This is a genomic window from Metallosphaera javensis (ex Hofmann et al. 2022) (assembly GCF_022064045.1).
GTDB classification, from domain to species: domain Archaea; phylum Thermoproteota; class Thermoprotei_A; order Sulfolobales; family Sulfolobaceae; genus Metallosphaera; species Metallosphaera javensis.
Genome location: NZ_JAKNCW010000011.1, coordinates 1 through 55,702, shown reverse-complemented (window position 1 = coordinate 55,702; position 55,702 = coordinate 1). Strand labels below are relative to the sequence as shown.

Here is a 55,702-nt window from a genome sequence, read left to right as displayed (position 1 = left end):
GGCCGGTTTCCAGGTAACGAAGAAGAGCGGAGACATACTCCTCCCTTGAGACTCCCGTGAATTGTTCCCTGTACCAGAAGTTCCAGTCCATCATGGCCTTGATGATTGAATCCCTGTTCATGGTAGGAGATTCGATGGAAGGTTAAAAATGATTCTTGGGAAGAATCAAAAACAGGTAAATTTGATTCTTGGGAAGAATCAAAAATCGAGACAGCGCCTCCAGACCGGATCCGTGGGTTAAGATCCCAAAGGCTCCAGATCACTTGAAGCCACCCCTCTTGAGATATACGTGGGCCCTCCTGGGAAGCCGGCAGATGACCAGTTCCTCTGCTCTAAAAAGTCCGGTGGGAGACATTGCCCGGAAATGAAGGTTAGACACTGAGAAAGGGAGTTCCTATGTACACGTGGTAGGGTCACAGGATAAGACGGGACAGTGATCCTGATTTTTTCTTGTTGTGAATTTCTCTTGCGTCCATCATTTAATGAACTCAGCACTCTAGCCAGCTTCGATAAATCCAGAAGAGATAAACAGGACATCACATTCAACCGGAGCCGAGGAGGACGAACCGTACAACCTAACCTTAAAGGCCCAGCACCTAACCGGCTGAACCAGCATGAAGCAGACCAATCCCCTAAAATGGTATTACGCCGTTCTCAGGATACAGAGTTCCTCGAGGCAACATCCCGGGCCCCTGATGGAACACTGGAAGGGTTATGTTAAACCAAGTGCCGTTATAGAACTGGACCTCCCCCAGATTCAGGGGAGTGGAGTTCTCCACGAGATATACTCCGTCGTACCCGGCCATGATGGGGCCTCCATGTATGAAGGTAACGTTCCCTATCCTAACCTGGGAAAATGGAGAGTAGTAAACCAGGTACACGCTGGAATTAACCACGTAAAATCCCTGCGGTGAATGGAAGGTGGGAGAGGGAGCCTGGGTGGAATTGCGAGATGGGGCACTAGTTACTGTGAAACGGGTGAAGAGATGGGTTTCCTCAATTACCCCTAGGGAAACGGCTACAACTAGGAATACAACCAGCAAAATGAGAAGTTTCACATAGCATAGTTTACGACTAATATTATAACCTTTTTCGTAAGAGTAAGTTCAACGTACTTCAGGTATCACCTCATTATCAGTCTCTGTAAATGTGAACCCAGCCTGTCGTCGTAAAGGTTATAGAATAACGTCCACTTCAGGTCCTCCTCGTTGTAGGTTCCGCTCAGATATAGTTCAATTCCCTCTACAATTTCCCTGTGGAACTCCTCGTGAAGGTTTACCTCGTCAGTCTCAACATCATTCTTCACCAGGTTGTAAATGTATTCCACCCTCACCTTCTGCTCGCCTGGGGACACCCTATACCTGAGGAGGGAACATATGTTGGCAAAGGCTATGGTGATTGTTATGTTTATCTTCTCCCCTTCAATTTCCTTGGAGATCAGGATCTCATCTATCAGTGTCCTAGGGTATATTGTGACCTTGACCGGGTCCTCAATCATTTCGCTGCTTTGTGGGGGCAGCGGTTAATAAGTGCTGCATTGTGTACTTAAGTCAGGAGCGAGTTAAGGAAGACCCCTGTTTCCCTATCCTCCGGGAAGATGTAAACACCTTTGATTCCTCTGGTCAACATGATGTAGTACCTGTTCTTCAGGAGTTCCAATGCCCTTTTTGGATCCCTTGAGGCTAGCCGCTTGAGTGAGTGTCTTCCTCCCACGTCATCCGTGATTGGACCAGGATCTATGCTCCATCCACCCCTCCATACTAGGTCCCTCCCCCACACGACTCCCACATAGCTCGCCTCGAATCCTTGAGCCCCATACACAGAGGCACATCTGGAGAGGTCACTTCTTCGGGTCCAGTATAGGGGATAGTCCTTCTTGGGATCCATAAGCCAAGTTATCCTATCCCTACCCACCACGTTTCTCAGGTCCACGTTCCTGTAGAGAGAGAAACCCGATTGAAGCGGGAAGCCTATTCTCACGTTCTTTAGAGAGTCAGGATTCTTCTGGTCTCCCTCAGACTCCGTAAAGGCACATACCAGCGCTCTGTCCTCCCTGTTGTTTAGTTCCCTCAACATGTCCGTTATGGAATTGAATACCCTGATCTCAATCCCCAGATTTCTGGCCATTTCAGGTTTACCCCACAGGAGTTCCCTTACCCAGAAAAGGTACTCCTTGGACTGCCTGAAAAGACTGGATAATGACATTTCCGTGAAGGCTGAGGAACTCGCGTAACGCCTGAACATATCTCTGGTGCCAACCTCCTCCCCAATCAGGATCTGGTTGTCATCGTAGAAGAAAACCCTCACCTTTCCCCTGGTCATAGACGTCTTTATCACGTCCTCCGTCATTCTCTGCGCCTCGTCAAAAATAACAAGGTCGAGCTCCTCATTGAACCTTGGCTGTCCCACCCCATCCTTATACCCTGTGGAGTAAAACCTGACGGCGCCGCTAACAGGTCCCAGTACCATCCGCAGGGTATTGAGTAAACGATTATTCTTGTAGGCTAGGACAGTCCTCTTCCCCCTTCTCAGACCCTCGATCAGGAGGGTAATGGCCACAAGCGTCTTACCTGATCCGCTCTCTCCCCTCACCAGATAAGTTCTGTCCCTGTTGTTATCCAGATCTTCCATAACCTGATGAACCAGCAAAGCCTGCTCCTCCGTGAGTCCGTACCCCCTAGATAGGAGAGCCCTTGAGGCGTTCTGCAGGATACTGCTGCCCTGGCTCTCCAGAAGGCTAACAAGGGCGTCGGTGATGTGAAACTTCCCCCTGAGAACTCTATCGAGCGCCTCTTGATTGACGGGGCCCAGAGAGTTCACAGCATCCCTTAACTCCCTAGGTTCTGTGATTACATCACACTCTAACTCCACGTCCCTGACGTTATACATGACAACCGTTCCCTCAAATCTGACGTTGGAGGAGTGGAAATAATTTAATTTATTCACATAATTTTCAACTTGATAGCACGGGTTAAGATGTATCCCACCGTCAGCCTTTACTAGGTAATCGTTAAGGACCCTGACGTTTTTCCACCCCTTCATTTCCACTACTAGGCCTCTTTGATCGTCCACAAAAACGAAATCCGCCCTCTCGCCACCCAGGATAGGCATTTCCACTATGACCGGAGTCTTGATCCCGCTGTTTCTGAGGAACTCCAGGCTGCTTCTCCAAGCGTTTACCTGCTCCAGCCCCGGCCTCTCCGTGAATGTGGACAGGTACGCGTTCTCCAACATGTCTACCGTGATACTGTCGGGCCTTTCAACGAGGGGAAGAGTCATCAACCTAACTAAAACTTCAAGTTGTTAAAAGGGTTCCCGGTTAGTGTCGATTTCGGGGTATATTGTATACTCTCTGTGATAGATGTTATGTCCGAAGTAACGGAGGTTTTGACTTGGAGGCTTCATTGACGGAATCTATTTTGCAAGTGAGACTAGTAATGAACCCTTTATCGTGAAAACCGGATCCCCAACAATGTCCCTGGCACCCTCCATCAAGTAGATATGTGTAGGCACATACCTTGTCCTCAGCGTGGTTCTATCCTCGAGCACGTACTCTGTGAAGGGCTCCTGAACAACTTTGACCATTCCCAGTATATCTAGCTGACTTGATGGCTTCTGCTCCTCTGTGTACCTTCTCTCACCCTGATTCCTGAAACCCACATTGATGTTGAAACGAACCAAAATCCTGTCCTCTAGCTCTTTGCCCTGGTCCTCCCTTTCATAGATGTTGGTCACAACGGCATAAACCACTAACTTTCCTTTGATTCCCTTATCCTGCAGATCGATATCATATATATTAGGTTCCAGCTTTTTAATTTCGTAGTCAAATTCTCTCTTAATATTTATCAAAAAGATACACCTCGTCTATCTGTTAAGTTGTTTGGGTAGTGAAATTTCAGACGATAACTGGCTCTTGCTGGTGTCACCTTCGGCAGAGAAATATTCGTTGCTCTGGGATAGAAGGGATTCGGGTTTGAGTCGTGTAACTGGCGTCTTGTTGGTTATGATGTTACCATGAACTATCACCTGAAGTTCAGAGATGTCTACGTTGTTCTCAAGGAGTGCTCCGAGTAATCTAATGTAAGTCACCCTTTTAGATTTAGCAAGGTAAAGCAGACTCCTCTCTACACCCACAATGTCGAAAAGAGCCTCTAGGAATTTTCTTCTGCTCTCCCTAGATATAGTTTCAACCTTACCATGGGTCCAGTTGTATATGGATTTCCTGCTTATTCCGCTCCTCTCCTCAAGTTCCTTGGCTGACGTCTCGTTCTCTATATATCCCAGGATGTTAACAATATCCGCCTCGCTGATTACACCGGAGAACAGATTGAGGTAAATGTTTCTCCTCGGGTCATATGACATGTGTAATAGATTACACATGACACTTATATGGTTTTCCGTTAGTGACGTTAAAAGATACGGGTGGGTAATATGTTACTCATGTAATAATAACTAAAATATATTTTCTCTAGTTTCATATTAACTCTTGGAAACTAGGCCTGGTATCTGAAGGCATTAAATAATCGCTTCTCCACTGCCCACTGAGGAGGTGTATCGGGATTTTGGAGATCCATATTTATTACGTTGTTTCAATCGAGGAAGGCTGAATAACTATACATATTCACTCAAAATCTATCCAGTAGCTTTTGATTAATTTCTATACACTGATTCTGGATAAAATTTGGGCATATCGAATAAAAATGGAACAAGAGACTAATCTCATTCATTCAGGCTCACCTTTTCTCACTCAGCTTTGGTTCATTTCCTTCTTAACACCAGCACCACCACCGCAAGCACTCCGGCCGCGGGAAACAAGTACACGACGTAGCCGTAACCCACGTTCACGGACATGCCATACGTGGAGGGGACCCCCAGGGAGTCCCTGACCACAAGGGTGAGGTTATACTCTCCAGGCGAGAGGGTAAGGTTAAGTTCACTCCCGTTACCCGCATCCCTTCCATTCAGCAACCAGGTGTATGAGTATGGAGGAGTCCCTCCAATCACATGGGATGAGGCAACCAGTGCCCCGCCCAGGAACAGGGATGTCTGCTGTAGCGTGAAGTTAACCTGAGGTCTCGGATGAACCACAAGAGTCACGCTCCTGCTCAGGGTGAACCCCGCTCCGTCCCTCAGGTTAACGGTTACAGTGTAGTTTCCCGGGGGATCGTTGAAGAGTATCCCGGGAGAGGAGGAGCCTGTGGACCATTCTAGCTGGTAGGGTGGAGTTCCCCCGGAATACCTGGCCTGTAGGGAAATGGGAACGCCCTGATCCGTGATCGTGGAATTGTAAACCAGGGTCAGGGACGGGTCCGGGTTCACCTGGAACGTCACATTTCTGGTTACTGAGACCCCAAGGGAGTCCACCACTGTGACTCTGAGGGTGTAGTTCCCGGGCGGAGGGGAAAGGGGTATGGAGAGACTACCGTTCACAAGGCTGGTAAAGGTTTGACCCATCACGCTGTACACCACTCTGTAGGGTGGGGTTCCTCCCGACACGGTCACGTTCACCGGATTAACCTGCCCGGCATCCAGGACAGGTAAGGAGGAGAGGTTCACCTGGGGGTCCGGGTTCACGGTCACGGTCAGGTACCTAGTTACGGTGTAGTTCAGGCTGTCCCTCAGGATCACCGTGATCAGGTAAATTCCAGGCCTGGTGAAGGTTACGTGATTTCCCACAGGTGTTCCGTTGAGGTATACCACAACGTGGTAGGGTGGAGTTCCCCCTGACGCCGAGTAGGTGATGTTGCCTCCCTGGCCAACATCCAAGATCGTGGGGAAGGATAACGTAAGGCTGGGATCCGGGTTCACCTTCACCATCACCCTGTTTGAGGAGGATGACACTCCCAGCGAATCGGTCACAGTTGCGAAGATCACGTAGGTTCCAGGTTGCAGGGTCAGGGTTACCGCGTTCCCGCTAACCTGGTGGGGTGTTCCGTTCACGTAGAGGGTTACGGTGTAGGGTGGAGTTCCCCCCGAGTATTGAAGGTTAACCGTCAGGGGTTGACCGTAATCCAAGAGGGTGGGGGCATTTATGGTCACCACGGGTCCGCTTCCCACCGAGAACTGGGTTGATCCTGTTACGGACTGACCCAGCCCATCCACGACCACCACGCTGAGGTTGTATGGCCCTGCGCTCAGAACTCCCAGATCCAGCTGGATGGATAGGCTTGAGGTACCGCTCACCTCCTTCACCAGGACGTGATCCAGGTAGAACCTGTAGATGTAAGGTCCCACTCCGTTCAGCACCTGGACGCTCACGTTCACAAGTACTGGGGAACCCTCCTCTGCCCTCACCACATGGAAGGAGAAGTGGCCCGCGAGGCCCTGAACCGGGTAGAGCGGTTCGAAGAAATTCTCCTGTCCCACCGTGACCACGGGCTCCCCATTCACGAGGGAGGTCTTCAGGTTGTCCGCAGCCTCTGCAGTGTCAGCTCCGTACCCGTAAAGTTCCCTGGGGGTGACTGGGGATCCGTTCACAAGGTAGGACATGGAGAGACTTGCGTTCATGGAGTTGAAGTAGGTTATCTCCCCGCCTCCTCCTCCCCCGAACACGAGCTCGGCGTCATATCTACTTCCGCTCCCGGTGGTGTTAAATCCATCCACGAGGAGGTAGGCGCTCCTCACTCCACTCTGATGAATGGTGACGTTATCGTACCAGTTCATGGTTCCGTTATAGAACCCGAACATGACCAGGACCCCCTGGGACACGGGATTCACCTTCACGTAAAGCTCCCCTGAGAAAGGTATGGTATAGCTGAAGTTGGAGGTTCCATAGGCGTAATAATACTCTGTGTAATATCCCCTGCCAAAGGAGTAAACGTGCCCCTGTCCAGACACCGTAGAGTTGGAGAGGACTGACGGGTAGCTGGTGAGGTTCCATACGTTATCCACGAGAAGTACCGTGTGGTTGTTTGTAAGGAAGATGGGAACGTTCTGGAGCCAGTACTGGTAACTTCCCCTCAAGGTGTTGACCTGAAGCACTAGGTTGAACTGAAGGGAGGCTGAGTAGGGAGATATTCCCTGGGGAGGAGTGGCGTTGTAGGCTGAGATTGAGTATATGGTGAACTTACCAATGGCCTCGTTGAACTTCACCACGTAGCCCCTCAACCCGGTTGAGGTATTATCAACGCCGTAGTCAGCTATCCCAATGGGTGCCGGTGGGGAGGAATGAACGGTGAAGGGGACAAGGGGGATCCCTCTGTAGGTGAGGAAAATGTTGTCAATTAGGGAGTTGTTGTTCTCCACCACCACGTAATACTGACCTCCCTGAAGTGGGCCCACGTTGAAGGATATATTCACCCCATATGCCGAGAAGATGGACGCGGAGGAGCCCGTGGATGAATACTCCTGATACTCGGTGGAATTCAGGACAAGGAGGGTGACGGGATTGGAGGAGGTGAGTTGTCCCGTCATGTTCTGTCCAGAGTAAATGGTGCACGAGAAGGTCTGGTAGTATCCTGGAAGAAGGTAAAAGGAGGAGGAGGGATCACCGTGAAGGTGACGGGGCACCTGAACCGGAAGGGCGGAATGGACGTGAACCTGGGGATAGAGGGTGACAAGGGAGAGAAGGACAAGGGTAAGCATCACATAACGCATGGGAATTTTGATCTCCGGACTGCTTTAAACTTGTTCCAAATTCCCCGTGATCCAGACACATGGATAGGTGATTAATTTTGTTTTTGGATTCTTACCTGAACAAGCTCCCTGCCAGGACTGGGATAAACGCGCATGAATATTGACTCATATCAAGATTTTCACACGTGATGACATCATATGGTTCAACAGGGCTCGGGTGGCGGGAAAACCTTAACACTTACCGCAAATTGCCTGCCCGTTCTTGAACTGGTGAGCTCACTTCACCACCAGAACCGGCTTCTTGGTCCTCTCCGCAACTGAGGAACTCACACTTCCCAGAAAAACCTTCTTCAGTCCCCTGTGACCCCTGGTTCCAAGAACTATGAGATCCGCGTCCTCCTCCTCTGCGAACTTGGAGATAACCTGATCGGGAGGACCTCTCGCCACCTTAAACTCCACCTCAATCCCGTGCTCACGTGAGATCCTCCTTACCTCCTCAGTGTGGGACATGACCCTCTCCTTGATCTTAACGTGATCCTCCCTGTAATATCCCTCCAGCACAAAGTGATCTGAGTCTATTGCCTCCACAGCTATCACCTTGGCTGAATGAAGCTTGGCCAGCTGAATGGCGTGAATCAATGCCCTCCTGGCGTGCTCCGATCCATCATATCCCACTAATAGTTTTCTGTACAAGTGAGGCCACTGCTATATCTTACTAATGGAACAATTTAAACTTTTCTATTAGTTTCATTTATTGCGAGTCTTGATTAACTTAAAAATGATCAAATTATGAGGGGAGAAGACTGGGGTAGAATGAAAACTATCAAGTTAAGGCATAACAGCGATCAAGTATCAAGGAGGTAAATTAAAAGAGTAACCAGTTCACTGGGGGAAGGTGATCCTTGCCCCTAACTCTCATGTACGCAAGGGAGAGAGGACGTGCCCTCGTTTGAGGGGAAGGGGTACCGAAGCTTCAACCCCTGCACTTTCTCACGATCCGTGAAAAATTGATGGTCTCCCTACGGTCATATACAGGAGTGCGTTAGTGTCACAACGGGCCCCTACGTCAAGAGTGGGATCCCTCCCTGAACGCCCTCCTCATTATCTTCCCTGAGCCTGTCTTTGGAATCTCATTCACTATCCTGATCTCTCTGGGTACCTTATAGGGGGCCAGCCTGGTCCTGCAGAACTCCTTCAACTCGTCAAGGTTCAGGGTCGCCCCTTTTCTGGGCTTGACGAAGGCTACCACTTTCTCCCCTCGGTACTCATCGGGTAAACCCACAACAACCGCCTCATCAACCCCAGGATGAAGGTGCAGAACCTCCTCGACCTCCCTTGGCATCACCTTGAAACCGGAGGTCACTATCACGTCCTTCTTCCTGTCTATAACGTAAACCCATCCATCCCTTATCTCCCCAACATCTCCTGTGGGAAGCCAGCCGTCCCTGAACTCCTCCTGTTTCCAGTATCCCCTCACGACCTGAGGTCCCCTCACCAGAAGCTCACCGTCCTCCAGCCTGATCTCCGTGTTGTAAACGGGTACGCCTGAGCTCACCACCCCCATTTCGTTTACGGGCAGGTTACCCTCGTAGGGATAGGGCCAAAGCGTTGCAGGTGAAGTTGTCTCGGTGAGCCCCCAGGCCATGTAAATCCAGGACCCGGTCACCTTCCTCCATTCCTCCTCTAAGGCTCTGGGCATGGGCATCCCTCCCGAGGACCACAGTCTCATGGAAGAGAGGTCCTCTCCCGAATAGGAGTTCAGCATGGCCCTGTATGCCGTGGCCACGCTCATGGTAACAGTTGTCCTCTCCCTCTCCACTGTCTGAAGGGCTCTCCTGGGATCGAACCTGTACGACGTATGTATTTCAGCCCCCGCCATGATGGGTGTGGTCACATGAAAGACCTGTCCAGTTACATGAAAGAAGGGAGCGATCCCGAGTACCCTGTCCCCGGAGGTGAACCTGAACCAGGTTGTGTAAATGAGGGAGGAGGCAAAGAGGTTACGGTGGGTTATGGGCACCCCCTTGGGTTTACCAGTTGTGCCGGATGTGTACATGAGAACGGCAACGTCATCTGGGGACACCAAGACCTTGTCAGCCCTACCCCCCATGACCAGCTCCTCCTCACAATAGGGAACATCCCATCCCTCCACCTCATGGAAGGTATGGGGATTTGTCCTTACCACTGGAACCTTGGTTGTGATGTGGGATTCGCAGGAAGCGATCATGAGCCTTGCACCGGAGTCCTGAACCAGGTAGGCAAGTTCGCTCTCCGTGTAACCTGGATTCACCGGCAGGACCACTCCACCCCTTCTCCACACCGCGTATTCAGCTATCAGGAACTGCGGAATATTCTGAGTGGAGAGAATAACGACGTCCCCCTTGCCTACCCCCAGGTCTGCCAGTAGGGAGGATGTTCCCTCAACTAGCTCCCTTAGTCTGGGGTAAGAGATGCTGGTACCGAAATAGGTAACTGAGAGGTCACCAGTAGACCTCTCAAGGATTTCGGGTTGGGTGAGAGGGCTAAATAACTCCCTAAGTGAAGGCCCTGCAATCATTATGGAGAGTGAACACGCCGGCTTAAAAGTCCTGCTAGGTTTCGGTGGATGCCTAACGCCTCTGCCCCTATCATCGAATTTTCTCCAGGATAAAGCAATCCTCCGGGGGGAGATCACGGGAGTCCGGTTCAACTAGTCTAGGATTAAAATAGGGTTTAACAATAGTTTAAGTTCTTTTCCGTGAACTGAAATATATGAACAGGAAATATCTATTTCAAGGAAACGTAATTAGCCTGATAGCTTCACTCGTAATTCTCTACGGACTGGCCCTACTTGAGATTCACGGCATCTCGTATGCGCTCTCTGAACCCTTTCTCGTCATAATGACAGGGGTGTGGATAATGGCCATACCATCTTACATGAGCTACAGAATGAGTAAACTGGAGAAACCGTGGATCATGGACTATATGGCCGTTAGCGCAATAGTGATAACATTCGTGGGACTGGTTCTGGCATTTGAACATCTATTTCTGGGAGTGGAGATAATCCTGGCAGGTTACACCCTGGAGCCAATTGCAGGGATATCCATTTATCTTACTGCGAATAAAATATCGAGACTTTATTCATCGCTCTTCTTCTGGGGTGCTGTGATCTTCACAGCCGGTCTTCCACTTTTCCTCTTTAACGCGGGCATGGTGTCCATAGTAGGGGACATGATCAAGATGGCGGGTATTGTCATGTTGCTGGCCAAGTCCGGGGTAAGTAGCGGAATAGGATGAAAGAAGGTTCTAGGGAGAGTAACGTGGTACGCTGAAATTAAACGCGTTATCCTCATGCCTCCCATGTCCTCTTTACCTTGATCACAGTTGAGCTACCTCACAATTGTTTGAAAAGGTAAAACTCTTGACCTGGAGTACCGTGGGTAAAACCCTTGAATTCACGGTATGATCTACATCTGCCTGGAGAATTCTATTACCTTTCATGTATCAATCCCGTGAGAGGTGCAGTAATCCAGGGAATCTCCAGGAAATGTTTAGAGCGAGGATTCCTAATTATCCCTTCCTGGAGTAAAGGCTTTGACGTGTCCACGTGTTGGTACATTATACTATACCAAGTCCATGTAGAGTTGGTATAGTATGGTAGACCATTTTACTGAGACCTCCACAGACACCCCGTGAACGTTGAGGATGAAGCAGATTCTTGTGGATCAGCGGGAGATGGACCTTAATGAGACCACGTTGGAGGTATGGGCAAACCAAATTAGTGAGGCACATATGCTCTTTTCCCCGTCCAGATACGGTCAGAAACTGAGGCAGTGGCTTACCTGTGAGCCACCCCGCTCCGAAGGGCGAGACTTTCCGAATCTTTGTGACAACAAGGTTTACGTGGTCGATCCAAGCTTGAGAACGACTTTTAACCTGACTTTTACGACGAACTGAACTCAAGGCTCATCCAGGTTACGCGCGCCGACGACTCCATCAAGGAGAGAGAAACAAGGGGTTAAATCATGGCTACGAATTGACTAGGGCGAGAGAATTGTTGTTAGCCGGGATTAGAGGGAGGTTAGAAGGATGGACAACAGATAGATAGGGATTTCCGCCATACGAGTTTTTATTGGAAGAGTTCAGAACTTCGTGAAACAATGAACCGTGAGGACAGATTGGGGAGACGAACCCCGAGGTTCAATAGCGACGACTGAGGGGTACAAAGGTGGAGAGGATGATCTCCCCTCTCGAGATCAACCAAGATTACAGGAGCGAACAGCCCCACACTTAAAAAGATTTCTCTTCATAAAAAAAAGATTACACCTTTGTCCCTTCCAGCTCTCCCGAAACCTCGTCCACGCTCACTCCCTTGCCTGTCTCATATCCCTTCACAAACCAGAGAACAGCAGCCACCGTACCCACTGCCCATACCAGACCGTTAAACAGGGTGTACTGGAAGATGCTGAAGTTGCTGGTCAGGTAGATGGTGGGAATGTACGCTCCAATTGATATGAACCTTGCTATTGCCGTCAGGGTACCCCTCCTGAGCGTGGGCCATATTTCGCTCTTCAACGCGTCCTCCGTGAGGTAGGAGATCCCCACGAATATGTTCAGCAACACCAGAAGGGAGTAAAACAGGGAGAGGTTGACGCTCCACGCGGGAATGGTACCCATGATGAGGAAAGTGAACCCTGTGGCGCCGACAAAGGAAATTAGAAGCAGGAGTTTCCTGCTCAGCGAGTCCGCGAAAGCTCCGATCACGAATCCCACAGCCATTTCAGCCAGGTTTGTGACCAGTATTATGAGGGCAGTCTGACTGGGAAAGTAATATGGGCCTAGTACATAAGTCATCAGCCCATAGCCTATGGTGTTCGCAGCCGCCACCACTATGGCCACGAAAAGCTTAAACCAAGTGGGCAACTTCTTTACCTTGATCTTGGGTCTCAGCTCCTCCTGGGAAATTATTTTCACATCTCCGAAGTACTTCTTCATCTCCTTTTCAGCGTCCTCCAGTCTGCCCTGCTTCTCCAGCCACCTTATGGACTCGGGTATTTTCAGCCTCGCGTAGATCAGGACCATGAGCACAATGAGGACCGTGACGCCTATCATGAGTCTCTGGAAGAACACGGTCTGATTCTGAACCAGGTAACCCACCAGGCCCAGGACGAAACCTCCCACATTGATGAAGTTTAGCTCAAGGAAGAAGGCCTTACTCCTGTGCTTCCTGGGCATTATCTCGTGAGTTGCAATCATTATTGTGTTCATTTCTCCCCCGGCGGCGAAGAGCATGAGCGCCAGGAATAGGAGGATAAGGTAGTAGGTTCCGCTGAAAACCAGGCCAACCGCACCCACACCGTAAAGCGTCATGGTGATGTAGAACATGGTTTTCCTTCCCAGCTTGTCAGAGAGGGGTCCGGTCACTATTATCCCTATTATGAGCCAGAGGGGAGCCCACGCCAGGAGTGTACTGGTGAGGAACTTGGGAACGGAGACCCAGCCGGTTGCAATGGAGGCCATGCCAAAAATGTAGGCCTCAAGGAAAAATCCCGCCGAGAAGGCTATGAACGCGAAGGTATGCACCCTGGACCAAGAGAACTTGTCCAGGTTCTTACTGAAGGGATTTGGATCCATCAAGGTATATGAATTGAGTAGATTTTAAAGGTTAACCGTGTGACTGTCTAAAAAGTTTAGATGATATCGTATTACCATTAAAATGTTACTAGGAATCTGGGTGAGCTTGGTCATCCTCCCTCCCTGATGAGCCTGTAGAGCATCTGAACCCTCCTTGCTGGATGAGGGTGAGTGGACAGGATGTCCGTGAAAACGCTGACCTTCCTGTTCAGCCACTCCCTCACCACGAAGAGGGGCTCCTGTTGCTCAACCCTGACCGGGGCTGCCGTTACAATGATCCCTGTGAATGGATCCAGTCTGATCTTTTGCATGTAAAGCTCTATCTTTGCCAGGGCAGTGGCCAGGGCACCTGACCCCTCTCCCAGCACCTGGTAGGAGTTGTAATCTGCATATGACTCTCTCAACCTGTTGAACCAGAGGACGAAAATCTGAAGCGTGAGAGTGGCCACCAGGAGGATGAAACCCAGGGCTAAGGCGAGGAGGGCGAAAAGGAACTCAAACTCGTCCCCGGCGAAGAGAATCGCCAGAAAGCCCACATTCATGAGGAGAGTGCTGACGTAACCAAGGGCGGTGGGAATGAGTCCAAGGGTCATTCCGATCTCCACGTCCCTATGCCTGAGGTGACCTATCTCGTGAGCTATCACCGCTCTCAGTTCGTTCATATCCAGTATTTGAAGAAGGGGAAGGGTAATACCGACCCTCCTTCCTGAAACGCTATTGCCGTAGGCGAAGGCGTTGGGATAGGGAGCATCAACCAGGAAAACCCTAGGCGGAGAAACCCTTGACGCCAATGCAATCTCTCGAACCATCTGTACTATCCACCCGTACTCGGGATCGTTGATGAAGACTTCAATCCCTCCTCTCCCCACAAGGTACGGTGAGATGAGCCATTGAAAGAGCCAGAAAACGAAGAGGAGTGGGAAAATCAGCAGAAGAGGTATCCTGAGGGCCGACGAGATTACCAGAAGAATCAGTCCCTCTGAGAGCACTGTGAGGATCAGGGCCACTGTCATGCTGACGAGGAGCCTTTCCCTAACGTTCATGGTTCTAGATTGGGTGATGGAGTTAAAAGTTTAGGAGAGCGAGGAGTGCAGGAGGGCGTGGACGTTTTATCCTCCAAAAACAGTGCTGAGCAACCCGCTCAGGATCGCCAGCAGTCCCAGGGTGAACACCAGGATAAGGACCTTCCCGGATCTGGCAAACTTGAGCAGAGCATCTATTAGCACCAGACTTATGCCTGTGGCCACTATCATAGATACAGCCAGTCCTGTTACATTTATGAGATGAACGGCCTGAACTACCTCAGCTTTACTGAAAAGTACCGTGACACCTATTGCCCCTAGGGCTGCAGGTATCAGGGAGATGAAGGAGAGCCTGAAGGCCTCCTCAGGTTTCACGCCCAGCAATATCATGGCCGATGTGGTCATTCCCGATCTGCTGACCCCAGGGAGCGCCGCCAGACCCTGGGCGAGGCCTATGATCACCATGTCTCTCCATCCGAGCTCCTCCAGTCCTCTCCTGGGAACGTATCTCCTTCTGGTCAAGTATATTACCACCCCGTCCAGGATGAGGATTATTCCCAGAATGGTCATGGGTATTCCCACCACCGCTGACGTAACCAGGTCTATCACAAAGAGGTAAAGGGGAACTCCCACCATACCCGTAATCACAGTTATGATGATCACGAACTTCAATAACTTGAGATCCAGAGCGGTACCCCTGCCCACCATTGCCTTGAATAGTCGAACTATCTCCCTCCTGAAGTAGATGACTGCAGCGAAGATGGTCCCTATCTCCATGAAGAGTCCGAATGAATAGGCCAGAGAGAAGGGCAAACCGAGGAGGAAGGTTGACGCTATCAACACCTGTGTCTTACTGCTGATGGGTAGCCACTCGCTTATCCCTTGAACCAGTCCAAGAACTATTCCCACAAGTATGTAGTTCATGTTAGAGCTAGATGGGTTTGGGAAATTAGGATTTACACATATAGAAAAAGTGTGGAATATAGGTCTAATTAGATCTATGTAGTCTACAGTTTCTATATAGGTCTCATTTTCTCCTCTCCAGATAGAGGCCTATACCTATTATTACCAGAAGCACCGGGATCATGAGGAGGAGAGAAGGAAATCCCTGACTTGAGTTTTGGCCTGAAGCTGTACTTCCCTGAACCACGTTTCCCTGCGTGAAGTACTCTGGGAGGGAGTAGTTGCCCATACTCATGACGTGATACAGCTGGTTGTACTCTGTGTAGTTGTTGTTTATGGTGGCAACGTATCCGTAATGTATGGGATACTGCAATGGTACGGGATAGGTCCAGTTCTCGGGAGTCAGGACCAGAGGAGCCCTTGGAGAGGTGAAGTTGAGTCCATACAGGATGGCATTGGGGCCGAACTCCTTCACTATGGGGTTAAGGTAGGGGAGGTGCCAGTTGTAATCGATGAAGGCGAGGATGGAGTAACCTGAGGCAGTGTAATTATCCACGAATCCTTCCTTGGCGTAGGGAGATATCATGAGCAGTGGAATCCTCTGTCCCAGGGTGAAGTAACCCGGTAACAACTTGGAAAGGGTGGGAGCGTTCGCCAGTCCGAACCCATACACTATGGGTGGTGGGACAGGGTCGTAGTATCCGCCTCCTTCGTCGAAGGTGATGAAGATCACCGTGGAGTTCCACTCAGGACTTGTCATTACTGCATTTATCACGTTATCAAGGGCTATCATGGCAAGCGTAGTGTTGAAGGGAGGATGCATATCGTAACCCGGCACATGATCGTCGTAACCCATGGGACCCGTGAACATCACGTAGGAGACGGAGGGTAGGGTTCCGTTCTTTGCCTGAGCTAGGAAGTCAGTTAGATCGTGATAGTGTGAATTCCACTGGTTTGCTCCCTTCAGCAGGCTCACGGGGAGAGGTGCGGTGTTGTTGTAACCCAGGTAGAGGTCTGGAGACAACAGCTGGAAATCCCTTGAGTAGCCGTACTCGTACCAGCCCCAGCTAATGTTGTTTTCCGTGAGCTGATACAGTATTGAGTCGTTGAGGGGTATCAATCCGAACTGCGGTGCGTCGCTCTCCACCTGGGTTGGGAAGCCAGTGATGTACGCAATCCTGTTTGGAACAGTCACGGATAGGGTGGGGGAGAAGTAATTGTCAAACAAAACGTATTCCTCTGCGTAATCCCACAGGAGAGGGACCTGTTCATACGAGATGTAGGCGAGGGATTGGGGACCTGAACCGTTCACGAAACCGTTCATCTTACCCCAGTTCCAGTCCTCGTGGTAGTTGGAGTATCCCTCAACAGGATCCTTCAGGACTGTGGAGTTGGCGTAGTAGGGATGAAGGTAATCCTTCCCCGACGGAACTGATATCCACGTCACGTTCCCGTGGCTCTGCATGAGTAGGGTAAGAAGAGAGAGGTTGTAGATGTAGTTCACCGGTCTCATCAACGACATGGTTATGTTGTTCTCTATCACTGGGTAACCAAAGGGATACGTACCGAATATGCTGTCAAAGGCATGGTTTTCCAGCTCTATGAAGATGACGTGCTTTATTGGGGTGGCAGTGGAGGAGGCCTCGCCCGCATGGGCTGTGGGTAAAAAGGAGGCCACGAACAGGATTACCAAAACTGTGGAAATCAATTTCCAGGTGTTCATATCAAAAGGGTTTCTATCCTGAAAATAACCATTACTTACATAAAAATAGTAAAATATATAGTGATTGTAGAGCTATATAGGTTCATGGCTCTCTCACGAATTCTGGTCTTCCCTTTCCCTGCACGGCCCTCACCCTGTCCCCTATCTTCACCTTATCCCTGACGTTGGCGTAGAGTCTGAACCCCTCATCCATCTCCACTATTGCGTAAATTCCGCCCTGGAATTCTGTATACGAGAAAATTCTTCCATTCCCTGAGCTCGTCCTCCTCTCCAGCCTGTTGCCGTGACATCTGGGGCATCTGTCCCTTGGGTAGAAGAAATTGTGCCCGCACTCCTCGCAGTGGAGGTACTCTATTCTACCTTCATTGAAGGTCATTTCACTCACCCAGTACCAGTGTGGTGGAGTGGGCCCTGTTCCATCCACCGATCCCGTTAAGGAGAACGGTGTCCACACCCTTCACCTGCCTCGGGCCTCCCATTCCGTTTAACTGGATTAGCCCCTCCTCCAGGATAACCCCACCGCTCATATACGCTGGTTGACCCACGTTAAGTGAACCACCTCCAGTGTTTATGGGGATCTCCCCCTTGTAGGTGAAGTCCACCTCCTGGGCAAACTTACCTCCCTTCCCCTTCTCTGCGAGCCCTATGTCCTCTATCTGCAGGAGGACAGTGATGGTGAAGGAGTCGTAGAGCTGGAAGCAATCCACCTTCTCCAGTAAACTCCTCGCACCCCTGGCGCTTTCAACTGCGGGCGTTGAGACTATGTCCGGTAACTCGGGTGGCATCTCAGGCCAGTGTGCCTCGCCAAAGTACTTTATGGAGAGTGGCCTCATGTTGGACTTACCTCCGCTCTTCCCCACAACGAAAACGTGAAAGCCATCAACTGGGTACACAATCTCCAGAAGTCTAAGGGGAGTGCTTATCATCCTGGAGGAGAGCACGTCCTCCACCTTGAGTGGATCCCTGTACATGGCCCTGGGGTTACCCTGAGCGTTGAACCTCTGCTTCACTGCAATGCTGGCCCTCTGCTCGTCGGTGGTGCCGAAGAGGTGGGAATGTCTGGTTGCCACGAGGGCGTAGTCCGTTACAGGGTTCATGTCGTCGTAGACCCTGAAGACCTCATCAAAGGGGGTCAGCCTGATACCTGAGAATGCCCTATCCACGGAATCTGCGGTGACCCTCTTCTCCCTCACCGGGGAAGCCTTTCCCCCAACCAGGAGGATGACGTTATCGGCATCTCCACTTGCCACCGCCTTCTCCGCCCTGTACAGCATGGCCAGAGCGGAAGCCCCTCCAAAATCCACGTAATCCAGAAACCTAGGCCTTATTCCAAGATACTGGGCAAGCTGACTTGTGTAGAAATGGAGGGCCACGTTTCCGTCGAAGGTACCAGGGAGGAAGGTCGCAATTATACCATCAATCTTATCCCTGGTGAGCTGGGCCATCTCCAGGGCCTGATCCACGGCGGAAGACATCAACTGAAAGGTGGTGCCTGGGTAGGTTTTCTGAACAACGCTACCGAAACCCAGTATCATGATACCACCTAGAAGGTTAGACCCCCGGTCACACCTATTACCTCTCCTGTGATGTATGACGCCTCATCTGATGCCAGGAAGGCCACCAGGTTAGCCACATCCACGGGATCACCTATTCTCCTTATGGCCAGCCTCTCCATGAACTTCTCCCTGATCTTGTCAGGCACACTCCTGGTCATGGGAGTGTCTATGAAACCGGGGGCTATGGCGTTCACAGTGATGTTGTATCTCCCCAGCTCCTTGGCCAGGGTCTTGGTGAATCCTATGAGGCCGGCCTTTGCTGACGCGTAGTTGGCCTGCCCCACGTTACCTGTCCAGCTAAGGGAGGACATGTTAACTATTCGCCCGTGCTGTTTTGATATCATGGATTCCACAACCTGTTTGGTCATGTTGAAAGCACCGTAGAGGTGAACCCTGATCACCAGGTCCCAGTCCTCCCTTGACATCTTCACGAAGAGCGAGTCCCTGATTATCCCGGCGTTGTTAACCAGGACATCCACGTGGTCGGTGCGGAAGTGGGAGAGCGAAGCCTCCACGAACTGGGCACAGGAGTCCCAACTGGTGACGTCCAGGGGAAGACCTACAACTGGAAGGCCTAGCTTCTTCAGGTTCTCTGCACTCTCCTCGTAGTTCTTGAGATCGCCTATGGCAACGTTGAATCCCCTCTCCGCCAGTTTCTGGGATATGGCGTAGCCTATGCCACTTGCGCCCCCGGTCACCAGGGCTAAACTGTTAACGTGTTGAACCCCCATAGCATAGACCGGGAAGAGTGGGTAAAAAGCGTTATTAGGGTCTCAATCACACGCGATTTCTACAGCCAGTTGGTCTCATCATGTTTTATTGAAGGTTTCCCTAAGCACTTGTGGAGGATAAGGAGGCACGCAATCTAATCAAGGAGTTAGATTGACGCGTGCGTCAAAATGTCGAGAGGAACTTCCCCCAAGTCCTCTTTTCATGATAATTTACTCGAGATGTGAAAGGGGTGTCGCCAACATCCCTTACACTATAATGATGGAACAGTCAGCGAGTTAGAGTAAGATAGTGGCACAGGTTGGCGACATTGTAAAAATAGACCTTAATCACAACAGGCCCTTCAAACCGGATCACTTCCCTGGGTAACCCTAAAACACAAAGCAACTATCCCTGTAATTTGAGGGGGATTTATATGTTATAATCAAATGTAATCCAATGCAACTGACTATCAAGGAACTGGGACCCATAAGGAACTCAGATCTGAAGCTAGGAGATCTCTCCGTGATATTTGGAAGGTCAAATACGGGAAAATCGTACATTCTCAAGGCTCTATACTCGTGGCTGTGCTTCCTTGACGAGGCAAACTCCTTCGAACTGGCTACGCTAATGACAGGTGACCTTGAAATCCCATCCCTTGTTGAAGGGGGTCAATTCTCGCGCCCCATAGATTTTAGGCGCGGAGTGGAGATGTTATTGGAGAGGTACTCCAGGCGCTTCACGTCATTGAACCATACCAAGCTAACTATTGAGGGGAAGGATGTGAATGGTCTCCTTGATTTAATCGAGAGACAAAGCGAAATGCTGAGACTGGAAAAGCGAATTTACCCTTCGTATGGTCCCATATGCCCGGGAGCCAGTTACACGATTGAGATCGGGTTCGTCAACGGTAGTATTGACGTCTCAGTGACCAAATCTGGTACGGTAATGGACAGTGAGTTTTGCATGAGTGCCCTAGCAAATAAGATCAGGGCAAGCATAATCTCCTATTTACGTTCAGTTGTGATCCCACGAATGATGAAGCCGATAGGGGATAGCGTGAAAGTTCCTTCGGTAAGGCTTCTCAATCACGGTAGATTCCTGGCACTCTTTCATAAGGTGAGCCTTATCGATCCGTACTTCAGGAGTGCCTTCTACTGGATTGAAAGGGGTAAGGAGATGATCAGAAATGGAGCTGATGACGAGGAGGTAAGGAAAGTGTTTAACCTGAACATGAAGCTAGAGAGTGGTGAGCTACTCCTTGATGGCCTTACGGTTACCCTCTCCTCCTCCAGCCTCCTTGAGATGGCGGCTCTGAGGCTGAGCCTTTCAGATGGTAGAGGTGGACTTGTGTTGATAGAGGAGCCAGAGATCCAGCTAGACGTGATGTCTCAGGTTAAGATGGCTCTCATCCTCTACTCTCTAGCTAGAAAATTCAGGATAGTTATTACCACTCATAGCGAAATTATTATTCTAACCCTCGCTATGCTGAGCTACTACCTTCCGTGCCTGGGAGATGAAGCTCTCACGGAATTTAAGAATGTATTTGGTAATACCGTAGAGTTCGTTAAACCTGTTAACGTCTCTTTCTATCACGTCATGGAGGGAACCTTAATGGAGCGCTCTGCTGGGGATATTCTCAATAACACCGAGATATTCTCTGAGGTGAACAAGAAGCTACTGGACCTCGGTTTAAACCTGTACGAGAAGTGGGAGGCTAGATGCCAACAGAGATCATGATAAGGGAAGGAGATTGCAGTATACGTTTAGATTGTTCCGTTTTTCTCTCCTTTGAAAACGATAGCGTTATCAGGGCACCTATTCCACATCCTGAGGGAATTTGCGTTAGACAGAATGAAATAGTATACATCGAATTGAAGGCAATGGGAAATCTAAAGGGTCAAGCCATGGATAGCATCGTTAAAAAGATAGGAAACCTTTTCATACATAAATCCCAAAGGAATTTGGATATATTAGACGAGAAATACAGGAAAGTGGGCGATTTCATTGCCGAGTTGATAACACAGCGTGATTTCAGAATAGGAGTTTACATAGTAATCCCATCTCAGACGAGAGCCCTACTCTTTAGGGAAAAAGACCAGATCAGAAAAATGAAGAGTTTAGCTAAGGGGAAAATCGACCTCTTATGCATTCTAGTTTGTGGGACTACAGTGACAGGAGGAAATGAACATGGAAAGGAAGACTGTTACACGCCCTGACACAGTCTCATCACTCCCTTGGTCTTTGGATCAATTTTCAGTATTCTCCTTACGTCATCCCTGTTCCTCGGGAAAATTCCCTTAGATATGAGGTAATAATATGCCAATCCCGCATTGGCTATCCCCTCAGTGCACTGCTCTATAAACCTCTCCCTAGCCTTTTCCCTTATTCTGTCTAAGGATATCTTCACGCTTAAGTTCTTTAGAACGAAGTCTCCATTGAAATAAACATTGGCGTAAAAGGGTTCCTCCTTGACCAGCTCCACGAACTCATCTGTGGTGAGTACGTGAAGGTCTACTCCCTTCACAGGAACCAAGAAAGTGGATATGGCCTCCTCCGCCTCAGCGTAAGTGTCGGCTACCACAATAACATCCATGTCTCTCTCTAGCGTTCCGAAGAATCCCAGAAGTCTAATCACGAGAGAATTTCTTCAGCAAAGCAATTAAATGAAGCGGTACTGGCGATCACGTGAGCTAATAGCGCGAAGCTGGGCTGAGTATTTTCTATCTCCCATACCCTGCCCGTGATCCCAGAAACTTCTTTTAGTTCATGCATGAAAGAAGACACATGAGGCATTTCATCATAGATTGCGACACGGCTGAGGATGATATCTTCAGCTTTTTCCTCCTCCTTCACAGGGGAGCTCAAGTTCACGGAATAACAGTTGTGGAGGGAAATGTTTCCTTCCAGGTTGAAGTTAGGAACGCTCTATGGGCGTCTGAATTCGCAAGGAGATACTTCCACGTGAATGTCCCCGTGTATCCAGGGATGGAGAGACCTCTTGTGAAGAGTTTCAGAACTGTGGAGAACGTCCACGGGACCGGGGGAATAGGTGATTCAGCACTGGAGGCATCTAGCGCTCCAGAGAAGAAACATGCGGTTGACTTCATCCTCGAGATGGCTGATAGATACCCGGGGGAGCTGGAGTTTCTCGCAATATCTCCTCTCACCAACCTGGCCATGGCATACTTGAAGGACAGAACCCTCCCTGAGAAGTTGAAGAAGGTGTGGGTGATGGGAGGAACCATAAACGGTCACGGCAACATAACCCCCGCCGCAGAATACAACATCTGGGTGGATCCTGACGCTGCGAAGCTCGTGTTCAATGCGGGATTTGATCTAACCATGGTTTCCTGGGACCTGATAACGCAGTACACGGTTAACGAGGAGTGGGAGGAGATTAAGAGAATGAACACGGAAATGAGTCAGCTGTACGTGAGGTTCTACACGCATTACAGAAACTTTGCCATGACGAGGCAGAGGATGAAGGGGAATCCCCATCCCGACCTGATCACCACGGCGGTGGCCCTTGACCCTGGGGTTGCGACCCACGTGGAGAGGCAGTTCGTGGACGTGGAGAATTGCGATTGCCTCACCAGGGGAGCAACAGTGATAGACTACCTGGGAGTACTGGGTAAGGAACCCAATGTGAACGTGGTTTACCAGCTAGACAGATCCAAGTTCATGAACATGCTCTTCCAACTGCTGAAAGGTAATTAACCGGGTTGCGTGACCTTCCCAGCCTTTTCCTCTCTCACTATCTCACAGGACAGGATTGACTTGCTGTGTCTGCTCACGTGATCTATGGCCTCGTTTATTATTCTCCTCACGGCCTCACCATTGAGGGAGTAGACCGAGTATTTCCCCCTCTTCTCCACGTTCACCACCCCACAGTTCCTGAGGCAGGACAGGTGGTGGGATATCAATGACTGGGATTTCCCCAGGGCAGAGGATATCTCCTGAACTGTGGCCTCATGATCCCTCAGGTACAGGGCAATCTCCAGTCTCGTCCCGTCAGATAGCGCTGAGAAGAAGGACTCCAGCTCAAGTATCAGCGGTCTGTTATCCATGAATTAGTATCTCTTTTTACGCTTAAAAACATACCCTTTACCTACAGGTCTTGCATCCATTGTAAGTTGAACTTTACCTCAACCTTGGACAATTCTATCAAGTATTAATTAAGTAAAAACTCTCATTAATTACAGAAGGAATAAATTTTTAGATGTAGACTCTATCTAAAAAAATGTCGAGAATATTGTAAAATGTATAACGAAGTTCCGCTAAATAACTTGAGTGATCTTACTCATTTGTTGCTAACGAGCCAGGTTGAACAAACTGGTATATTGCCACGATGATATATACCTCATATTGACCATTTCCGTAAAGAGGGTACATTGAAATGCACACTGGTTGAAAGTATTGCGTCCTAACCTGCGGTAGTGGTACGCCTAGATTAATTCCATTTGCGGTTATTTGAGAAGTAAATGGAGCCATCACAATATAGCCCTGTGATTGTAACCCTTCGATAAACATGTTGGCTATCACCGATTGATACGCCCTATGAGTCAATGCTAGAGGGAATGAGTTCCCCACTATCCTAATGAGCTGGTTTGCCAGAGCCGGGTTTGAGGAGAATTGGTTAGCTAGCTGGAGTTCGGTACTATTTATGAGACTTAATGTTTATGTATTGATCAATTGGATATCCCGCTATCACGGTCATAGCTCCCATTGCCTTTCCAATGTCTCCCATACTTGTGGTATACCCCAAGAATTGCCCCGAGGTTTGGTGGATATCCCAAAAAGGCCTGTCGTTGCCCATAGATCGTAACAGCGTCATATGCCACTACATAGATTGGGATTGTGTAGTTTGGATTGCCAAATATATCAGTACAGCAGTGTTGTCTTTTCGGGATCAATCTCGCCATGCCAGAGAATTTTAATACAAGAAGTTAGAAAGTTATTCAATGATTAATGAGATTGGAGAAACCACTGAAATCTTTTTCGGATTGTTATATGGAACTCTTGCTGTGGAATTACTGTTCGCATATGTACTACCTAAGGTTAGGAAAGGAGGCAAAACTGGGAGGAGGGAACGTAAATCCAGAGAATTTAAATCCTTTGTAACCCTAATACTTTCTCTATATGCAATTTTCTTTATGGATACCTTCTTCATGTATTTTTCCTATTACTCTGGATTTGGCGAACTACCATTTCCCCTGACATACTTAGGGGTGGTGTTGACATTAGGGGGTATAGGGTTTAGGCTGTGGGCAATTTTGACTATGGGAAAATTCTTTTCTCCAGTTGTGACCGTGCTGGAGGATCACAGGGTGGTGGATTCAGGTCCATATGTACATGTAAGGCATCCAGCTTACAGTGGATCCATAATAATGCTGATCGGAATAGCAACTACCTCAAGATCGATCTTCTCATTGGTTCTTTCACTTATTGTATCTCTTCTTGTTTATAATCACAGGGCGAAGTTGGAGGAAAGACTCTTGGTTCAGGAGTTGGGAGATGAGTATATCTCATACATGCATCGCGTTACCAAAAGGTTCTTTCCAAGAATAATATAGGGATAGATAACCCTTCACCATTAATCTACTCTATGTCGCTTGTTCCCAAACAGTTAAGGTCCGAGAACACAACACTATTAGATCACTTGAAGCAAAAACTCAATTAAACTCTTGAGTTTAAATTAATAACTTAGATTTCTACTTAATACATTTATGAGAAAAAATTTAATCTCCGTCTCCACTTCCACTTATGGTTCAGGACAGGAGAATACCACCATTCGTGCTGGATAATCCCATAAGGAGGGCCTTCTCTCCTCCCACCAGAATCGTAAGCAGGTTCAGGGATTCGGTGAAACCCGGGATGGTGGTCCTTGATGTGGGCTCTGGGCCAGGGTTCTTCCTCCCTCTCCTGTCCAGACTTGTGGGTGAGAAGGGTAAGGTCTGGGCAGTTGATCCTGACCCTAGAGCAATTGAAAAAGTGAAGAGGAAGGGGCTTAGCAACGTTGAGGCCAGAGTGGGATCTGCCAGTTCCCTTTCCTTTCTGGAGGACGGGAGTGTGGACTTCGTGTTTTCAAACCTGGTCATATGCTGCCTTGTGGATCATAAGGGAGCAATCTCAGAAATGAGAAGGGTCATGAAGCCAGGTGCCAGGGCCTACGTGAGTTCCAGGAAGGGAAGAGGGAGGGATCCAAGGGCCGTCACGGAGGAAGAATGGAGGGAGATCCTCTCCACATTCAAGGTGATAGAGAGCGGTTCATCTTTCATGGAATGGTGGGCCCTGGTGGAAAAATGAGATGGGTTCATGGAGGGGCAAAGTGGGAGAAGTGCGGTCCGTGTTACGCGGATTTCCTTCGCGGTGTTCAGCACCAGAACTCCCTGAATTGCTGGAAGGTGGGGATCCCAATCTCTTCCCTTAAGGTGGACCTGAAGGAGGTGCTGATCATTCTGAACGAGCTGGGAGTTCCCTGGAAGTACTCCCACTTCGGGCTTCCCCTGAGGCTCGCCAGCAGGGGGATCATAATCCTTTACTTCTCCTCTAGGCGGGAAATGGAGTCGGTGTTGAGGGAACTCTCCCCCCTTGTTGGGAGGCCCTCTATCCTGGAGAGAAAGTTCTTCGATGCCTTCGTTAACGTGGATTGGATCCAGGGGATGAACTACAGGAGGGGTTGTCCCCAGTATGACAGGTTCGGGGACTGGAGGAGATGGCCCAACTCAACTGGTTAGCATGGGAGATTCCCTTATCCTAGTTGCGAGTATTACCACGCAAATCACAGAGGCCATGGAAATGAGGAACGAGTACTGGAAGGCCTGGATCGAGGGAATGAAGGTGAAGAGAGGAATGCTACCAAGGAAACCGGAGAACAGGGGAAACTTATACGTGTCCTGAAGCGATCCGCTTATGATGGGTCCCAACGTGTTTCCCATCAATCTCATGGAGGTGTTTGTGCCCGTGATCGAGGACATCTTCTCCCTTGAGGATGATGCCAGAAGGAGGGTGATCCTGGTGACGTTCATCCCAGAAATGAAGAATAGCACCAGGACCAGAACACCCATGAGTTCCGGTACGCCCACCTTACCCACAACCCATGCAAGTAAGCCCAGAGCTCCGGTTGAGGCCACGGATGAGGATAGGATTACCCTCTTGTAACCTATCCTGTTCACGAGGCTCCCAAAGAGCGGTCCGCCAATCAGGAGGATAAGGGATATGGGAGCCATTGTCTCTCCAGTCTGAAGAATATTGTAACCATAACCCACAGGCCTGGGTAGCTCGAAAATGAACACGAGGGATTGAAATGTCAGAAAAAGCCCGAATCCCGTTATGAACGAGGAAAGAAGGGGAACTGCAATGTTGGGATTCTTGAGATCTTCAGGGTTGATGAGTGGGTTGCTGACCCTCCTCTCGCGGAGACCAAAGTACACCAGGATAAATCCACCGAGAGCTAGGAGGGAGAGGAACCCGGGAGAGGTCCAGCCCCAGCTGGGGGCCTCTGTGAACCCAACCCCTATCAAGAGAAACCCTAGGGAGAGCAGACCAACTCCCACAAGATCAATCCTCTCCCCCGTTCTGACGGTGGAGCTGGGAAGAAGGAGGTAAACCAGTATCACGCTCGCGATGAGGAATGGAATGGAAGTTATATACGCGAATTGCCATGAGTAATACTCAGATATGAAGCTACCTATGGGTAGAGCTACTGCTGCCCCAACCGCGAACGTGGACGCTATTACTCCCTGAGCTACAGGCAGTTCCTTATTGCTCAGTCTCTCCCTAAGAAGGGTATACGCCAGGGGATTTATGCTCAGCCCTATCCCCTGTACCGACCTTGATGCTATGAGTATTGCGAAATTAGGTGAGAGTGAGGTTAGGGCTACCGAGATCACGTAGATTGAAAGAATGGACATTAGTACCCTCTTCCTTCCCCAGGAGTCAGCCAGCCTGCCTATGAAGGGGGCGAGTCCCATTCCAGCCAGAGTCTCCGAGGAGAGTATCCAGGAGCCCTCCGAAGAAGTGACATTGAACTGGGTCTCTATCTTGGGCAATGAGGGCAGGACCACCATCTCCACGTACATGGTCATTATTGAGATGAAGGCGAGAATGGGCACATACTTCCAGAACTCGCTCCTCATAGTAGATATATCGATAACAGGATTAATTTGCTTTGCTAGGGTGAGTGCGACGAAGATGACACAGAATAACGCAGGAAACCTTTTATGCATGGGTACCCATGTTTCACGGGTACCCATGAAATTTATCTTCGGCAAACCCACGGACGATCCCTTTGACAGGGAAAACGAGGTTTCCAGCTTGATGGAGATGATCAGGAGGAGGCAACCAACTGCGGTGGTGGGAGTGAGGAGAATCGGGAAAACCTCCGTCATCCTGCGCAGTCTCAAGGAGATTGACATCCCCAAGGTTTACATTTCCCTAGAGGATTTTGTGGAGGGGAAAAGTTTCGATCTGGCTTCCTTTCTCTCCTTTTACTCTTCAGCAATACTCACCGAGCTGGTGAAAAGCCTTGATCCATCGGTGAAACTGCCCGAGATAATGAAGGTGAAGGGAAGACAACTCATTGAGAGATTGAGGGAGATCCTTGGTTATGTTAAGATAAGGTTCAATTTTCCCCCGTCTGAGATTGAGGTCTTCCTGGACGAGAAAAGGGGAAGAAGAGAGTCACTGCCGGCGATCCTGGACCTCCCTCAGGTGCTGGGGGAGAGATTTGGAATGAACTTCGTGGTGTTCCTTGATGAATTCCAGTTCTTGAGGCTGGCATCCCAGAACTATCCCGGGATATTTCATTTGATGAGAAGCAAGTGGCAGTTCCACAATAGAGTGACATATGTGGTCTCGGGTTCCTCCGTGGGTATACTGGAGAGGATCTTCGGCAGTAGAGAGGAACCCTTCTACCAGTTCTTCTACCCTCTCTACATAAGGCCCTTCACAAGAGAAATCTCAGTTAGGTTTCTGGAACAGGGCTATCAGGAGGAGGGGAAGGACTTCGAGGAGAGCGCCCTGAGCTTTGCCGTGGATCAACTGGACGGAATTCCAGCCTGGTTGAACTACTTTGGGCTGAAAACCCTGTCCTGCGGGAAAGTGGACTTTGAGTGCGCCAGGAGCAAGCTAGGGGAGATGGTGGAGGATCCATTGATAAGGAACATTGTGGCCGAGGAGTACGCGAAGCTGGGGAGGAACGCGAGGAAAATTCTGAGATTCCTGGCTGAGAGGGGTGGAAGGTCAACATTGAGGGGGATTGAACTCAACAGATCCGGGGTGAATGAGGGTATCAAGAGCCTCCTGGGTGAGGGTTACGTGAGGAGGGAGGAGAGAGGGATTTACCAGGTGGTTGACCCCATAATTGCGAAAATCCTTCCCAAGCTGACTCTCACGTAATTTCCACGAGTCTCTTTCGTTTCTGAAATACACCTCGCCCTCTCCTCGTCAACCACGTGTAATTCTACTGGGGAATCGAGGGGAAGAGAGTCTGTCAACGGGGTTTAGTAATATCCCCTTCCTCAACTTGATTTCCTTATCGCTGAGAGGTCTCGGAGAGATCACGAGAATATCTATGTCACTGAGGACCGTAATCCTGTCCTCCGTCGCTCACCCAAACATGTACCTTCATCCGGGATCTAGCTCCCTTACAGCGCTTACACGGCCTTGGTGTACTCCCTACATGGAGAGATGCCTGAATTTATCCCTTACTCAGCTCGACATTTCTGGAAATCTCCTCCAGTTCATGATTTCCTCCATTGATCTCAAAATTTCCTCCACCTGAGTTCTATCGTATTCCACGTCTCCATCTGCTATCTATGTAGACGTTCTCTAGATTAGTGGCGAATCTCTCCTTGACCTTGTTACTCCTTAATTTCCCTGCCTCTCAGTTCAGAGAGTGGCGATCACTGATCTTCCTAAACCGTTCCATTTTCCATTATAATTTTCTGGTTATTCCAGAACATATATATTTTTATAAAATGAAATATTTAAGAGAACTAGTAAAGAGCACATGCTATGACTTGGAAAAGAACCATAAGTGCAAGGGCTCTTGAAAAGGCAGGCCACGCCGCAGTTAAGGTGGATGATAAGGTGATTTTCATAGCCAATATCAACGGAACCCTCCATGGAATGGACGCCGTCTGTTCCCACGCAAGATGCATTCTAGGCGAGCTTGACGCTCAGAACTTAACGGTGAAGTGTCCCTGCCATCACGCAGTGTTCAATCTGAAGACCGGGGAGATGCTGGAACCCCCATACGTGGCCAAGGATGCTCCAAAGGAAAAACTTGGACTAAAGACCTATCAGGTCAGGGACAATAACGGATGGATTGAAGTGGACGTGGAATAAAGAGGATAAGAGTAACCTCCTCATTGCGTAACCAGGGCCCCCTAACCGTGAAACACACCAGGAGTCCATTTTTACGCCTTAGGGTTGGGCATCTGATCTAGGATTTCCTTGACCAGTTTCACGAACTCGTTTTTCCTGTCCTTGAAGACCTCTGTATAGGTCTGGGCCCATCTGATAGTTGGATCTCCTCTGCTGAAACGATCGTACTGCTCATACCTCATTCCAACTTCAGACCCTATCACGTCCCAGAGGAGGTTGAAGGTCTTCACTCTCTCAAGGGCGTCAAACCCCTTCATGGCCATATACTTCTCTAGGTAAGCCCTCTCCTCCGGGTTAATGAAATCCTTAGCCCCTGCTGGGATCGGTATGGAGGAACCGGCACTTATGAGTCTCAGGATTTCGTTGGCCCTTGGAACTGCCTTCATGTTGAAGTGACTGGCGGATATGGAGATGTATGGATCCGGTCTCACGATGTTGGGCAATTCCTGAGCCCTGGCCACGGAGCCGTAAAGGGCAGCCTCGTTCAGCGCCACGTACAGGAGAATCTCACCTATCTTCTCCTGAACATTGATGAAGGTACTAGTTCCCGCTGCCTCGGTGATGGTCATGGCTAGCCCAGCCAGAAACTTAAGCCTCGTGTAGTGCTGTATCATGAAGTGCCAGTTGAACCATCCCCTCAGTCCCACGGTATGCCACATCAGGTCCTCTATGAGTTCAGGCTTCTTGAAGAAAATGATCCTGTCCCACGGAACCAGCACGTTATCAAGGACTAGGATAGCGTCAGCCTCATCCCACCTCGAGGAGATGGGATACTCGAACTCTCCGCCTTCCCTTGGCTGGAATCCCCTCCTGGCTATAAACCTCACTCCCTTGGTGGTCGTGGGAATGGAAAAGTAAAGGGCATACCTGGGATCGGAGTCCCTCCTCATATTGGGGAGGTACCACAACATTTCAGCGTAGGGACCTGCGGTGCAGATCATCGCTGCTCCCCTCACCACCACTCCTTCCGGTCTCTCCTCCGTTATCCCAACCTGTATGTATGGGTCCTCCCACTGGGACGGGGGTCTTGATCTGTCGTACATTGGGGCAACAATTGCGTGAGTGTAAAAGTGATCCTTCTTCGTGGATTCACGATAGATCTCCATGGCGTTCTCCATGAACTTGGAACCGAAATGTTTCCCGAAATAATCCTCAGCATGAGCGAAGAAAACCATGGTCCAGAGATTCATGTAATCTGGGCTTCTTCCGAAGAAACCTCTGTAGAACTCGTAAATCTTGACCAGCCCTTCTCCCAGTTTAAGGAGATCCTCCTTACTCCTTGGCCTAATGAGGCTTATGCTCGTCTCCTCACCCACATCCCTGTTGTACGCCCTCAATCCCTCCACTTTCCAGTGAAGATCATAATAACTTGCCACCGTTTTGACAGGAATCCTGAATGCCGGATGGTTCACCACATCCTTCACAACCTCGCCCTCATAGTAGGTGACTGGTGGGTTTCTGCTTATGCTCTCCACGTAATCACTTCCCTTCCTTATCATGCCTCCCACCTCCGCAACTCACCGTTAAGGTTTTCCACTGGCATCCACTCCTGAAGCCAGGAGTCTGGGATTGGCCTTCCCCAGAAGTCGCTTCTGAATCTGAACTGCTCATGGGTCCACTCCACGGTTCTCCACTTATCCGGGTCCAATACCTCGTAATCGTTGGTGAAGAACTCCAGCCTGTTCATGTCCAGGTCCCTCACGTAGATGTAATATCCCTCTGTGGCCCCGTGTCTCCCCGGCCCCCTCTCTATGTTATCCCAATATCCCATAGACGCTAGAAGGTCGGCCGCCCTTATCACATCCTTTACGTCGTGCACGTAGTAGGTCTCGTGATGGAAGCCTGGAACTTTCTTCTTGGACTCGGCTATTGCCACCTCGTGCGAGTTACCTCTCCTGGTGAGCCAGACCACAGTCTTCCTTCCCGTCTTGTCTAGGAAGTGTTCCGTTTCCACAAACCCAAGTTCCTTGAAAAACCTCTCCTCCCTCCCCAGATCGCCCACCATGTAATTCACATGGGCTAACTTCACGGGAGAAACTCCACGGTGAAGGTAAAACTTCAACCTGATGTCACCCACGTACTCCATATCCTCGTAAAAGAGCAAAGGAACTCCTCCAGGAGACTCCAGAAGGATCGAGTCCTCAACTCCCTTCTCCTTAAATTTCACTGAGTTTCCCAGTTCCCTCACCTTGTCAAGTCCTTCTCTCACCCGGAAGGCAATGTAGCACAGACCCGGCGAACTTGCCTTCTTCAGGACTAGGCTGTGGTGCTGTCCCTCCTCTATCCCCCTGAGATAGAGGTAATCTCCATCCTTCTCCGTCTCCACGAAACCCAGAAGATTGACGTAGAAGTTCTCCGCTCTCTCCAGGTCGGTTACCCTCACGCATACATGGGAGAGTCTAAACACGTTCAAGTTATTCATGCATCTATTTTAATTTACGAATTTTATTAGGTTTACATCAAACTGGTTAAAGACCTGGAATCTAAAAGATCGATGAACTTCCCTTCAGGGAAGGCAAACCTTCCTGTAGTTCCTCATGTAATAAACTAGTGGGCTCGGTTCCCTGCTCAGGTTAACCTCCTTCGCCTCTCCCACTATGATAGCATGATCTCCTATATCCACAACCTGACCTCTGGTAGCGATCAGGTAAGCGTAAGCGTCACTCAGGATGGGAACTCCCTCATCTGAGAGTTGATACTTCACTTCCTGAAACCTGGTCTCCACAGGCTTAGTGGCAAAAGTGTCAAGTACCTCCCTACTGTCCACAAGGTTGACGGCAAAGCTGGGGCTGTCCCTGAACGGCAAGTCGTTACCCCTACTCCTATCGGCAATGAAGAGAACCAACGGAGGGTTCAGGGATAGCGAATTGAACGTGTTCACGGTCATTCCCACCAGCTTACCCTTCCATTCAGTGGTTACCACTGCCACACCCTGCGGATACCTTCGCATTAAATCCCTTAAGCCCTCGGAAAGGTTGATTTCCATGTAACTCACGGAGATATCTCGTCAAGCCTCTTATTAGCCGTTTTATGCCCTAGAGTTACAGCAATAACAGTTGAGATGATCTGGAAAGATGCTATTAGCAGGAAAACCTCAATGGCCAATCCCGTGGTAACTCCGCTGGACACTAGAGATGCCACGAAGGACGCAACTGCCACCGTTCCCACTCCTCCTCCTATATGTCCCAGTCCGTCAGTGAGGGCAAATCCCGTAGCCCTCGCCCTCGTGGGGAAGCTCTCCGCACTCCACGCGTAGGACACTGGAACCCAGAGATTGAAACCGTAAAACAGTATTGATGAACCTAGGAAGGATAAGGGCAAGTCTGTCTTGGCTAGCGCTATCACAATTCCTCCTACCACTGTGAAGATCACCGAAATTGCGGTCCACCTGCTTCTCTCCAGCTTATCTCCAACGAACATTATGGTGAGGGCACAGAGGATGAACCCTATGTCTCCAAAGGAAGCTATAATGCCTGCCTCTGGTGGGGGATAACCCAGCGACGCGAGAATCGTGGTTAACCCCGCAGCCAGCACGTAAACTGTCATGTATCCAAAGAACCACATGGGAATTAGGACCGCAAGTCGCTTTGCATACCTTCTATCAAGTATTACTGCCTTCAATGAGTCAAGATAGGACAACCTCTCCACCACGTAGGGAGGTATTACTGCTGGAAGGGGAGGGAGAGACCTAAGCTTTCTGGATGCCCTCTCCTCCATCTGTTTCACCACTGCCTCAGCGTCAGCTATCCTCCCCCTGGATATTAGCCATCTGGGAGATTCGGGGAGATTGAACCTGAGAAGCAGGCCTATCAACGCTAGGAGAGCACCTATTCCGTACATCACTCTCCATCCGTTTACAGCAAGGAATCCTGAGCCTCCTAGGGCGAAGGGAAGGCCCAGAGGGAAGGGAGATGGAGGGGTAGTTAAAAGAAGTCCGAGCCACAGACCCAGACCCGCTCCCAGTGTGGAGAATAGGAACACAAAACTGGTGTACTTTGCTCTTCCACTCGTGGGAGCTACCTCCCCTATGTAGGTGTTAACCACTGCCAGATCCGCGCCAACTCCGACTCCGGTGATGGTTCTGGCCAAGAGGAAGTTGGGGTAATCATTAACAAACGCATTATACAGGCTTCCCAGACCCGTTATAGCCATAGTTATCATGAGCATGTTCCTCCTGCCTATCCTGTCCGATAGGGGAGAAAGAAGGAGGGACCCAACTATATACCCCACCAAGTTCAGTAACACTGCTGGTCCCAACAGGACCCCTATCTCTGGGGAGGAGGGACTGCTCACGTGAAATATGGTGAGGGAGGTCTGGATGAAGGAGACGTTTATGTCAAAAATATCAAAAAACGTGAAGAGGAATCCCATCCCCAGTATGCCTATGAAAATGTACGAGAGCGACCAGATGGGCAATCTATCTATCCTGGCGACTATTTCCCCTGCCTTTACGGACTTTTCTGCCATAATTTGGGAATTGTTCATAGTAATTAATCCGTTATATCAAACTAGTTTAATATTGAAACATTATAAGTATAAGGTTATTACGGTATAAACTAGATTATAGATGATGGAAAATGGTGCTTAAGAAGGTGACGATTGGGGTGATTCACGATGGATGCTGGACATCGGAGACGGAGGAAAGGGCAATTACCATGAACCTGGAGGTTTACCCTGACAAAGGATACTTAAGGAGTTGGCTTGTTTCTCCGTCAAGGGAACTTGGGAAAAGGATGGCATCGCACAGGTCTGTCAAGAAATTGAACAGGGTTTACGTTAACAGAGGAGACACGCTTCTGGATTTCCTGAACGTATATGAGGGTTCCATTGCGGGTCTACTCTACTCCAAAGAGGTGTTGATTCTAGGAAACTACAACGAGAGGGGAACGGAGTTCTGGACATTTGTTACGGGGAGTGGAACGCTCAGCGAACTGAAGGGGGAATTGTCCTCCCTGGGAAAGATAGTCAGGATAGAGGTTGAAGACTTCTCGCCCAGTTACCCATATCTAACTGAAATGGAAAGAAAGGTATTCTGGATGGCCCTCAATAACGGCTACCTCAATTACCCCAGGGAGATCGAGGCTGAGGACCTGGCTAAGGTTCTGGGAGTGAGCAAGGTAACCTTTCTATATCACTGGAGAAACGCTCAGAGAAAGATCCTGAAATATGTTTCAGATCACCTGGTGTTCTGACTCGTTCCGTGAAACTTGTTAGAGATATCTTTTAAAAATGAAGCGAAGCACTCGATTCCATGTCCTCCGAAAAGGATTTCACAATGCCCATAACCAGGACGGGCAGATCGCAAACGGTTTTCCCTCCACCATGGTATTACGGCGTCACGTATATAGCATCTCACGTGAAGTTCAGCGGGGCAGAACAGATTATTCCAGAATTCATGAAGACCGATGGGGAAGGTTGGGTATACATTGCAGAGTTCATTTCCACGGCTGAATCCAACTGGGACTACATGTACCTGGAGCCGGACCTGGTACAGTACATGGAGGGCGCCATAGGGCTGAAGGTGGAGTACAAGGGAAAGAATTACCTCTATTTCCCCTACATGTGGGTGGATAAGGATTGGGCCCTCGTTAGGGGATGGCTGGATGGATATCCCAAGAAGATTGCCAACATAAGGATGACGAAACTTCATCCCCTCCTGCCAAAATACAACAAACCCGAAACTGGACTCAGGATGGGCGGTTACGTGACCAGGGGAGGTGGAGTAATGTTCAGGCTGAGGGTTGAACTTGAGGGCAAGACCGATTCACTTCCCCTGAAGAACTTCGGACCCTTTATAAACGTGAGAAGATTTGCCTCCAGGGGAGAAGGAGAGGATGACGTATACGAGATTGTGAGCAGGTTAAGAGATGAGAGCAGGTACGGAGAGATGTGGAAGGGAACGGCGGAGGTGGAACTTGGAGGCTACGTGAACGATGAGGTTAACGTCCTCTCCGTGGACCAGGTGTACGGTGGATATTATTACACTCTCTACTTCAGGGTAACCAAGACTGTCCTCCTAGACAAGGTAAAGGGACAGGTGGAGAAAGTAAGGTAAAAAGGGTTTTCTTGTTGCGATTATTGCGAATATATTACTGTTACGTAAACTGACGTATTATTATCCAGGTTCACCTTTATCCTGTAAGCCCCTCCGGGGACCATGGTTTGAGGTAGTGATGAGAAGTTTATGGATACGTTGTTATTTCCGGGATTCAGGAACATGGGGTTGATGCTGACCGCGTAGGTGTCCACTCCTTCCAGGGATGCCCCCATAATCCTTGCTTGGCCTGAGGAGTAGAGGGTGAAGTTGGCGGTGTTATACCTGAGAGTTCCCTGACCCACCTGATAAATTGACACGTTTGGCTGGCCCTGTTGCGGTAAAGGCGAGGGTGGAGTGGAAGGTCCGTATCCCTGTCCAAGTCCTGTCCCCTGTCCATAACCCGGTGGATAGGGTTGAGGAACTGCGGAGAAGTTGATGGAGCCAAGTCCTATGTAGGATATAATGAGACCAATGAAGTTTATGAACGGGATCGCAGTGATTATACCCCCTGCCTTCAGTGTGCCATTGTTGTACCTGTCGCCAATGAAATAGAGGGCTATTCCTATGAGGATGTAACCCACAAAGTTGAGATATGGAATGATAGCCAGTATTACTCCAACCTTTCCTAGTACCATGTTGGAAACGTAGGGCTCCAAGGCCGAAAATCCTCCATAGAGCCTTATTAATGCTATGATGGCGATTACTAGTGCTATAACTAGAATTACTAAACCTACCACTATTCCAGCAATACCTCCTGCAAAAAAGATGATGCCTATGATGGACAAAATTGCCGCTAAAAACTCAAAGGCTATTCCGCCCCTAAGTCTGGAAATTCCATTCATTTCTTGTGGTGATGCCATAAATATAAATTGATAACGATTATATTAAGTTTTGTCGAAAACTCCATTGGTAATTTGCGAGGCATTACGCAATGTGATAAATGACGAATCAGTTAATATTTCTTTTTAGAAATCATCTTGACAACTGCCATGAAACGCAAGAGTTTAATTACATCACCTAAACCAAGGATTCATGGACTTCTCTTCAAGAATGTTCTGTATCAACAACGAGTTCACCGGCGCCCTAATAACTGGTACCGAAGTGGTATGGTTAACATTTCCCAGATATGATTCCTCCCCCGTTTTCTCCAGGCTTCTAGACGAGAGAGTAGGTTCCTTTGGCATATCAGGGGAGGTGGCAACACAGGAGTACTTGGTCCCAAACGTGTTGAAAACTGTGCTTAAGGACGGAACTGAGGTTGTGGACCTTCTTCTCAGGGGAGAACACTCCCTCGTTAGGAAAATCAACGCCAAGACTCCCCGAGAGATCTGGGTTGACCCAACGTTTAACTACGGGAGAGTAAAGGCAAAGGTTTACAAGTTGAGTAACGGGATCTACAAACTGGTTAATCCAGAGAATTCGGAATTCCTGGAACTACACCTGATCTTCCCCTCGATCCAGGAGACCAGCAGGGGATGGATGATCTCAGGGGACGGGTACGCCTTCCTGGGACATTTCAGCGACGAAAGGTTCGGGATATTCGGGAAAGAACTCAAGTTTGACGTGGAAACTGGAGTGGAGAGGACCATAAACTACTGGAGAAACCTGATCAGGAGGGGTAAGGGAAGGGGGAAAATTTCCCGCCTTGAGATACCAGGGTTTAAGGGAGAGGATCTGGTGACGGCGTACGAGACCTCGGTGGGCATGCTCTTAGGGTTGATGTATAATCCCACGGGCGCGGTGGTGGCTGCGCCCACAACATCTCTTCCCGAGATTGAGGGAGGCGTGAGAAACTGGGACTATCGTTTCGCATGGGTGAGGGACTCCTCCATTGTGGCTGAAGGTCTCATCTCAGCAGGTCACACCATGGACGCCAGGCGAATCATAGAGTTTCTGTCCAGAATGGTGTCCTTCACTACGAAACCGTTCCTTTATCCCCTCTACTCCATAGACGGTTCTGTTCCCCCAAAGGAGGTGGAGATCCCCTGGCTCTCCGGATTCATGAACTCCAGACCTGTCAGGGTTGGAAACGCTGCCGCAGCACAACTTCAGCTGGACCTTGAGGGGTTCTTCATGGATGCCCTTTACAAGTATTATGTGGCGACGGGAGATGTGTCGTATGTGAAGGGGCATCTAGACGTAATAGAGTACATTGCGGACTGGGTGTCCGAGAACTGGAAGCTTCAGGATGTGGGGATATGGGAGGAAAGGGGGGTCCAGGCTCATTACACTCACTCCAAGGTAATGATGTGGGTAGCGCTGGAGAGAGCGGGGAAGCTCATGAAGGTGGTGGACAGGGAAAACAAATGGAAGGAGGCCAGGAACGAAATCAGGGAATGGGTGATGGAGAACTGTGTGAATCACGGAAAGTTCGTGAAGAAACCGGGCAGTGACGAGGTGGACTCCGCCCTACTCACCTTACCTCTTTACGGATTCGTGGAGCCCAGTGACGAAACTTTCCTCAACACGTTGACGGAAATAGAGCGCAACCTAGTTGTTGACGGACAGGCCAAGCGGTACAGGAGAGACTTTCTAGGGGAGACAAGATACCCCTTCACTCTGGCCAGCCTCTGGCTAGCAAGGGTTTACATAAAACTGGGAAGAGTGGAGGATGCGGAAAGAACAATATCGGGAATCCTTGAGGCCACAAAGGGAACCTACCTTGTGGGAGAGCATATAGACCCCAAAAGAAAACTGTTCACAGGGAATTTTCCTCAGGCGTTCGCCCAATCCAACCTGATACTTGCACTGAATGAACTCGCTGAGGCCAAGGCTACTAGCCCTGAGGAAGATCAGTGATTTTTTGAAATGATCCTGAACGTGGTGACCTCCGCATCCTCACCAAACTTTACGTAGAAACTTAGGGATCTTTCCCCGTGTCTCGCCTCGCAGTTCCTCCCCCTATAATAATCTCCATCGATCACGAGTTCATCCACCCTATCCCAGCCAGTGGTCTGTTTTACCTTATTTAACATATTAACGAACTCCCTTGCACATACATCACAACAGAAGAACAATCTCTCTCCTTCTACTTCCTCATACCACCCTCCCCAGGTTGCGCCACAAAGGGCACACCCCTTCTCCTTGGTCCCTGCCTCCTCCCCATTCACCACTATCCTCACGCTATCACCTCAGCCTCTAGTAACCAGGCCCTCTCTAACCTAGAGAGGAGATACTTGGAAAACGCATCAAACGACTTCAGAACAGTTACCTTGACCCTTTCCTGGTCAACCGCGTACCTCTCCACCAGGTCAAGGGCCTCCTCAGCGTGGTACTGATCCACCTCATAGCCCTCCCTGAGGAAATTCTTTACCGCCTCTGGAAAATCTTGAGAATCCAGAATTCTCTCATTGAAATAGTGAATCCTAGCCCCATACCTTCTAAGGTTCTTGTCGGCAACCAGTTCTAGACTGTGCATGGCTGCCATAGTCTCAACCCAGTGCCTCTGGGATAACTTCCTCCAGGTGTTAATTGCCTCCACTGTCCCCTTGAGAGGTGGGGTTGAAAGTATTTTCTCCCTCTTCATCCCCAGGCTTTCTCCCATCCTGAGGAGGAGCTCGTAGTGGGCGGGAGAGCTCTCCGTACCTACAAACTCCGTGGTTATGTTCTCCAGTTCATACCTTATTACGGGCAACTCCTCTGTCTCATACACTATCTTGGAAAGGATCCTGACCCAGTTGACCAGAAAATGCTGATGTTCTATCACGTATCCCAGCAGGACCTCCCTACTTGGGTTCTGCATGGCCACCATGAAGGGGTGAGGTTTCTCGCCGTAAAACTTTTCAATAAACCTGGAGATTATCCAGGGTTTCAGGTTTCCTGAGAAGAAAGCCTCCAGTCTTTCCTCCAGTTCCTCCTTTGTCATCTCCCGCAAGGATAGGTTTCGGTTCAACCACATTACGTGAGCTGGATCGCTTCTCTGGGCCCGCTCACTCATATGATCAGTGACGGACCTCCAAGAATCAAGTTTGATCTCACATGCCGGACAGATGGGCATAAATCCTTCTCTTCACTCTCGAATTTAAAGAAATGTTCACTATTAACTAAAGATATCTTAACCGCTTCTTCCAGCGTTAACCCTCAGGTACTCCTTAACTTCTTTGATGGATGATAAAGAGAACAGTACACCACCCAGTAGAAATATAGCGAGGGTAGACTTACCCGCTCCTCCTTTAATAGCCGGCATTACTATCCTGGTCAGCGACCTGCTCATTAACAAAGATAAACGATCTCAATTAAAAAATTTTTAGCAGAATTTTCATTTTATCCATTTTTCTTTATTTTATCCTCAATTTATCTTCCTAATTAGTGAGATATTAGCCTATATGGAAACTTGGAGTTGTGCTCTCTTAAATGGTTTTTCTGTTTTTATTATGATTAACCGGGATAGAGGATCCGCTTCGGGACTCAGTGCCTATCCTCGGGGCATACTCCTGTTATTGCATGTTAAGGCTTTATTCAAATATAGAAGGGATCTCTGACTTCAATCTCTTTCAACTACCCAATATGATCTAGAATATCGTTGACTGACAAAAATACTAACGAGTTTTCCTTCACAATTTGGTTCGAACTACGTACTATCAACTACATTTTATCGTAGCCTCAAGAGACACATCAACCAAATTACAGTCCCATCTATTATTTATTATCAAAAATCATGTCGAGGCACTTCCCTCTAGTAAACTTTGGAAAAACGAGAGTGAAATTACGAACTCATTTAAATTTTATACTAACTTTACACAGGAACTTACATGGAGATAGTTTGAATGCAAATTTCTAGTTAATGATAACTTTATATGTAATCTTTCTAATAGTAATACTGTCGGAAATTGAGACTGTCAATTCAGAGCGCCAAGGGGGGAGTAGGTAAATCCACTATTTCCATGAACATTTCCTTGGCGTTGGCTGAAAGAGGCTTCAGGGTCCTTCTCCTTGATAGGGACAACGTAGGCTATTCCTCAAGACTGGCGGGAATTGAGGAACCTGGACTGTTGAGCAGTGTGGTTGATGGGGTTGAGTCCAAGTTCTCGGAGCATTTCAAATACAAGAAGGGATCAATCACAGTGATCAAAATCATGGGAGATGGGCCCAGATACGATAGCGACGTAAAGAAGTTGATGAATGAACTTGACCTTAAGGTTAGATTCTCTGAGCTTTACTCCAGTGTGCTGAAGTCCTACCCTCACGATTATGTAATAGTTGATAATGCCAGTCTTATCACCTTCGATCATGACATGGTAAGGTTGGAATTAACGGAATATCAGAAGAATTATCCCAACATGCCTGTGAGAAGAATCTACATCTCAAATAATTCGGAGCTGGCGGTAAATGAAACCCTGTCGTACATAGAGAATGCCGAGAGGAAGACAACTGTGGGCAAGGCTATAGGATTTTGTATAAACTTGATTGCCCCGGGACGAGAGTCATACGCCGAGTCTCTTCTAGATAAGGCACTTAAAAGGACCAATTTCAATCTAGGGATCCTCATTCCATTCTTCGAGGAGGTGTTTCAGTATTCCGATGAAATGACTAGTATGCCAATAATGCCTGGGATTAGAAAGTTGGCTGAGATTCTGGTTTACAATCCTTCGCTTAGCGAGAGGGTTATACTCAGGGAGTAGGATTTAACCGGGGAGTTAAAGTCACTGCTAAGATTTCGTGAAACTAGAAAGGGTGAGATGTCAAAGCCCTTAGTTTATTAAACTCAGGATCTATCTGTGAACATGCGCGTAGTGGACGTACACGTGCATTACCACATTTTTCTCAGAAAACTACCGGATCATTGCAAATCCTTCCTCCAGAACGTGGAAGACACAAGGTTTACACTTAGTTTCAGGGATATAGTCGTGGAGAAAGTGCTTCTGGTTCCCTCTCACCCTTGCTGGAGCGAAGAGTGTTCCGACGGATTCGACCTAGACTACGAAATTAGAAGGGAGAACCCCCTGTTTCTCCAATGGGGAGAAGTGAATCCTGTTACATGCAACGTGGAACGAGAGCTGGAGAGACAGTACTCCCTGGGTATAGTCGGGATTAAGCTTCATCCTGTGCATCACGGGTTTTCGCCAAACGGGTACAGACCTGAGGAGGGAGGGGATAGGAAACTGGAGTTCATATACTCCTTCGCGGAGGAGAAGAAGCTCCCCATCCTCGTACACACGGGGACTAGTATTGGTGTAAAGAGCAGGAATAAGTACGGCGATCCACTCCTAGTGGATGACGTTGTGAAGGACTTCGACGTCACGTTGATTCTGGCCCACGCCGGGAGGCCCCTGTGGTATGATGAAGCGTTCTACCTTGCCAGAAATTATTCCAACGTTTTCCTGGAGATCTCATCAATCCCGCCCAGAAATCTGACGAGGGTGTTGCCCAGACTTATGGAGATCGAGGAAAAGGTACTGTACGGAAGCGACTTTCCCGCATACAGGGGACAGGATCTGGCAGAGTATGCCTGGCAGGTCTATCAGGAACTGGGTAGCGAGAGAATAATGGGCGATAATGCGAGAAGGATCTTGAAACTGAACTAGGTTTTCACGTCCTGGCCACACGTCGCCTCTGGGCGCCTATCAGCCTAAGAACCCTCCATCATGCTTTCATATCACCTCTACCTCTATTCCCTCATTAATTCCGGCGTTTCTCTGCATGAGATCCGAGGTGATTAACTTACCTCCGACTGACTTTGCCAGGGCAATGAATAGCGAATCGTAAATTGAGGACTTCTGCCTTACAGCAATTCTGAAACCTTCCTCTAGGTAAGCGTTTCCTGGCACTATCTCCACTATCACCCCTTCCTTTAACGTATTGATCAGCTTAAGGGAGTCCTCTAGTGTCATCTCCTCTCTTAGAACTTTCTTCCAGAGAGCGTTGGCCACCTCCTTGAGTGCCAGATCAAGGGTCATCAGGTCCCCTTGAAGAAATACCCTTTCTACAACCTCCCATCCCTTTTCCTTTGAGAAGTACTTCACTAGAACAGACGAGTCAATGACTATCGCGATCCTGCCTCACGCTCCTAACCGAGAAACCCTCTTCACTGGGTTCAACGCGTTGAAGAGTCTCCCTCCAGAGTTCTAGGTATTCCCTTTTCTTCATCCCCTTGTAAAGTTCCTCAATGGCTTTCCTTACCTCATCGTTCACGTTGATACCATGCTTCTCTAGTTCCTCAACGATCTCCTTCCTTATCCTAACACTTATGACTTTTGTAGACATCAATATATACATACATGTTTACCGTAATAACGCTTTCGCCGGGCCCAGCTCAGGGGAGAACCGGTTTGAAGACCATGTCATAAATCAAGAAAAGGGCCACAAGCGTGTAGAATAACGACAATGACCTCATCCTTTTCAGGAAAAGATTCACGTCATTAAGATAGGTGAGCTTCCAGTGATAATACTCGCCAATAGCGAGAACGGGAGACAGGGCAAAGGCAGGGTAAACCCACGACGGCATACCCAACCTCAACCACATATATGCGCCAGAAATTGCCATGGCAATCAAGGAGATCCACTCCAAGTAAACCAGTTTCCGGTAACCGAGCAAGAGCCTCCTATCTTTTCCTTCCGAGAATTCAAGGAGGTAGTAGGCTCCAGTGGTGAGCCCTCCCCATCCCACAAGCCCCAGCATATGAATCATGAAGGCTACGTCATACAGCATGAAACGAGGATTTCCTCATCGGATTAATTAATGTGTTAGGGAATACTTATCCATACACCTGCGAAAAACGCTTTTATACAGGCTTGTCCCAATCTTCACATGACAACCATACTAATTGTAAGACATGGTGAAAGCGAACCCCAAACTGAGGGTATATCAGATCAAGATAGGAAACTTGTAAAGAAGGGAGTTAAGCAGATGAGGAGGGTGGCAAACTTTCTAGAGGAGATGGGATATGAACCAACTCAGATAATGGTAAGTCCCTTGCTGAGGGCAGTTCAGTCGGCTGAGGTTATCCTGGACGAGATGGGGCTGGACATGAAGGCCGAAACTGTAGAGGATCTCCTTCCAGATAAGGATCCGTCAACGCTGGCAGAGAAGCTCAAGGGAATGCAGGGCATAGTCCTTATAGTGGGCCACGAACCTCACCTATCTAAGCTGGTGAAAGCCCTTACCTCTGCCGAAGTGGAGATCAAGAGAGGAGGAGTAGCGGTGGTGGAGATAGACGCAACTGAGAACAGGTCCAAACTGGAGTTGCTTCTAACCCAAAAGGTCATGAAGCTGATCTAAATGGAGGAAGTTGGAGTCATAGACCTGGGCTACAACTCCATTAGGCTTTCCGTTTTCCAGAGACTTTCTCCCAACTCCTTTAGGACAGTAGGCAGTATGAAGGACTTCACCAGACTGGGGGACGGTGTCGATGAGGGAGGAGAGATCAAGGAGGAAAGAATTGTTGAGGCCGAGAATGTTCTGTCCAAGTTCAGGTCAGTCCTGGAAAGGAGAGGAGTGGAGAGGGTCTACCCTCTGGGAACTAGCGCCTTCAGGCTGGCCAAGAATGGGGAGGAAGTGGCGAAGAGACTTTCCAAGTCGCTGGGTCACGAGATACAGATCATCCCTGGTGAGGAGGAGGGAAGACTTGCTGCCCTTGGGTCCATAAATTCCCTCCCGTTCACGGACGGGGTAGTTTTTGAACTGGGAGGTGGTTCCCTTGAGCTGGTCTACGTGAAGGGAAGGGAAATGGGAAAGGTTTACCACTTTCCCCTGGGTGCACTGAGACTAACCAAGGTTTTCAAGAACGAGGAGAGCATAAGAAAGGAGGTGCGGAACTACCTTTACACCTTACCCAGCTGGTTGCCTCCCACGGTTGTGGGCTCTGGAGGAAACGTCAGGTCAATTGGTAGGTTCCTCATGAAGATGGGTGGAGTGAAGTTCAGGCACGTACATGGATTTCAGATTCCCTCATCCCAGATAAGGTCACTCAACAAGACCTTCTGGTCCATGAACGAAAAGGAGATCGGAGAGCTTCCGGGCATTGGTCAGGAGAGGGCAGTAACGGTGAAATCGGCAATCCTGGTCATGGAGGAATTGCTTAACCTCTTTGATGCACCAACCCTTACCATCTCTGAGTTCGGGATGAGAGAGGGCAGGGTAATGAAGGGAGAGGAATTGTCCCTTTCCAGACTGAGGGATAACTGGCTTGAAGCATTTTCAAATTTCATGGGAATCAGGCCACCCTTTGACCTTTCCCTAGAGGCAGAGAAATTGACAGGCAGTGAACTGGCAGGAGTTGCCTCATTCCTAGCCCACGTATTCATGGAGTCGGGATGGGAGGATCCTTTCTCCGCCTGTTATCAGTATCTGCTGGAATCGCTTTTCCCTGGGTTCATGAAGAGGGATCTGGCTTACGTCGCCCTCATCTGCAGGGGAGTTACCAAGAAGTTGAGGAAAAAGGATTTCACCAAGCTTGGCATTGAGGGAAAGGTAGAAAAGGTGTCGGAGATATCAAAGGTGGTAAAGACGGTGAACAAGAGGTATCCCCTGGGTGTTTTCTGATGAAGGGGTCAATCATAGCATTTGAGGGAATAGATGGGTCCGGGAAGTCCAGCCAGGCTAAACTTCTCAAGGACTGGCTTGACTCCAGGGTTGACGCATATCTCACGGAGTGGAACTCCAGTGACTGGATCCACGAGGTGATAAAGGAGGCAAAGAAGAAGAACCTGCTCACTCCCCTGACCTTTAGCCTGATACATGCAACGGACTTTGCTGACAGGTACGAGAGGTTGATTTTACCCATGTATCGCACAGGTTTCGTGGTGGTCTCAGACAGGTATTACTACACGGCTTACGCTAGGGATTCAGTGAGGGGAGTGAGCCTGGAGTGGGTGAAGAAACTTTACTCCTACGCACCCAAACCCGACGTAACCTTCTTCATCAGGGTGACTCCTGAGGTTGCCCTATCCCGCCTCAAGGAGAGCAAGAGGGGGATAAAGCCTCAGGAGGCAGGGGCCGACGTCTTTCCTGATCTGGACCCCGAGGAGGGGTTCCTCAAGTATCAGGGAATGATCTTGGAGATATACGACAAGTTGGCGGAGGAGGAGGGGTTCGTGGTTCTTGAGGGGAACAGGTCCCCAAGGGAGATCCAGATGGACATCAGGAGAAAGGTGGGTGAACTGCTATGGAAGGAAAGATCATAGCGCTTGAGGGATCTGAGGGCTCGGGGAGGACCTATCACGTGAGCTCCCTGAAGGCATACCTCGAGGAACAGGGGTATGGAGTGGTGACCTTTGGGCTTGGGATGTCCAGGTTGATGGGAGAGCCCATAGCCAAGAAGAAGAGGGATATAGTGTTCCAGAGGAGGACCCTGTTCCTGGCCTACGTCACTGACCTGGCTGACCAGATCGAGAATGAGGTGAAGCCCATGGTTAAGGCTGGGTTCCTGGCAATTGCCGATGGATACACCTCAACACTGAAGGTATGGGGACTCACGAGGGGACTTGAGGAGGACTGGATGAATTACGTGTTAAGTGCACTGCCCGTGGCTAACCTGTCGCTGGGGCTTGTGTCCACTCCCAGAGAGATAATGAGGAGAATTCTCAGAAAGAAGGGGGTCCTGGATCCCCTGAGCTCAGGGATAGACATCTGCATAAATGGGGAACTCTTCTCGTCCTACGAGACCTACCTCAACACCTTCCAAGATAACCTCAGGAAAGTGATGCAGGATGGTGTAATAGTGGACACGTCTAGAAGCTTCGAGGTGGTGAAGGCTGAAATTGCTAACCTTGTTGGGGAGCGAATTGAGAAGGCCTGAGGATTACGCCAACGAGAGGCTGGGTGAGTTCAGAAGAATAGTGGGGAGTTCACCAAAACAGGTTCACGATGCCAGGGTAGAACTGAGAAAGTACACAGTAGTTGTGGAGGCCCTATACCCGCTTCACCTGGACTTTGACCTGCTGGACAACTCCAGGCAGATCCTGAAGTTACTGGGCAGGGTGAGGGATTACGATGTTCATGGATGTCCCAGAGTGGACAGGGATGAGATGCTGAGAAGGGCAAACGTGAGATTGCAGGGACTCAGGAGATTGCCCAGACTTTACGGATCCAGATTTCTGGTAATGGAGAACCTGGTTAGGCTTTACAACGACCTTCCCTTCATGAACGATTTTCATGGAGTGAGGAAATTGCTGAGAAGGGCAAGATTCCTTGGGGAAAGTCTAGGAATATATAACGACTCACTCAAGGAAGTTGTCAAGGTCATGGGTAACGAAAGGGACAGGATAGCTCAAGAGATATGCCAGGGGAGGCTTCCAAGCTTGAGCCTGGATATTTCCAAGATGAAGGAAGCTGGGAGAAAGGAGATAAGGGAGATCCTGCTCTCGGACCACGAGTTCAGACATGTGAAGCAGAAGCTGTCGGAGTATTAACTATCCCCAAGCAGTTCCCTTCTAATTCTCTCGTCTATGAGCTTTCCCAGTTCAGATGCCCTTCTGCTGGAACTCTCCACAGTCTCTATAAGTGCAGCCTTTACCCCTCTCTCCTCCATGGCCTTTAAACCCCTGATGGTGGTTCCAGCCGGGGTCGTGACGTTATCCCTAACCTCCACAGGATGTCCCTTATGATTCTTGAGGTTCTCGGCTGTTCCCTTCAACACGTCCAGAACCGCGGAATAAGCCAGGTCCCTGGGCATCCCAGAGGAGACTGCACCTAGAACCAGACCATCCACAATCTCTGAGACGAAGGCAGGCCCGCTTCCTACAAGTGCAGTCCATACATCCATCATGTCCTCATTCACCCAGTACGTGACGCCAATGGACCTGAAGAGGGAATCCACTAGTTCCCTCCCTGGCCCCTCTCCTGTAATTGCGGTGGTAGACATGTTCACCACTGCGTTCACGTTTGGCATTGCCCTGAAGACCTGAGCATCTACCATAACCTTTCGTAAGGTATCCAGCCTCACGCCCGCCATAACTGATATCACGAGTTTACCCTTCCACAACCCCCTTGGAATTGAAGTCGCCAGCTCCGGAAAGTGCTGAGGCTTCACACTTATCAACACTATCTCGCTGTCCCTCACTGCATAGGCATTGTCATTCGTTGCCTCCACCCCTAGACTCTTCACCCTGAGTAGAGTTCTCTCCGAACGACCTGTAGCTATTACCCGATAACCCTGGGAAAGACCTGCCTTTACCAGAAAGGAACCGATGGTTCCAGCGCCCAGTACGCAGAGAGTTTTCATGGATCATGTTTAACCTTCCTGATTAAAAGAACTCTCTTTTTAACTTGAGAATCAGATAAATCACATGACATTTTCCATAGTCCTCTACGATCCAAATCTTGAAGCCTGGGGAGTTGGAGTTGCGAGTAAGTATCTCGCTGTAGGGTCAGTGGTTCCCTGGGCTAAACCGGGTGTAGGTGCCATAGCGACTCAGGCCTTTGCCAACACCAGGTATGGACCGGAGGGACTATCCCTCCTGGAGAAATATGACGCGAAGGAAGTGGTGAGGAGACTCACCGAATCCGATCCCAGGAGGGAGGTCAGACAGCTGGGGGTTGTGGACTCCAGGGGTGGCTCCTTCGCCTTCACCGGGGCACAGTGTCACGAGTACGCGGGGAACATCGTTGGAACTTACTTCACAGTCCAGGGGAACATCCTTGCGGGAGAGGATGTTCTGGAGGCTATGGCGAGGGTCGCCGAGTCGAGGGGTCCCATACACAGGAGACTGCTTGATGCATTGAAGGCCGGGGAGGCGAGGGGTGGAGATAGGAGAGGAAAGCAGAGCGCTGCGATCCTTGTGGTAAAGGCCAGCGATGAGGAGACTGGACCCATGGCGGTGGGAAGGTATGTGGACCTGAGGGTAGATGATGATCCAGAACCCCTCAGGAAACTGGAGGACCTGGTGAACATGTGGGAGTCCACGTTCATGAGGGACGAACTGGTGAGCGTGAAGGATCACGTTAAGGAGATAGAGGAGGCCTTGAGAAGGCTCGGCTACAGCGACCTGAGAACATGGGTTGAGGAGAACAATTACGAGAATAACTATACAGGTGACAGGATTGATGTTAAGGTGCTCAAGGAGCTCTTGAGGAGAGGCGGACTTGAGTAGACAGTTTCAAAGGGGCCAGTTTTTACGTACCCTGACCTTATTTACATAAAGCTAGGCGTAATCCAGTTCTTTTTTAATCAACTTATATCTCACCAAGCCAGCTAACTTGACCCCAAAAACTTCTCTTAAATGAAAAAGGAAAGGATGAAAGCCAGCAGTTCAACTATCCCCACACACGTTAACCCTGCCTCTCCACCACCTGCGAATAAACCGCCAAGGTAACCTGGAATAAGTGCTACCCCAAGGTTGGATACCACACTAAACATGGAAGTGGCCAAACCTGATCTGCTGGGATCACTTACGTACTTGTTAAGCGAGGCCATAGCCATGGACCATAGGGCGTTACCAAACAGTCCATATTACAGGTAAGATGCGAGGAGAAGCGTCACACTGAAGGGGTTAATCAACGTGTAGGCTATCAACACCGTCTAACGCGTTCATTGGACTCCCCTTGACTTTTAAATCGTCCAATGACCATCACAGGAGAAACTAGTAACAGTTCTGTTTATATATGACGTATACGTATACTACCTCATGGTGAAGGTAACAGATAAATTTCAGGTTACCATACCGCGGGAGGTGCGCGAGAGAATAGGCATAAAGCCTGGAGAGGAGGTGGAGGTCCAAGTGCTCAATGACAACGAAATTCTGATCAAGAGGAAGGTGAAAAGAGTTAAGGATCCCCTCCCGTTGCTCATAGGAGAAGATAGCGGGGTGGAAATACCTCCAGAAAAGGTAGATGAGCTTGCAGAGGGATAGGTATTTCCTGGACAGCAACGTTTTCTTTTACGCGCGCGTAGGAGACAGGAACTATGGAAAGTGTTGCCGAAGCATAGTTGAGAAGGTGTACAGAAGGGAAATTGAGGCATACATTGACACCATAGTCCTGTTAGAAGTTGCAAATGCAATTTTCAAATATTTTAAAAGTATACAGGTAGCCAGAGATGAGCTAGTGGCGTTGATGTCATTACCCATGAAAATTATTGATGTAAAACCTGAAGATGTGATTCAGGCACTATCTCCTGAACTCAGTCCATATGACGCTATTCATGTTTATATCTCCCATATTCTGAACGCAAAAATAATCTCAGCCGATAGGGACTTTGACATGTACGGGAGAGTTGATCCCTGTGCTGTGAGATAACGAACATAATTTGGCTGAATCGTTGGAAGAGTTACCAGCACTGACATCAGCAGTGGCCTGAGAGACTGGTTGATTGGTATTCAGCTTCGTGGCTAGGTTTAAAAATTTACGATTCATCGTAAAATCAGATTCTGAATTGAATTAGGGAAATTTTAGAAATGGGGAAACCTGCGTTTAGAAGGAAAAGTTAAAAGATTGCAATATAAACGAGATATATGCCCAAGATAGAGGATCTTCCTTGCTCTGCAAAATTGGTTTATAAGATACTCGAGCTGAAGGGTAAGGCTACCTTTCAGGAATTGAAGACAGAGACCTACATGCCTGAGAGAACACTAAGGGAAGCTTTAAGGATATTGAGAGATGCGGATTTACTCAGCGTAGAACCATGTTTGGGCGATACGAGATCAAGGGTTTACTCATTAAGCGACGTATGTGTGGGGCTCACTGGAACTGAGCGTAGGAAAGTTGAGGACTAGAGAACATGGACCCTGGTTAGCATTTCGTGTTCGTGTAGCTGGGATTTAGACAGGTAACCTGCAGTATACACTTGAAGTCTCGTCATTGGACAGAGATATGGATGGAAGCACTAAGTGAGCTACCCCTGAGGGGCGAGGTTTTCCGAATGTTTATAACGTTTTCATTGCATAAGCCGGATCCTGGTTCGAGGCAAACTTTTAATTTCACTGGATCATCCCACTAGTTATGAAAGGGACGGTGGTAGGATGGTTTGGTACCTTTCTGCAACTCACGGTTAGGCTGAGCTGGGGAGTAATAGTTGTCCCCATCTCCAGGCTTCTTCACCTGAACCCTGTGCAGATGGGACTCGTGGCAACCTTCTTTTACGTGGGTTACGTTGCTTCATCAATTCCATGGGGACTGGTAATTGATAAGGTGGGTCCGGTAACTTCTATGTTTACCTCTTCTCTCCCTCTGGCGATCCTAAATCTGATCCTTTTCTTTTACGTGAATTACCCTATCCTCCTTGGAATTTACTTGTTGGAGGGACTTATTGCATCGGCCATCTTTCCCTCGGCAATGAAGATCATATCGGTACTTCATAGCAGGGATGAAAGACTAACCTTTTACGTTGGCCTACTGGAGAGTGCTTCCCCGGTTACAATCCTGATCCTGAGCCTGATAACCGGCCTCTTGCTTAACTACTGGAGGTTTTTCTTTCTGGGAATGACGGTGATGTTCCTGGTATTTGCGGGGCTTGCTCTTTCTCTGAGAATGAGGATCGAGTCAAGTGAGATCAAGAGATCGTTCAGGGTGATTCTCAGAAAGGAGATATTCCTTGCTACGCTTCTAAGGCTCGGTGAACTCTGGGCGACGTGGGGTACGACCACTTGGATATTCTCCATGCTCGTGTTATACAGGCACTTTCCCACCGCTCTATCCACAATTTTCCTTGGTCTCTTTGGTTTAGGCCAGCTAGTTGGAATAATCTCAGTGGAGAGGGCCGTCAAGAGAATGGGGGACATGGGCCTCATCCTTCTCAGTCTAGTGGGGTTCATGTTCGTGAGCCTATCCATTGTGTACTCCCCTGACCTGATTGTAATTATGGAGGCATTCTTCCTGGGAATGTTCTCGTTCTCCTACAGACCTCCCACCGACTCCCTCATCATGAAGATAGCTGGAAGTGGGAGCGCTGCAACCTCCATAGGTTACGCGAATGCGGTTTCTCAGGTAGGCACGATGATAGCACCGGTTTTCATTGGTTTCATCCTTTACCTTTCAGGAAACTTCACGCTTTCCATGCTGGGGCTTGACACAGGTTGTATCATAGGAATAGCTTCACTGATAATCCTGAGTCGCATCCTAGGGAGAGACGTTTCTCACTTCAAATCCCAAAACAGCTAGTGAAGCATCAAGGTGGACCCACCATAGAGAACATGAGAATTGATGTAAAGTTCATTGCGTGGAAAACGTGATACCAAGATAAGCTTGAGCCTTAACAACCTTGAGGTAAAACTTCATGTCAAGAGAGCCCAACTCTACGATGGATTCATTCTTTCATTTTTACCTCCTTCAACTTCACGAGTAATTCCATGACTTCAGGTAGCCTAGCCTCCTCAGGGAAGTACTTCTCCACCAATGATGGTATCGAGGAAATTACAGCACTTATGTCCCTCAATACTTCCCGTTTTCTGGAGTAGGAGGAAAAACCGGGCTCAAATCCGTTATACTGGTATTCGTGAAGCAAATATGCTAGATTGGCTACTTTCTCAACGTCTATACCTATCCTATTCAGTAGCATTGCTATCCCTCTCATTGCATGTGTAGGAACTACATATGCCTTCTTCCTGATCAATTCAGCCTCTTCTGCATCGTTGATAGTACCCAGTAGCCTCTCCTGATATCTTGTAACAAGAGCTGATAGAAGGGCCTTCACTGAGCTAAACACTTTGCCAGCTGAATTTCTTGTAAATCCCCTGTTCCAAAGTTCAACAGCTAATATTAAATCATCAAGAGTTTCGATGAGCCTAGCAATAACGTAGTCTCTGTCAACTTTGACTAAATCCTTCTCCATTGTACAAAGTTTATTCGAGATTGTTAATAAGCTATCACTTAACTGCTAAATTCCCTGGTTCTGCATTCAGACGCAGAAATCCTTAAATTGCGACGTAGATTATATATCATTTGTCCTGGACTGTCAAAAAAGCTGAAAACCATCATTATAGTTCTATATGTCTTTTTCTATAATGAGAACTTTATACATCTATTTAAAGGGAAATCCTTTAACGATTTTAATCTTCGTTTAATTTTTACGCAAATAGAGTGGGAAATAGCTTTAATGGGATATTACGATAATTAGATATGGTCTCAGAAAGCAGTTACGTGAGGATCACTAAGCCCATCATGGTGAGAGAGGTCGCGTTGGCCTCTGATGTATTGAGACTCATGAAGAGCGAAGATAAGCGGGTTGCCCTTGTCACCGGGGAGAAGGGAATAGTTGGAAGTGTTACCAGGGAGAAGATAGAGAGAGCCCTTTCCATGGGTCATGACGTTCAGGTGAAGGAGATAATGAGCGCAAACGTAATCACGGTTTCAGGTAATGAGGACTATCTGGACTTGCTAACATTGATTGTTAAGAACAAGCTAGATTGTGTTGTGGTAATGAGGGGAAGGAAGGTGGAGGGTGTCATTACCCTGGGCGACGTGCTTTACACAATACAGAAAAGAGCTCTTGTGCAGTAAAGGCAAATCAAAATTTTTGAAAGTAGCACTTTTTGAGAACAAGTTCGATCAGGGTTCCACTTCTCCCTGCTCATGAACTGGACCATCAATGATGAAGGCTACCTTGAGTAATTCGTCTAGAGGACGCGAATTAGAAATATCCACAACAATATCACCTGGCCCCTCCACCACCAGATATCTCCATTCCCTAATACCCTTAAATTTTACAGCTATGATGGGGATACCTTTCATTGGAAACATTGTTAAAAAGCTAAGCAATTTTTCCACCTGAAGAGATCTTACCTTGACTTTTTTCTCCCATGTACTCTTCGCCTCCACTGCTATGAGAAGGTCCCCCTTGGTCGCGAACAAGTCAGGTAAGGGGTTGCTCGATGAGTTGGATGTGGGTATTCTCACCGCATTGAATCCAGCTTCCCTGAAAATTAACACAAGTTCCCTCTCAGCGTTTCTTCCAACGTCCTTATTCATGGATAGTGTGTTGAGGAGTAGAGTAAAAAAGCGAGAGGGTTTTATACGTCATCAAATTCCACATATAACTTAGTTTTTAACTCTTCCAGATCTCACTAAAGACTTGAGCTGGCCACACAAACTTCTCACTATACTTTCTCAGCACGATTAACTTGGAGCTTGCCTATGGTTTAGTATGTGTTTTGTAACTTGAATTCTTTCCATTACCGCAATCTAGGCCTGTATCGATGCCTGTCTTGAATATTACGTGTCGATCTCCTCCTGAGAAAGTTCAAGACATGCTCAGTACTATCCCGATAATCAAGCCCGCTATACCTGCAATATACAAGTAATCAAAATTATACGAGGTAACCGTTAACAATAGTTTAGAACTCTTACGACATAGAATCGCCATTAACTCCTTGATCGTAACCGAGATTGCCAAGAAAACTATTATGCCAATAACGTTCACCGCATAAATACCCATGGGCAGTATAAAACTCATCTGTGTTACAGAATTAATAATAACCCATTTACACACTTCTAATAACGATGGTCTAAAGCCACCAGAATAATGTAGAACCCTTCCCATGATAACCTTTACGATAGAATGAAGGATAAGCAGATAGATAATTACGTATCTTATAACATTCGTATCGAGGGGTACTAGGACTATGGGGACGACGCCCACTAAGTAATAAAGTAACGTGATGAGGAGGGGTAGTATTAACCCGAGTTCCTTCCTTCCAAAAGAGGTAAAGAAGAATGAAAAAAGGAGACCCCTTCTAGGATCCATCCCCTCGATAACGCTAAGAATAACAATAGGAATCAGAGGAAGCATCTCCACCCTTAAGTCTCACCTGATGGGCTCTTGCTTCTCCGAAATCTACTAAAAATTCCTTGTCTACATTTAGTCCACCATCCGGGTTGGAATTAATCTTTACCATCCAACCCTTTAACCCTTCTGGATAGAACTGATTATCCCATGTACTATATAAGGAGTTCGTTACATATATTCTCCTTCCGTCCCTGCTCACCTCAAGCATCTGCGGCCCTCCTGTTAACCTGAAGCCTGAGGGGTGATCAGCCCTATGAAGGATTCCTCCCAGCTCAACCTTCCCCGTTAGTCTAGGCCTAAACGGATCGCTTACGTCGTACTGTCTAACCTCTCCTATACCCCACATACTTACATACAAGAACCTGTCGTCCAACGACACATCGATGTCAGTAACTAGGGGCGGTACTGCTTTAAATTGTTTGATTATCTCGGGTAATCCCTCGCTAGGTTCAGCTGGTATTTCAATCACCTTCTCGGCGTTCCACTTTTCGTCTTCGAAATACCAAAGCCAGATGGAGCTACTCAGATCCTTAAGGCTTACTACCATGTTTATGAACCCCATTAACTTAGTGGGATCGTGGAGAGGTCTCAACTCCAATGCCATCCTGTTTTCCTCGCCTAGGGTTATGGAACCTATTCTTTTTCTTCTCCGTAAATCCCAGAAGTGAATCCTGTTACCGTAACCCTTCTCTAGATGTTCCAACCTTAGACCATCTTCGATGGTGTTTGGAACTGCCCATTCGCTGGTTACCATGATCTCGTTAGGGAGGTTCCACCAGAAATCATACGCGAAATACTGGTCCCCTCTATCTATCTCCCACTTTCCCAATGGTTCAAAGGTGTAATGATCTAGTAAAAGTATTCCTCCAGGACCTTCACCTTTCTCGTTTCCAAAAGCGCTAATGTATATACCATCTGGGCCACAGTGCACGGTGTGAAGCCTGGTGTAACCCGTAACTTTGGTAACTTCCGGCGGCTCTACTACTTTCACTATCTTGGGTTGTCTGGGGTTATCCTTTATATCTATGATGTGGATCCTTGACGATCTCAGGCCAGGCACGATTAGGAACCTTCTTTCCAAGTCCGTTCTGCCATTAGGGCAGAGGGAAGAACTGCATGCATTCCAGCCAAAGTGATGGAGTTCGTCGTTCAGATTTGGCATTTCCACTTTACCAACAATCCTAGAGTAAGTATCGGATTTCGGATTTACATCTACCACAGCTAGAAAGTCAGGCCTGTTAACCCCGGTACCTGTGTAAAGCGACGCTACGTATGCTAACTCCTCTGGTGGAGAGTTCATGGCCATCTTGGGGGATGGATAAAACGTTGGATCCCTTCTGAATGGTGGTAGTATTCCCATTAAATAGCGTATAAATCGTTATCTAATAAACATATGTTATAAAATTATGTAAGTCTCGTAGGTCATCTAGGTCTTCCACAGGTGAGCTACCCCGCCCTGAACGGTACTCCCCAAATTCAGTTTATGAAAAAATCACTAGAGCTTTATTTTAGACTGG

62 protein-coding genes (1 of these 62 cut by a window edge) are annotated in these 55,702 nt (G+C 48.6%); 25 read left to right on the top strand and 37 right to left on the bottom strand.

The genetic code is table 11. The features are described 5' to 3' along the window. The 9 genes from L3N51_RS08220 to L3N51_RS08180 all read right to left on the bottom strand — a co-directional run. Window positions 1-121, bottom strand: partial view of an ATP-binding protein gene (locus L3N51_RS08220; protein ID WP_238026643.1) — the 5' end (the start) only. The gene continues 1,157 nt to the left of window position 1, outside the view; the window shows 121 of its 1,278 coding nt (coding positions 1-121); its start codon is at window positions 119-121; its stop codon lies beyond the left edge, outside the window. A 511-nt stretch (window positions 122-632) separates the two neighbouring features. After that, entirely contained in the window at window positions 633-1,058 is a 426-nt protein-coding gene (locus tag L3N51_RS08215; RefSeq protein WP_238026642.1) for a hypothetical protein, read from the bottom strand. A 65-nt stretch (window positions 1,059-1,123) separates the two neighbouring features. Further along, window positions 1,124-1,498, bottom strand: a complete 375-nt coding sequence (locus L3N51_RS08210; protein WP_238026641.1) for a hypothetical protein — start codon at window positions 1,496-1,498, stop codon at window positions 1,124-1,126. A 47-nt stretch (window positions 1,499-1,545) separates the two neighbouring features. Further along, window positions 1,546-3,279: a DNA/RNA helicase domain-containing protein gene (locus L3N51_RS08205; protein WP_238026640.1), complete on the bottom strand. Its 1,734-nt coding sequence runs from the start codon at window positions 3,277-3,279 to the stop codon at window positions 1,546-1,548. 135 nt (window positions 3,280-3,414) lie between these two features. Further along, a complete protein-coding gene (locus tag L3N51_RS08200; RefSeq protein WP_238026638.1) occupies window positions 3,415-3,849 on the bottom strand; it encodes a hypothetical protein in 435 nt (144 codons plus the stop codon). 15 nt (window positions 3,850-3,864) lie between these two features. Continuing rightward, window positions 3,865-4,362, bottom strand: coding sequence for a hypothetical protein (locus tag L3N51_RS08195; RefSeq protein ID WP_238026636.1), 498 nt, complete (start codon window positions 4,360-4,362; stop codon window positions 3,865-3,867). A 396-nt stretch (window positions 4,363-4,758) separates the two neighbouring features. Further along, window positions 4,759-7,596, bottom strand: coding sequence for a thermopsin family protease (locus L3N51_RS08190; RefSeq protein WP_238026634.1), 2,838 nt, complete (start codon window positions 7,594-7,596; stop codon window positions 4,759-4,761). Window positions 7,597-7,851: 255 nt separating this feature from the next. After that, window positions 7,852-8,268, bottom strand: a complete 417-nt coding sequence (locus tag L3N51_RS08185) for a universal stress protein (RefSeq protein ID WP_238026633.1) — start codon at window positions 8,266-8,268, stop codon at window positions 7,852-7,854. Window positions 8,269-8,641: 373 nt separating this feature from the next. Continuing rightward, entirely contained in the window at window positions 8,642-10,132 is a 1,491-nt protein-coding gene (locus L3N51_RS08180) for a class I adenylate-forming enzyme family protein (protein WP_238026631.1), read from the bottom strand. A 194-nt stretch (window positions 10,133-10,326) separates the two neighbouring features. Here L3N51_RS08180 and L3N51_RS08175 point away from each other — a divergent pair, with 194 nt between their 5' ends. Beyond that, complete coding sequence (locus L3N51_RS08175) at window positions 10,327-10,851, top strand: hypothetical protein (RefSeq protein WP_238026630.1); 525 nt, start codon at window positions 10,327-10,329, stop codon at window positions 10,849-10,851. Between the two features lie 1,023 nt (window positions 10,852-11,874). On the opposite strand, the gene L3N51_RS08170 is transcribed toward L3N51_RS08175, so the two are convergent. The 7 genes from L3N51_RS08170 to L3N51_RS08140 form a co-directional block, all read right to left on the bottom strand. Then, the gene (locus L3N51_RS08170) at window positions 11,875-13,188 is read right to left on the bottom strand and encodes an MFS transporter (protein ID WP_238026629.1); all 1,314 of its coding nucleotides are present in this window, start codon (window positions 13,186-13,188) and stop codon (window positions 11,875-11,877) included. A 110-nt stretch (window positions 13,189-13,298) separates the two neighbouring features. After that, on the bottom strand, window positions 13,299-14,231 hold the full coding sequence (locus L3N51_RS08165) for a zinc metalloprotease HtpX (RefSeq protein ID WP_238026628.1): 933 nt from the start codon (window positions 14,229-14,231) through the stop codon (window positions 13,299-13,301). A gap of 66 nt (window positions 14,232-14,297) precedes the next feature. Continuing rightward, entirely contained in the window at window positions 14,298-15,134 is an 837-nt protein-coding gene (locus L3N51_RS08160) for an undecaprenyl-diphosphate phosphatase (protein ID WP_238026627.1), read from the bottom strand. 103 nt (window positions 15,135-15,237) lie between these two features. Continuing rightward, window positions 15,238-16,836, bottom strand: a complete 1,599-nt coding sequence (locus L3N51_RS08155; protein WP_238026626.1) for an alkaline phosphatase family protein — start codon at window positions 16,834-16,836, stop codon at window positions 15,238-15,240. A gap of 82 nt (window positions 16,837-16,918) precedes the next feature. After that, window positions 16,919-17,212, bottom strand: a complete 294-nt coding sequence (locus L3N51_RS08150) for a Zn-ribbon domain-containing OB-fold protein (RefSeq protein ID WP_238026625.1) — start codon at window positions 17,210-17,212, stop codon at window positions 16,919-16,921. Window position 17,213: 1 nt separating this feature from the next. After that, window positions 17,214-18,371 carry a thiolase family protein gene (locus tag L3N51_RS08145; RefSeq protein ID WP_238026624.1) on the bottom strand — a complete coding sequence of 386 codons (1,158 nt, stop codon included), beginning with the start codon at window positions 18,369-18,371 and terminating at the stop codon, window positions 17,214-17,216. A gap of 8 nt (window positions 18,372-18,379) precedes the next feature. After that, window positions 18,380-19,123: a beta-ketoacyl-ACP reductase gene (locus L3N51_RS08140; RefSeq protein ID WP_238026623.1), complete on the bottom strand. Its 744-nt coding sequence runs from the start codon at window positions 19,121-19,123 to the stop codon at window positions 18,380-18,382. A gap of 436 nt (window positions 19,124-19,559) precedes the next feature. Between L3N51_RS08140 and L3N51_RS08135 the strand changes: the two genes are divergently transcribed. Both L3N51_RS08135 and L3N51_RS08130 read left to right on the top strand, forming a co-directional pair. After that, window positions 19,560-20,840 carry an ATP-binding protein gene (locus tag L3N51_RS08135; RefSeq protein ID WP_238026622.1) on the top strand — a complete coding sequence of 427 codons (1,281 nt, stop codon included), beginning with the start codon at window positions 19,560-19,562 and terminating at the stop codon, window positions 20,838-20,840. Further along, window positions 20,822-21,319 carry a hypothetical protein gene (locus L3N51_RS08130; protein WP_238026620.1) on the top strand — a complete coding sequence of 166 codons (498 nt, stop codon included), beginning with the start codon at window positions 20,822-20,824 and terminating at the stop codon, window positions 21,317-21,319. Before L3N51_RS08135 ends, L3N51_RS08130 begins: the two co-directional genes overlap by 19 nt. On the opposite strand, the gene L3N51_RS08125 is transcribed toward L3N51_RS08130, so the two are convergent. Next, on the bottom strand, window positions 21,307-21,738 hold the full coding sequence (locus tag L3N51_RS08125) for a hypothetical protein (RefSeq protein WP_238026619.1): 432 nt from the start codon (window positions 21,736-21,738) through the stop codon (window positions 21,307-21,309). The genes L3N51_RS08130 and L3N51_RS08125 overlap by 13 nt on opposite strands. A 149-nt stretch (window positions 21,739-21,887) precedes the next feature. On the opposite strand from L3N51_RS08125, the gene L3N51_RS08120 reads away from it, so the two are divergent. Beyond that, window positions 21,888-22,820 carry a nucleoside hydrolase gene (locus L3N51_RS08120; protein WP_238026618.1) on the top strand — a complete coding sequence of 311 codons (933 nt, stop codon included), beginning with the start codon at window positions 21,888-21,890 and terminating at the stop codon, window positions 22,818-22,820. Here L3N51_RS08120 and L3N51_RS08115 read toward each other — a convergent pair. After that, a complete protein-coding gene (locus L3N51_RS08115) occupies window positions 22,817-23,170 on the bottom strand; it encodes an ArsR/SmtB family transcription factor (RefSeq protein ID WP_238026617.1) in 354 nt (117 codons plus the stop codon). The two genes, L3N51_RS08120 and L3N51_RS08115, sit on opposite strands and share 4 nt — an antisense overlap. Window positions 23,171-24,057: 887 nt before the next feature. Further along, the gene (locus L3N51_RS08110; protein ID WP_238026616.1) at window positions 24,058-24,273 is read right to left on the bottom strand and encodes a hypothetical protein; all 216 of its coding nucleotides are present in this window, start codon (window positions 24,271-24,273) and stop codon (window positions 24,058-24,060) included. On the opposite strand from L3N51_RS08110, the gene L3N51_RS08105 reads away from it, so the two are divergent. The 3 genes from L3N51_RS08105 to L3N51_RS08095 all read left to right on the top strand — a co-directional run bounded on the left by L3N51_RS08105 (window position 24,257) and on the right by L3N51_RS08095 (window position 25,840). Next, on the top strand, window positions 24,257-24,676 hold the full coding sequence (locus L3N51_RS08105) for a methyltransferase family protein (RefSeq protein ID WP_238026615.1): 420 nt from the start codon (window positions 24,257-24,259) through the stop codon (window positions 24,674-24,676). The genes L3N51_RS08110 and L3N51_RS08105 overlap by 17 nt on opposite strands. Window positions 24,677-24,866: 190 nt before the next feature. Then, a complete protein-coding gene (locus L3N51_RS08100; RefSeq protein WP_238026614.1) occupies window positions 24,867-25,409 on the top strand; it encodes a class I SAM-dependent methyltransferase in 543 nt (180 codons plus the stop codon). Next, window positions 25,406-25,840, top strand: a complete 435-nt coding sequence (locus L3N51_RS08095) for a hypothetical protein (RefSeq protein WP_238026613.1) — start codon at window positions 25,406-25,408, stop codon at window positions 25,838-25,840. The genes L3N51_RS08100 and L3N51_RS08095 overlap by 4 nt, the downstream gene beginning before the upstream one ends. On the opposite strand, the gene L3N51_RS08090 is transcribed toward L3N51_RS08095, so the two are convergent. Beyond that, a complete protein-coding gene (locus L3N51_RS08090) occupies window positions 25,829-27,241 on the bottom strand; it encodes an MFS transporter (RefSeq protein WP_238026612.1) in 1,413 nt (470 codons plus the stop codon). The genes L3N51_RS08095 and L3N51_RS08090 overlap by 12 nt on opposite strands. Before the next feature lie 115 nt (window positions 27,242-27,356). Here L3N51_RS08090 and L3N51_RS08085 point away from each other — a divergent pair, with 115 nt between their 5' ends. Next, on the top strand, window positions 27,357-28,502 hold the full coding sequence (locus tag L3N51_RS08085) for an AAA family ATPase (protein ID WP_238026611.1): 1,146 nt from the start codon (window positions 27,357-27,359) through the stop codon (window positions 28,500-28,502). Between the two features lie 618 nt (window positions 28,503-29,120). After that, window positions 29,121-29,453, top strand: coding sequence for a sulredoxin (gene sdx, locus L3N51_RS08080; RefSeq protein ID WP_238026609.1), 333 nt, complete (start codon window positions 29,121-29,123; stop codon window positions 29,451-29,453). 71 nt (window positions 29,454-29,524) lie between these two features. Here sdx and L3N51_RS08075 read toward each other — a convergent pair whose 3' ends face one another. From L3N51_RS08075 to L3N51_RS08060, 4 genes are all read right to left on the bottom strand, one after another. Continuing rightward, on the bottom strand, window positions 29,525-30,991 hold the full coding sequence (locus L3N51_RS08075; RefSeq protein ID WP_238026608.1) for a 4-hydroxyphenylacetate 3-hydroxylase family protein: 1,467 nt from the start codon (window positions 30,989-30,991) through the stop codon (window positions 29,525-29,527). Then, window positions 30,988-31,914, bottom strand: coding sequence for a 3,4-dihydroxyphenylacetate 2,3-dioxygenase (hpaD, locus tag L3N51_RS08070; protein WP_238026606.1), 927 nt, complete (start codon window positions 31,912-31,914; stop codon window positions 30,988-30,990). Before hpaD ends, L3N51_RS08075 begins: the two co-directional genes overlap by 4 nt. Before the next feature lie 84 nt (window positions 31,915-31,998). Further along, window positions 31,999-32,478, bottom strand: coding sequence for a flavin reductase family protein (locus L3N51_RS08065; protein WP_238026658.1), 480 nt, complete (start codon window positions 32,476-32,478; stop codon window positions 31,999-32,001). A 5-nt stretch (window positions 32,479-32,483) separates the two neighbouring features. Continuing rightward, window positions 32,484-33,959: an MFS transporter gene (locus tag L3N51_RS08060; RefSeq protein ID WP_238026605.1), complete on the bottom strand. Its 1,476-nt coding sequence runs from the start codon at window positions 33,957-33,959 to the stop codon at window positions 32,484-32,486. Window positions 33,960-34,069: 110 nt separating this feature from the next. Here L3N51_RS08060 and L3N51_RS08055 point away from each other — a divergent pair, with 110 nt between their 5' ends. Together L3N51_RS08055 and L3N51_RS08050 are read left to right on the top strand one after the other, a co-directional pair. Beyond that, window positions 34,070-34,684, top strand: a complete 615-nt coding sequence (locus tag L3N51_RS08055; RefSeq protein WP_238026603.1) for a helix-turn-helix domain-containing protein — start codon at window positions 34,070-34,072, stop codon at window positions 34,682-34,684. 59 nt (window positions 34,685-34,743) lie between these two features. Further along, window positions 34,744-35,547 (top strand): acetoacetate decarboxylase family protein, encoded by an 804-nt coding sequence (locus L3N51_RS08050; protein ID WP_238026602.1) that lies wholly within the window; start codon window positions 34,744-34,746, stop codon window positions 35,545-35,547. 20 nt (window positions 35,548-35,567) lie between these two features. Here L3N51_RS08050 and L3N51_RS08045 read toward each other — a convergent pair whose 3' ends face one another. Further along, window positions 35,568-36,389: a DUF973 family protein gene (locus L3N51_RS08045; RefSeq protein ID WP_238026600.1), complete on the bottom strand. Its 822-nt coding sequence runs from the start codon at window positions 36,387-36,389 to the stop codon at window positions 35,568-35,570. A gap of 172 nt (window positions 36,390-36,561) precedes the next feature. Between L3N51_RS08045 and treH1 the strand changes: the two genes are divergently transcribed. Beyond that, window positions 36,562-38,328, top strand: coding sequence for an alpha,alpha-trehalase TreH1 (gene treH1 / locus L3N51_RS08040; protein ID WP_238026598.1), 1,767 nt, complete (start codon window positions 36,562-36,564; stop codon window positions 38,326-38,328). Here the strand turns inward: treH1 and L3N51_RS08035 are convergent. The 3 genes from L3N51_RS08035 to L3N51_RS08025 are packed head-to-tail and all read right to left on the bottom strand — an operon-like array spanning window position 38,322 to window position 39,742. Then, complete coding sequence (locus L3N51_RS08035; protein ID WP_238026596.1) at window positions 38,322-38,651, bottom strand: TA0938 family protein; 330 nt, start codon at window positions 38,649-38,651, stop codon at window positions 38,322-38,324. The genes treH1 and L3N51_RS08035 overlap by 7 nt on opposite strands. Continuing rightward, on the bottom strand, window positions 38,648-39,526 hold the full coding sequence (locus L3N51_RS08030) for a C2H2 type zinc finger domain-containing protein (protein WP_255776230.1): 879 nt from the start codon (window positions 39,524-39,526) through the stop codon (window positions 38,648-38,650). Before L3N51_RS08030 ends, L3N51_RS08035 begins: the two co-directional genes overlap by 4 nt. Window positions 39,527-39,583: 57 nt before the next feature. Then, on the bottom strand, window positions 39,584-39,742 hold the full coding sequence (locus tag L3N51_RS08025; protein WP_238026594.1) for a hypothetical protein: 159 nt from the start codon (window positions 39,740-39,742) through the stop codon (window positions 39,584-39,586). 616 nt (window positions 39,743-40,358) lie between these two features. Between L3N51_RS08025 and L3N51_RS08020 the strand changes: the two genes are divergently transcribed. Beyond that, complete coding sequence (locus tag L3N51_RS08020; RefSeq protein ID WP_238026593.1) at window positions 40,359-41,150, top strand: tyrosine-protein kinase family protein; 792 nt, start codon at window positions 40,359-40,361, stop codon at window positions 41,148-41,150. A gap of 102 nt (window positions 41,151-41,252) precedes the next feature. Continuing rightward, on the top strand, window positions 41,253-42,053 hold the full coding sequence (locus L3N51_RS08015) for an amidohydrolase family protein (RefSeq protein ID WP_238026592.1): 801 nt from the start codon (window positions 41,253-41,255) through the stop codon (window positions 42,051-42,053). A gap of 66 nt (window positions 42,054-42,119) precedes the next feature. On the opposite strand, the gene L3N51_RS08010 is transcribed toward L3N51_RS08015, so the two are convergent. The 3 genes from L3N51_RS08010 to L3N51_RS08000 are packed head-to-tail and all read right to left on the bottom strand — an operon-like array spanning window position 42,120 to window position 43,177. After that, window positions 42,120-42,491 (bottom strand): type II toxin-antitoxin system VapC family toxin, encoded by a 372-nt coding sequence (locus L3N51_RS08010; RefSeq protein WP_238026591.1) that lies wholly within the window; start codon window positions 42,489-42,491, stop codon window positions 42,120-42,122. Between the two features lie 13 nt (window positions 42,492-42,504). After that, a complete protein-coding gene (locus tag L3N51_RS08005; RefSeq protein ID WP_238026590.1) occupies window positions 42,505-42,732 on the bottom strand; it encodes a VapB-type antitoxin in 228 nt (75 codons plus the stop codon). A gap of 49 nt (window positions 42,733-42,781) precedes the next feature. Further along, window positions 42,782-43,177, bottom strand: coding sequence for a hypothetical protein (locus L3N51_RS08000; protein ID WP_238026589.1), 396 nt, complete (start codon window positions 43,175-43,177; stop codon window positions 42,782-42,784). A gap of 99 nt (window positions 43,178-43,276) precedes the next feature. Between L3N51_RS08000 and sixA the strand changes: the two genes are divergently transcribed. Genes sixA through L3N51_RS07975 form a run of 5 tightly spaced genes read left to right on the top strand, consistent with a single transcriptional unit; the run spans window position 43,277 to window position 46,878 of the window. Beyond that, complete coding sequence (gene sixA, locus L3N51_RS07995) at window positions 43,277-43,747, top strand: phosphohistidine phosphatase SixA (protein WP_238026588.1); 471 nt, start codon at window positions 43,277-43,279, stop codon at window positions 43,745-43,747. Then, entirely contained in the window at window positions 43,748-45,010 is a 1,263-nt protein-coding gene (locus L3N51_RS07990) for a Ppx/GppA phosphatase family protein (RefSeq protein ID WP_238026587.1), read from the top strand. Continuing rightward, entirely contained in the window at window positions 45,010-45,651 is a 642-nt protein-coding gene (gene tmk, locus L3N51_RS07985) for a dTMP kinase (RefSeq protein WP_238026586.1), read from the top strand. The genes L3N51_RS07990 and tmk overlap by 1 nt, the downstream gene beginning before the upstream one ends. Then, entirely contained in the window at window positions 45,633-46,265 is a 633-nt protein-coding gene (locus L3N51_RS07980) for a dTMP kinase (RefSeq protein ID WP_238026585.1), read from the top strand. The genes tmk and L3N51_RS07980 overlap by 19 nt, the downstream gene beginning before the upstream one ends. Next, entirely contained in the window at window positions 46,228-46,878 is a 651-nt protein-coding gene (locus tag L3N51_RS07975) for a CHAD domain-containing protein (RefSeq protein ID WP_238026583.1), read from the top strand. The genes L3N51_RS07980 and L3N51_RS07975 overlap by 38 nt, the downstream gene beginning before the upstream one ends. On the opposite strand, the gene proC is transcribed toward L3N51_RS07975, so the two are convergent. Then, window positions 46,875-47,690 carry a pyrroline-5-carboxylate reductase gene (gene proC / locus L3N51_RS07970; RefSeq protein WP_238026581.1) on the bottom strand — a complete coding sequence of 272 codons (816 nt, stop codon included), beginning with the start codon at window positions 47,688-47,690 and terminating at the stop codon, window positions 46,875-46,877. The genes L3N51_RS07975 and proC overlap by 4 nt on opposite strands. 64 nt (window positions 47,691-47,754) lie before the next feature. On the opposite strand from proC, the gene L3N51_RS07965 reads away from it, so the two are divergent. Next, window positions 47,755-48,558, top strand: a complete 804-nt coding sequence (locus L3N51_RS07965; protein ID WP_238026579.1) for a DUF1028 domain-containing protein — start codon at window positions 47,755-47,757, stop codon at window positions 48,556-48,558. 125 nt (window positions 48,559-48,683) lie between these two features. Here the strand turns inward: L3N51_RS07965 and L3N51_RS07960 are convergent, their stop codons facing one another. Further along, window positions 48,684-48,881 (bottom strand): hypothetical protein, encoded by a 198-nt coding sequence (locus L3N51_RS07960; RefSeq protein WP_238026578.1) that lies wholly within the window; start codon window positions 48,879-48,881, stop codon window positions 48,684-48,686. A 211-nt stretch (window positions 48,882-49,092) separates the two neighbouring features. Here L3N51_RS07960 and L3N51_RS07955 point away from each other — a divergent pair, with 211 nt between their 5' ends. The 4 genes from L3N51_RS07955 (at window position 49,093) to L3N51_RS07940 (ending at window position 51,562) form a co-directional block, all read left to right on the top strand. Further along, entirely contained in the window at window positions 49,093-49,317 is a 225-nt protein-coding gene (locus tag L3N51_RS07955; RefSeq protein ID WP_238026577.1) for an AbrB/MazE/SpoVT family DNA-binding domain-containing protein, read from the top strand. Beyond that, entirely contained in the window at window positions 49,304-49,702 is a 399-nt protein-coding gene (locus L3N51_RS07950) for a type II toxin-antitoxin system VapC family toxin (protein ID WP_238026576.1), read from the top strand. Before L3N51_RS07955 ends, L3N51_RS07950 begins: the two co-directional genes overlap by 14 nt. 215 nt (window positions 49,703-49,917) lie before the next feature. Next, window positions 49,918-50,178, top strand: coding sequence for a hypothetical protein (locus L3N51_RS07945; protein WP_238026575.1), 261 nt, complete (start codon window positions 49,918-49,920; stop codon window positions 50,176-50,178). Window positions 50,179-50,404: 226 nt separating this feature from the next. Further along, entirely contained in the window at window positions 50,405-51,562 is a 1,158-nt protein-coding gene (locus L3N51_RS07940; protein WP_238026574.1) for an MFS transporter, read from the top strand. 145 nt (window positions 51,563-51,707) lie between these two features. On the opposite strand, the gene L3N51_RS07935 is transcribed toward L3N51_RS07940, so the two are convergent. Then, on the bottom strand, window positions 51,708-52,232 hold the full coding sequence (locus tag L3N51_RS07935; RefSeq protein WP_238026573.1) for a PaREP1 family protein: 525 nt from the start codon (window positions 52,230-52,232) through the stop codon (window positions 51,708-51,710). Between the two features lie 287 nt (window positions 52,233-52,519). Here L3N51_RS07935 and L3N51_RS07930 point away from each other — a divergent pair, with 287 nt between their 5' ends. Continuing rightward, window positions 52,520-52,900, top strand: coding sequence for a CBS domain-containing protein (locus L3N51_RS07930; protein ID WP_238026572.1), 381 nt, complete (start codon window positions 52,520-52,522; stop codon window positions 52,898-52,900). A 48-nt stretch (window positions 52,901-52,948) separates the two neighbouring features. Here the strand turns inward: L3N51_RS07930 and hjc are convergent, their stop codons facing one another. The 3 genes from hjc to L3N51_RS07915 all read right to left on the bottom strand — a co-directional run bounded on the left by hjc (window position 52,949) and on the right by L3N51_RS07915 (window position 55,545). Next, on the bottom strand, window positions 52,949-53,368 hold the full coding sequence (hjc, locus tag L3N51_RS07925; RefSeq protein WP_238026570.1) for a Holliday junction resolvase Hjc: 420 nt from the start codon (window positions 53,366-53,368) through the stop codon (window positions 52,949-52,951). A gap of 271 nt (window positions 53,369-53,639) precedes the next feature. Further along, window positions 53,640-54,194 carry a hypothetical protein gene (locus tag L3N51_RS07920; protein WP_238026568.1) on the bottom strand — a complete coding sequence of 185 codons (555 nt, stop codon included), beginning with the start codon at window positions 54,192-54,194 and terminating at the stop codon, window positions 53,640-53,642. Further along, window positions 54,157-55,545, bottom strand: coding sequence for a selenium-binding family protein (locus L3N51_RS07915; protein WP_238026566.1), 1,389 nt, complete (start codon window positions 55,543-55,545; stop codon window positions 54,157-54,159). The genes L3N51_RS07920 and L3N51_RS07915 overlap by 38 nt, the downstream gene beginning before the upstream one ends. Between the last annotated feature and the right edge of the window lie 157 nt (window positions 55,546-55,702).

Excerpts from the sequence above, each read along its gene's own strand:
- L3N51_RS07990 (WP_238026587.1), top strand. The coding sequence starts at position 43,748 with ATGGAGGAAGTTGGAGTCATAGACCTGGGCTACAACTCCATTAGGCTT.
- L3N51_RS07955 (WP_238026577.1), top strand. The coding sequence starts at position 49,093 with ATGGTGAAGGTAACAGATAAATTTCAGGTTACCATACCGCGGGAGGTG.
- L3N51_RS08150 (WP_238026625.1), bottom strand. The coding sequence starts at position 17,212 with ATGACCTTCAATGAAGGTAGAATAGAGTACCTCCACTGCGAGGAGTGC.
- L3N51_RS08050 (WP_238026602.1), top strand. The coding sequence starts at position 34,744 with ATGTCCTCCGAAAAGGATTTCACAATGCCCATAACCAGGACGGGCAGA.
- L3N51_RS08130 (WP_238026620.1), top strand. The coding sequence starts at position 20,822 with ATGCCAACAGAGATCATGATAAGGGAAGGAGATTGCAGTATACGTTTA.
- L3N51_RS08115 (WP_238026617.1), bottom strand. The coding sequence starts at position 23,170 with ATGGATAACAGACCGCTGATACTTGAGCTGGAGTCCTTCTTCTCAGCG.
- L3N51_RS08045 (WP_238026600.1), bottom strand. The coding sequence starts at position 36,389 with ATGGCATCACCACAAGAAATGAATGGAATTTCCAGACTTAGGGGCGGA.
- L3N51_RS08160 (WP_238026627.1), bottom strand. The coding sequence starts at position 15,134 with ATGAACTACATACTTGTGGGAATAGTTCTTGGACTGGTTCAAGGGATA.
- L3N51_RS08015 (WP_238026592.1), top strand. The coding sequence starts at position 41,253 with ATGCGCGTAGTGGACGTACACGTGCATTACCACATTTTTCTCAGAAAA.
- L3N51_RS08180 (WP_238026631.1), bottom strand. The coding sequence starts at position 10,132 with ATGATTGCAGGGCCTTCACTTAGGGAGTTATTTAGCCCTCTCACCCAA.
- L3N51_RS08085 (WP_238026611.1), top strand. The coding sequence starts at position 27,357 with ATGAAATTTATCTTCGGCAAACCCACGGACGATCCCTTTGACAGGGAA.
- L3N51_RS08060 (WP_238026605.1), bottom strand. The coding sequence starts at position 33,959 with ATGGCAGAAAAGTCCGTAAAGGCAGGGGAAATAGTCGCCAGGATAGAT.
- L3N51_RS08055 (WP_238026603.1), top strand. The coding sequence starts at position 34,070 with ATGGTGCTTAAGAAGGTGACGATTGGGGTGATTCACGATGGATGCTGG.
- L3N51_RS08065 (WP_238026658.1), bottom strand. The coding sequence starts at position 32,478 with ATGGAAATCAACCTTTCCGAGGGCTTAAGGGATTTAATGCGAAGGTAT.
- L3N51_RS08195 (WP_238026636.1), bottom strand. The coding sequence starts at position 4,362 with ATGTCATATGACCCGAGGAGAAACATTTACCTCAATCTGTTCTCCGGT.
- L3N51_RS08135 (WP_238026622.1), top strand. The coding sequence starts at position 19,560 with ATGCAACTGACTATCAAGGAACTGGGACCCATAAGGAACTCAGATCTG.
- L3N51_RS07930 (WP_238026572.1), top strand. The coding sequence starts at position 52,520 with ATGGTCTCAGAAAGCAGTTACGTGAGGATCACTAAGCCCATCATGGTG.
- L3N51_RS08095 (WP_238026613.1), top strand. The coding sequence starts at position 25,406 with ATGAGATGGGTTCATGGAGGGGCAAAGTGGGAGAAGTGCGGTCCGTGT.
- tmk (WP_238026586.1), top strand. The coding sequence starts at position 45,010 with ATGAAGGGGTCAATCATAGCATTTGAGGGAATAGATGGGTCCGGGAAG.
- L3N51_RS08120 (WP_238026618.1), top strand. The coding sequence starts at position 21,888 with ATGAGGCATTTCATCATAGATTGCGACACGGCTGAGGATGATATCTTC.
- L3N51_RS08090 (WP_238026612.1), bottom strand. The coding sequence starts at position 27,241 with ATGAGGAGCGAGTTCTGGAAGTATGTGCCCATTCTCGCCTTCATCTCA.
- L3N51_RS07960 (WP_238026578.1), bottom strand. The coding sequence starts at position 48,881 with ATGGCCTCGCTTAACAAGTACGTAAGTGATCCCAGCAGATCAGGTTTG.
- sdx (WP_238026609.1), top strand. The coding sequence starts at position 29,121 with ATGACTTGGAAAAGAACCATAAGTGCAAGGGCTCTTGAAAAGGCAGGC.
- L3N51_RS08155 (WP_238026626.1), bottom strand. The coding sequence starts at position 16,836 with ATGAACACCTGGAAATTGATTTCCACAGTTTTGGTAATCCTGTTCGTG.
- L3N51_RS08205 (WP_238026640.1), bottom strand. The coding sequence starts at position 3,279 with ATGACTCTTCCCCTCGTTGAAAGGCCCGACAGTATCACGGTAGACATG.
- L3N51_RS08190 (WP_238026634.1), bottom strand. The coding sequence starts at position 7,596 with ATGCGTTATGTGATGCTTACCCTTGTCCTTCTCTCCCTTGTCACCCTC.
- L3N51_RS08000 (WP_238026589.1), bottom strand. The coding sequence starts at position 43,177 with ATGCTGTATGACGTAGCCTTCATGATTCATATGCTGGGGCTTGTGGGA.
- L3N51_RS07915 (WP_238026566.1), bottom strand. The coding sequence starts at position 55,545 with ATGGGAATACTACCACCATTCAGAAGGGATCCAACGTTTTATCCATCC.
- L3N51_RS08100 (WP_238026614.1), top strand. The coding sequence starts at position 24,867 with ATGGTTCAGGACAGGAGAATACCACCATTCGTGCTGGATAATCCCATA.
- treH1 (WP_238026598.1), top strand. The coding sequence starts at position 36,562 with ATGGACTTCTCTTCAAGAATGTTCTGTATCAACAACGAGTTCACCGGC.
- L3N51_RS08170 (WP_238026629.1), bottom strand. The coding sequence starts at position 13,188 with ATGGATCCAAATCCCTTCAGTAAGAACCTGGACAAGTTCTCTTGGTCC.
- sixA (WP_238026588.1), top strand. The coding sequence starts at position 43,277 with ATGACAACCATACTAATTGTAAGACATGGTGAAAGCGAACCCCAAACT.
- L3N51_RS08025 (WP_238026594.1), bottom strand. The coding sequence starts at position 39,742 with ATGAGCAGGTCGCTGACCAGGATAGTAATGCCGGCTATTAAAGGAGGA.
- L3N51_RS07940 (WP_238026574.1), top strand. The coding sequence starts at position 50,405 with ATGAAAGGGACGGTGGTAGGATGGTTTGGTACCTTTCTGCAACTCACG.
- L3N51_RS07945 (WP_238026575.1), top strand. The coding sequence starts at position 49,918 with ATGCCCAAGATAGAGGATCTTCCTTGCTCTGCAAAATTGGTTTATAAG.
- hjc (WP_238026570.1), bottom strand. The coding sequence starts at position 53,368 with ATGAATAAGGACGTTGGAAGAAACGCTGAGAGGGAACTTGTGTTAATT.
- L3N51_RS07965 (WP_238026579.1), top strand. The coding sequence starts at position 47,755 with ATGACATTTTCCATAGTCCTCTACGATCCAAATCTTGAAGCCTGGGGA.
- L3N51_RS08110 (WP_238026616.1), bottom strand. The coding sequence starts at position 24,273 with ATGAAGAAGGTATCCATAAAGAAAATTGCATATAGAGAAAGTATTAGG.
- proC (WP_238026581.1), bottom strand. The coding sequence starts at position 47,690 with ATGAAAACTCTCTGCGTACTGGGCGCTGGAACCATCGGTTCCTTTCTG.
- L3N51_RS07980 (WP_238026585.1), top strand. The coding sequence starts at position 45,633 with ATGGAAGGAAAGATCATAGCGCTTGAGGGATCTGAGGGCTCGGGGAGG.
- L3N51_RS08175 (WP_238026630.1), top strand. The coding sequence starts at position 10,327 with ATGAACAGGAAATATCTATTTCAAGGAAACGTAATTAGCCTGATAGCT.
- L3N51_RS08105 (WP_238026615.1), top strand. The coding sequence starts at position 24,257 with ATGGATACCTTCTTCATGTATTTTTCCTATTACTCTGGATTTGGCGAA.
- L3N51_RS07935 (WP_238026573.1), bottom strand. The coding sequence starts at position 52,232 with ATGGAGAAGGATTTAGTCAAAGTTGACAGAGACTACGTTATTGCTAGG.
- L3N51_RS08030 (WP_255776230.1), bottom strand. The coding sequence starts at position 39,526 with ATGCCCATCTGTCCGGCATGTGAGATCAAACTTGATTCTTGGAGGTCC.
- L3N51_RS08075 (WP_238026608.1), bottom strand. The coding sequence starts at position 30,991 with ATGATAAGGAAGGGAAGTGATTACGTGGAGAGCATAAGCAGAAACCCA.
- L3N51_RS08165 (WP_238026628.1), bottom strand. The coding sequence starts at position 14,231 with ATGAACGTTAGGGAAAGGCTCCTCGTCAGCATGACAGTGGCCCTGATC.
- L3N51_RS08210 (WP_238026641.1), bottom strand. The coding sequence starts at position 1,498 with ATGATTGAGGACCCGGTCAAGGTCACAATATACCCTAGGACACTGATA.
- L3N51_RS08145 (WP_238026624.1), bottom strand. The coding sequence starts at position 18,371 with ATGATACTGGGTTTCGGTAGCGTTGTTCAGAAAACCTACCCAGGCACC.
- L3N51_RS08140 (WP_238026623.1), bottom strand. The coding sequence starts at position 19,123 with ATGGGGGTTCAACACGTTAACAGTTTAGCCCTGGTGACCGGGGGCGCA.
- hpaD (WP_238026606.1), bottom strand. The coding sequence starts at position 31,914 with ATGAATAACTTGAACGTGTTTAGACTCTCCCATGTATGCGTGAGGGTA.
- L3N51_RS08005 (WP_238026590.1), bottom strand. The coding sequence starts at position 42,732 with ATGTCTACAAAAGTCATAAGTGTTAGGATAAGGAAGGAGATCGTTGAG.